Raw genomic sequence first — 57,671 nt, 5'->3', positions numbered from 1 at the left:
TCGCGACCTCGACGGTGCGGTCGGTCGAACCGTCGTCGATCACGAGGATCTCGATCTCGTCGATGCCGGGGATCGACCGAGGGATCGTCTCGAGGACTGCGGGGAGCGTCTGCTCCTCGTTGAGGCACGGGATCTGGATGAAGAGCTTCACTGCGTTCGGGCGTCTCGATCTGGTCGTTGGGCGCGCATGCTCGAGGTGATGGCGCGCGGGAGCGTTTCAGGCCGCGTTCACCCTACGTGATGTCGTCGACCTACCGGAGGAGGGTGCCGGTGTGCCCGTGCGGGCGATCCCGACCGAGACGCATTGTGGGAGGATCGCTCATCGTGCGCCGCCCGACCATGACCCTCCACTCCGGCATCGTCCTCGCGGCGGCCCTCTTCGCCGTCTTCGCCGCGATCGCGATCGGGTTCAGCGCCCCGCCGTTCAATTCCGGGGACGAGGCAGCGCACCTCGACTACGCCGTCACCGTGTGGCACGGTCACCTGCCCGTGTTCGAGGACGGCCTCACGATCGACTCGACGTTCGGCATCATCCCGCCGGTGCAGTGGGTCTCCCAGCACCCGCCGCTCTTCTATGCGGTCCTCGCGCCGGTCGTCGGGCCGCTCTGGGACAGCGGCCAGCACTACCACGCGGTGCTCGCGGGGCGTGTCCTGAACGCCGTGTTCGCCGGGCTCACCGTGCTCGCCGCCGGGTGGGCCGCACGCCGGGTGCTGCCGACCCGGCCCGGTGCCGCGAGCGTCGCCGCCGTCGTCGTCTCCCTGACGTCGATGTTCCTGCTGGTCGGTGGCGCCGTCTACAACGACCTGCCGAACGTCGCCTTCGGCGCGCTCGCCATCGGAGTCGCGGCCACGGCCCTCCGTCGCGGCCTCTCGACCCGCCTGGTCGTCCTCGCGGCCGTGGTGACCGCCGCCGGCATGCTCAGCCGACTCACCTTCGCGGTGTTCGTCGTCGCGGTCCTCGTCGCCGTCGTCTGCGCCCGGGGTCGCGGCTGGTGGAACGGTCTGGTCGGCAAGCTCGTCGCGCTCGTCGTCGTCGCCGCCGCACCGGCCCTCGCCGCCGGGTGGTTCTTCCTCCGGAACGAGCGTGTGACCGGGAACATCGCGGGCAGTCAGCCGGAGTGGGCCGCGGCACACCTCCACCGCCGACAGCACGGCTTCGTCGAGACGGTGGCGGACCCGGGCTTCTGGACCGGCGTCTTCTCGGTCTTCCGCGGGCACTTCACGCTGGACGTGACCTGGCCGTGGGTGCTCCTGGTCGGACCGCTCCTGCTCGCGGTCGTCGTCGCGGTGGTCCCGGCGCTCCGCCGGAACGGGCGCGTCCGACCGACGGCGCCCCGCCCGACGACCACCGACCCGACGACCACCGACCGGACGACCGCCGACCCGGTGACCGTCACCGGACGCCGCCGGCGCCAGGACGCCACCGACCGGGTCGCCGACGTGCTCGTCGCCCTCATGCTCGTCGCGGTCGTCGTGCTCGTCGTCTTCCTCCAGATCCGCTTCACCATGCAGGGCGGCGCGGCCCAGGCGCGGTACGGCCTGCCGGTCGTCCCGGTCCTCGCCGTCGTCATGGCGATCGGTCTCTCCGGGTTCGGCCGGGTGCTCTCGCCGCTGCTCGTCACGGCGTGGGTGGCCGCCGCCGGGTACGACTGGTTCGCCATCGTCGACCTCACTGGCCCGGCGTTCCACGAGCCGGTGACGCTGACGGTGAGCCGGGTCGCCGTCGTGCTCGCGATCGTGGCGCTCGCCGCGGTGCTCACGCTGGTCTGGACCGCGTCGCTCCGGCGCTCGGCGGTCGCCCCGCAGCCGCCCACGTCCGACTTCCCGGCCGTCACCGCGTGACAGGATGACGGCGTGACGTCCTTGCGCTCCCGGGTCGCCCGGTTCCTCACCCGACGCCCCGACCAGGACGTCGCACCGGCCGCCGGCCCGGCGCCGGAACCGCCACTCGTCGGCTTCGTCGTGCACGGAGCCGGTGGGGTCCACCCCGCGTCCGCGCACATCCGCGTGACCGGCCGCATGTCGGCACTCGCCGCCTCCGGCGCGGCCCGCGTCGCGCAGGTCGAACCGGTGCGATGGGCCGACGGGACGGACACGGCCCACCTCGACGTGCTGCTCGTCCAGCGCGACGCCTTCCCGCTCGCCTCGCTCGACGCCGCGATCGAGCGTGCGCACCGCGAGGGCACCCGCATCGTCGCGGAGGTGGACGACGACTTCTTCAGCCAGGAGGCCCGTGCCCGGCTCGTCCGCGCCGAGTACGACCCCGAGCGGCTCGCGTCCGTCGAGCGCGTGGTCGCGGCCGCCGACGTGGTGGTCACGTCGACCGAGCCGTTGCGCGCCGTGCTCGCCGCAGCGGGCACCACGGCGGTCGTGGTGCCGAACGCCGTCCAGCCCGGGCTGTGGGGCACCGGGCCGTCGCGTCCCGACCCCGTCGGCCCGCGTCGGGTCCTGTACATGGGGTCCGCCACGCACGGCGACGACCTCGCGCTGCTGCGGCCCGTGTTCGACGGGCTGGTCGACGACGACGGTCGCGCGGTCCGACTCGAGGTCGTCGGCGTGACCGACACCGACGCGGACTGGTTCGACCGGCTGGACCTGCCCGACGGTGCGAACCACTACCCGGAGTTCGTGGCGTTCCTGCGGGCGAACGCGCACCGCTGGTCCGCCGGGGTCGCGCCCCTCACCGACGACCCGTTCAACGACGCCAAGAGCGACCTCAAGTTCCTCGAGGTCAGCATGCTCGGCCTGCCGTTCGTCGCCTCGGACCGACCGTCGTACGCCGACATCGACGAGCACGGCGGACTGCTCGCCGAGAACGACCCGGCCGCGTGGCAGCACGCGCTGCGCACCGCGTTCCGGGAGGCCGACGAGCGGGTGCAGCGTGCTCAGGCGTACGTGCGCGCAGAGCGACTGGTGACCGGCGACGGCGACTGGCGAGCAGCCCTCGGCCTCTGAGTGCGGGCCTCTTGCTAGGCTGCCCCGGTGCAGATCCGAGAACTGAAGATCCAAGGCGCGTGGGAGTTCACCCCTGTCCAGCACGGTGACGCCCGGGGTGCGTTCCTCGAGGCCTACCGTGCGGACGTGCTCGAGGAGACCGTCGGCCACCCGCTCGACCTCCGTCAGGTGAACATGTCGATCTCGTCGCGCGGCGTCGCGCGGGGGATCCACTACGCCCTCGTCGCACCGAGCCAGGCGAAGTACGTCACGGCCGTCCGCGGTGCCTTCATCGACTACATCATCGACATCCGCGTCGGGTCGCCGACGTTCGGCCAGTGGGACTCCGTCCGCATCGACGACGTCGACCGCCGCGCCGTGTACCTGTCCGAGGGCCTCGGGCACGCCATCGTCGCGCTCGAGGACGCCTCGACGGTCAACTACCTGGTCAGCGCGCACTACGACCCCGAGCGCGAGAAGGGGATCAGCATCCTCGACCCGACCGTCGCGCTCGAGCTCCCCGACGGCATCGGCGAGCCGGTCCTGTCCGAGAAGGACACCAGCGCGCCGACCCTCGAGCAGGCCGCCGAGCAGGGCCTGCTGCCGACGTACGAGGAGTGCCTCGCCTACACCGAGTCCCTCCGCACCACGAAGAAGTAAGGACGCATCCCCATGAAGGGCATCATCCTGGCCGGCGGTTCCGGCACGCGCCTCTGGCCGATCACCAAGGGCATCAGCAAGCAGCTCATGCCGATCTACGACAAGCCGATGGTGTACTACCCCCTGTCGACGCTGATGATGTCCGGCATCCGCGAGGTGCTGATCATCACGACGCCCGAGTACAACGACCAGTTCAAGGCCCTGCTCGGCGACGGCTCGACGCTCGGCATGGACATCCAGTACGCGGTGCAGCCGTCCCCGGACGGACTCGCCCAGGCGTTCGTCATCGGTGAGGACTTCATCGGCGACGACAGCGTGGCACTGGTCCTCGGTGACAACATCTTCCACGGCACCGGGCTCGGCACGAACCTCCGCAAGAACACCGAGGTGCAGGGCGCGACGATCTTCGCCTACCACGTAGCCGACCCGAAGGCGTACGGCGTCGTGGAGTTCGACGACGACTTCACCGCGGTCTCCATCGAGGAGAAGCCCGCCGAGCCGAAGTCGAACTACGCCGTTCCCGGCCTGTACTTCTACGACAACAAGGTCATCGAGATCGCGAAGACGATCGAGCCGAGTGCCCGAGGCGAGCTCGAGATCTCGACCGTCAACGAGCGCTACCTCGAGGCCGGGGAGCTCGGCGTGCAGGTCCTCGACCGCGGCACCGCGTGGCTCGACACCGGCACGTTCGAGTCGATGATGCAGGCGTCCGAGTACGTGAAGGTCATCGAGGACCGTCAGGGCTTCAAGATCGGGTGCATCGAGGAGATCGCCTGGCGGAACGGCTGGATCGACGACGCCCAGCTCGCCGACCTCGCCGCGCCGCTCGTCAAGGGCGGCTACGGCGTCTACCTGCAGAACCTGCTGCGCGGCTGACGGTGGCCCGGTCCGGGTTGCGTCGGCTCCTCGGCCGTCCGGTCGGGGTCGACGTGCCGCTGCCGTCGGACACACCGACCCCGTCCGCACCGGCGGCGGACCGTCCGGCCGAGCCGCGCCTCCCGGTCGACACCTCGCTGGTCACCGAGCCGTCACGGCCCGGTGACCACGGGGTCGACGTCGTCGTCACCGTCGCAGAGACGACGTTCCGCGACGGAGGACACCGGGCGGTCGTCCGGGCCGCGCGGGACGCCGGTGCCGCGACCGTCGTCGTCAGCGTGTACGACGTCCACGCGGGCCCGACGAGCGTGTACCCAGCCGTCGTCGCCGGCGCTGACCACGTCGTCGCCCGTGCGACCGTCGCCGCCACCTGGGGCGGCGCCGTGGCCGCGGCTCGGCCACTCCTCACGAGCGCCCGGGTGGTCGTGCAGGACGCGTCGGTCACGATGCCCCTCGAGGCCTACGCGACACTGACGGCAGCACTGGACCGTGCACCGGTGGCCGTGGGTGTGGTCCGGACCGGTGACGACCTCGTCGCCAGCGCCGGAGCGGTCCTGGTCCGGGGCACGGCACCGGTGGCGGCACTGTTGCGCGGGCACCCGGCCGAGGACGCCGACCTGCTCGACGGCGCCGAGGTCTTCGCGGCCGACGAACCGTGCTTCGCGGTGCGTACCGCGGACCTGGCGCTGCCGGTCCGCACGGTCGACACCCGGACCGCCGTCGCACGACTCACCCGCGACAGCGCGGACGCCGGCGGCGGCCCGTGCGTGGTCGTCGCACTCGGCCGTGTGTACCGCACACGCGTCCTCCGCGAGCGTCGGTACGACACCGACGCCGCCGCGGCCCTCGCCCACTGGCGGACGCGGGTGGACGGCACCGCGGTCACCGCGTTGGAACGCGCCGGACTCGTCCCGGGCCTCCCGGCCGCCGATCCCGCGGGAGCCCCGGTCGCCCTCCGCGAACCGGTCGTCCGTGCCGAGCGGGGTGCGGAGCGGGTCACGCTGCGGGACCGAGGAGAACGGCTGCGCTGGTCGATCCGGATCGCCGCCCACCCCGGCCCCGGCGGGGACGACTGGGGCGACACGTTCTTCGCCCGTGACCTGGCGACGGCGCTCCGGTCGCTCGGGCAGGAGGTCGTCGTCGACCACCGCGAGTCGCACGTCCGCCCGCTGTCCGAGCACCTGGACGACGTCGCCCTGACGCTCCGCGGACTCGACGACACCCCCGTCCACCCGGTGGCGACGAACGTGCTCTGGGTCATCTCCCACCCCGACCTCGTCACGGCGGACGAACTGGCCCGCTACGACCTGCGGTTCGCCGCCGGGCCGGTGTGGGCGGCCCGCGTGGCGGCGGACACGGGCCTCGACGTCGCCCCGCTCCTGCAGGCCACCGACCCCACCCGCTTCCACCCGGGGACCGGGGCGCCGGAGTACGCCGGGCTCGACACCGCGTTCGTCGGGAAGACCCGTCAGGTCTTCCGGCCGGTCGTGCGGGACGCCGTCGCCGCAGGCCTCGACCTCGCCGTCTGGGGCGAGGGGTGGGAGGGCCTGCTACCGGAGGGCGTGCACCGCGGGGTGTTCGTCGCGAACGAGGCACTCCCGTCGCTCTACCGCAGCGCTCGCGTGGTGCTCAACGACCACTGGGACGACATGGCCCGCGACGGGTTCGTGTCCAACCGGCTGTTCGACGCAGCGGCCACGGGTGCCCTCGTCCTCACCGACCCGGTGCCGGGCGTGGACGAGCTGTTCCACGGTGCCGTGCGGACGTACCGTGACGCGGACGAGCTCCGCGGGTTGGTCCACCAGGGGGAGACCTCGTCGGCTGCGGAACGTGCCGAGCGGGGCACCCGCGTGGGTGCCGAGCACTCCTTCGTCCGGCGGGCCGAGGTGCTGCTCGACGCGGTGCGACGGCAGCGTGCGGGCGGCCAGCTCCGTGGTGAGCGCCCCGGTGCCTCCCGGGCTGCTGGCTAGCGCCGGCGGAGCCGCCGGGCCACGTCGCCCGCGCGGTCCGCGAGCCGCACGACACGGCGCGCGTGCATCGCCGCGAGTTCGGCGTCCCGTGCGCTGACCTCGCGGAGCGCGGCCTGCGCCCGGTCACGCTCGAACTGCACGGTGGCACGGAGGGTGTCCGCGGTCGCCTCGCCGGCCCGGACGCTGTCCTCGAGGGACTCGATCCTCCGGTCACGGGTGACGATCGCGTGACCGACCTGCTGCAGCCGGCGCAGCTCGTCCTCGGGGACGACCGGGTCGGGGGTCCCGTCGATGCTGGTCGACCCGGCGCGACGGAGCACCTCGGCGATGCCGTCGTCCCGCGTGAAGGGACCTGCGGCCGCTTCGTCGTCGGTGACGAAGCGGAGCGCGAACGTCGACTCGAGCACCCCCTCCCGGAGGCGACGGAGGTCCCGCATGCCGTGGTGACGCGGGCTCGGGGTGAGGTCGGGGTTCGCCTCGTAGGCGCGCCCGCTGACGTCGACGCGGTGCTCGTACTGGGTCCAGGACCGCCACGGCAGGTGCAGGACCTCGAGCTCGAGTCCGGCGGGCACCGGGGCGCCGTTCGCCACGCTGACCTGGTGGTTGCCCTGCACGACCGTCACCTCGGGGTCGCCGACGTGCACGGCGTTGGTGCTCGGCGGGCCGATCAGCCCGATCGCCTGGAGTTCCGTGACCGATCGGTCGTCACGCCAGTGCAGGCGCTCGACGCCACCGCCGGACTCGGCGAGCATCCCGGTCATGTTGACGACCGGGACGGTGAACGCGCCGACCACCGGGTCCAGGCGCTCGAACACCTCACCCACCGTCAGGGAGCGGTCGACCGGCAGGATGAACTCGTCGGCGTCGGCGTTGACGACCCAGTCGGCGTGGTGGGTGCGCGCGGCGTCGCGGGCCATCCCGGTGACGACGGTGCCCTGCTGCTTCCGGTGCACCGGGTCGTGGCGCAGGTCGACCGTGACGTCCGTCCGTGCGGCGAAGGCGGTGAGGAGGTCGGTGGTCCCGTCGACCGACCCGTTGTCGGTGATGACGAAGACGTCGAACCCCTGGGCCAAGTGGTGGTCGAGCCAGGCAGGGATGACGTCCGCTTCGTCGCGGACCATCAGGGTGACGGCGAGGGTCATGGGCAGGCTTTCCGGGTTCGGGTTCAGGGCGCCGGGGGAGGCGGTCGGATCGGCCGACGATACCGTGTCAGCGGGTGTTCGTGGCGTGGGCGCGCACGGCCAGGGCAGCCCGCAGCACGACTCGGAGCGGCCACAGCCACCACGCCGGGTACTTCCGTGCCAGGAACCGGTACGCGCTCTCGTGGTGGGCACGACGCATCCGCTCCGAGGACCCCTGCGTCGCGGTCCCGCCGATGTGGGTGGCGGTCGCTGCGGGTTCGTAGACGTTGCGGAGGCCCAGACGTCCGATGCGCCAGCCGAGGTCGACGTCCTCGAAGTACATGAAGTACCCCTCGTCGAAGCCGCCGAGTCGGTCGAGGACGTCGCGCCGCACCAGGACACACGCCCCGGACAGCCAGCCGGCGTCACGACGACCGTCGTGTTCGCCGTCCTGGCGGTACCGGCGGGTCCAGGGGTTGCCGGGCCAGACGTTCGCGAAGACCGCGTGCCCGAGGCCGGTCCGGAGGGACGGGACGAGCCGGGCGGACGGGTACACCTCGCCGGTGGGTTCGAGCAGCCGCGGACCGGCCGCGCCGATGCCCGGGTCGGCCTCCGCGGTCGCGAGGAGCCGGTCGAGTGCCCCCGGCTCGAGGACGACGTCCGGGTTGGACACGAGGACCCAGCGGACCTCCGGCCCGAGCGTGGCGACTGCGCGGTTCACCGCACCGCCGTACCCACGGTTCTCACCGAGTGCCAGGAACCGGGCACCCGCGGCCTCGGTCACGGCGCGGAGCGCGTCCGCGTCGGTCGAGTCGTTGTCGGCCACGACCACCGGGACGGCTCCGGCACTCGCTGCCGGCACGGAGGCGAGGAACGCCGGAAGGACGTCGCCGGAGTTGTACGAGACGGTGACGATGGCGGCACGCGGACCGGACCCAGTGGGTGCGGCGTCGGGTGCGACGGCGTCGACGGCGCCGTCAGCGGCGGTCACCGGTACACCCCGAGGTGTGCCCGCGCGCAGGCAGCCCACGAGAAGCCGTCGGCCCGCTGACGCGCGCGGGCGACCCGGTCGGCGCGGTCGGCCTGGTCACCGTCGAGCAGAGCGGCCAGCGCAGCGCGGATGGGCTCGGCGTCGGGCTCGGTGTACGTGACGGTGTCGCCGCCGACCTCCGGGATCGCCAGGCGGTCGGTGGTCAGGACGTCGGCACCGGAGGCCATCGCCTCGAGCACCGGCAGGCCGAAGCCCTCGGCGATGCTCGGGTAGGCCACGATGCGCGACCCGCCGAGCAGCGCCCGCAACTCGTCGACGGGCAGGTACCCGAGGTAGCGCAGCGGGGCTGCCGGACGGTCACCCGCCGCCGTCAACTCGCGTTCGGCGGCCTCGTCCCAGCCGAGCCCGCCGGCGACGAGCAACGCGGGGACGTCCGGCCGCTCCGCGCGGAGCGCCCGGTGCGCCGCGATGAGGTCCGGCACGCGCTTGCGCGGTTCGACGGTGCCGAGGAAGGCGATCCACTCGGCGTCCGCCGCGAGCTCGTGCGCCGCCCGGAACGCGGCGAGGTCGGCGTCCGTCGGCGGGTGGAACAGCGCACGGTCGACGCCGAGGTGTGCCACGACGGTCGCGCGACGCGGCCGGCCGGCGATCCGGTCCAGTTCGCTGACGGTCGCGGCGCTCGGCGCGACGGTCGCCCGGGCGAAGCGGCGTGCCAGTCGCGTCCACGCGCGGAAGAACCGCACCTTGAGCGCCGAGTGCGCGGCGGGGTCGCTGAAGAAGGTCGCGTCGTGCAGGGTGACGACGGTCCGGGAGGCCCGGATCACCGGGAACGTGTAGTGCGGGCTGTGCAGGACGGCGGCTCCCACCCGTCGGGCCAGGGCGACCAGGCCGGTCTGCTCCCACACGAGGCGCAGCGGACGGGAGGCCGTCCAGCTCGGAGCCGCGTGGTACCGGTGACCCGGGGCGAGCCCACGGAGCCATGCGACGTCGTCCGGCTTCGCCACGACGTCGACGTGCTCGTCGAGTTCGTCGAGCCCGGCGAGGAGCCCGGAGATGTACCGTGCCACGCCGCCTCGATTCGGCGGGACCGACGTGGCGTCGACCAGCACCGGGAGTACGCCCAACGTCAGCCCTTGACCTGGCGCTCGGTGGTCTTCGTCCAGGCGATCCCCGACTGGGTGTCCTCGTCGACGACGACGAAGCGGGCGGCCTCGCGCTCGATGACGATGTGCTCGCCGTTCGGCTTGGCGAGGAACACGTGCACGAAGTACTGCCCGCCGCCGAGCCGCAGGTCGCTGAGGTGCCACTCGACGGTGGCCGAACCCCGGAGCGGGTCGTGCCGCACCTGGGTCTGTCGGCTGTCGATGCCGAAGGCGGGGTGGCCGAGGTGGTTCTCGATCTTGATGCCGGCCCGCCACTCGGGCAGGACGTCGGCGTGCGAGAACGTCGCGCGGATGACGAGGTCGTCACCGTGGCGGTGCTCGGCGCCGGGGGCGCGACCGGGGATCTCGAGCTCGACGTGCTCGACCTTGCCGGGGTTCGCGTCCTCTTCCGGGTTCGCGGCCTCGGCCTCGGCGACGCGGCGTCCCTCGAGGATCTCGCGGAAGTTCTTCACGGCCAGGCGGGCCGAGCCCTGGAACTTGACCTCGCCGTGGTGCAGCACGACGGCGGAGTCGCAGAGTTCCTGGACCTGGCCGAGGGAGTGCGACACGAGGATGATCGTGCGGCCCTGCTCCTGGAACTCGCGGATCTTGTCGAGGCACTTCTTCTGGAACTGCTCGTCACCGACGGCCAGGACCTCGTCGACGAGCAGGACGTCCGGGTCGGTGTTGATCGCGACCGCGAAGGCGAGTCGCACGTACATGCCGGATGAGTAGAACTTCACCTGCGTGTCGATGAAGTCGCCGATGCCGGAGAACTGCAGGATGTCGGCGAAGCGGGCTTCGGTCTCCTCCTGCGTCTGGCCCAGGATCGCGGCGTTGAGGTACACGTTCTCGCGACCGGTCAGGTCGGGGTGGAAGCCGGCGCCGAGCTCGATGAGCGCGGCCAGGCGACCGCGACGCTCGACGGACCCGGTGGTCGGTTCGAGGATGCCGCCGATGGTCTTCAGCAGCGTCGACTTGCCGGAGCCGTTCGGGCCGAGCAGACCGATCGTCGTACCGGCGGGGATGTCGAGGCTGATGTCCTTGAGCGCCCAGAAGTCCTCGCTGTGCCGACGTCCGGCGCGGCCCAGGGTGACGACGCGCTCCTTGAGCGAGTTGTCCTTGCGGATCGTGAAGCGCTTCGAGACGTTCTTCACGGTGACGACCGCGGGGGCGTCCGAGAACGGGGAGCGGGTCTCCTGCGTGGCGTTGTCGAGGGTCATCGGGTCAGATCTCCTGGGCGAAGTTGCCCTGCAGCTTGGCGAACACCCGCTGGCACAGCACCAGCGCGATGAGGCCGACGACGCCGGCGATGACCAGGCGGAGGAGCAGGTGCGAGGGGTACTCCGAGTCCGGGCCGGCGGTCCAGAAGGCCCGGTGGAACCCGAGGACGGCGAGGGTGATCGGGTTGGCGGTGTACAGCGTGAGCAGCCACTGCGGCGCAGCGTTCGCGACCTGCTGCCAGCTGTAGACGATGGGCGAGGCCCACATCAGCAGCAGCACCAGGACCTCGACGAGGTACTGCATGTCGCGGAGGTACACGTTGGCGGCGGCGAGGAGCAGCGCCAGGGCCGTCGCCCAGATCAGGATCACCAGCGTCGACGGGAAGAAGTAGAGCAGGTCGGGCCGGATCCAGGCGAACCCGCTCTGCAGGAGCGTCGCGACGAGGAGCACGACCAGCTGCACGCCGAAGTTGAACAGCGCCGCCCCGACGCTCGCCAGCGGGTAGATCTCGCGCGGCAGGTAGATCTTCTTGATCAGCCCGCCGTTCGAGACGATCGACGCCGTGCCCGCGGCCACGATCTCGCTGAACAGCCCGTAGAGGGTCAGTCCGGCGAAGACGTAGACGGCGAACTCGGGGATGTTGCGGGACGCGCCGAGGATCTTGCCGAGCACGAAGTAGTAGATCGCGAGCTGCACGAGCGGACGGATCAGCGTCCACGCGAACCCGAGCGCACTGTCCTTGTAGCGGGACTTCAGGTCACGGCGGATCAACAGGTCGAGCAGCTGCCGGTGGGCGAAGACCTCGCGGATCGACCCGATGACGGCGGTGGCCGGCCGACCGGCCGGGATCATCCGCTCCTGGCGGAGCCGATCGAACCGCTCGGTGACGATGTTGCTCAAGGTGTTTCCTCACATTCGACGCGGGCGACGGACAACTGTACATCGGCGACCGGGAGCGGCCGCCGGACGTCAGCGTCCGTTCTTGCTCTCCCGCATGATGCGCACACGGTTCTGGACCTTGTCCCGGAGCCCCGAGACGCCGTTCTCGCGGAGGTACCAGGTGGCCAGGCGCACGTCCCGGGAGATGCCGTGACGGCTGTTCGCGATCTGGTGGAACTGGAGCTCGCGCTGCCGGGCCGGGCTCAGCTGCACACGGGGGCGTCCGGCCGCGGCGAGCGACCCGGCCGGGACCGCCGCTTCGTGCGCGCGGTCGGCGGCGACGTGCGGGTCCTTGCAGAACTCGATGAGGGGGGAGAGGGCCTGCTCCCACGTGAAGTCGGAGCGGACGCGGGTCACCGCGTCGCGGGCGGCCTGCGCGGCCTCGGGGTCGTACAGCATCGACTCGAGGGCGGCGGCGAGTCCGTCGACGTCGCGCTCCTCGACCGCGACACCCATGCCCTCGGCGGCCACCAGGTCACCGAAGCTGTCGCCGTCGGTGGTGACGATCGGCAGGTTCGCCCACATGTAGTCGAGGATGCGAGTGCGGAAGGAGAACGTCGTCTCGATGTGCGCGAAGTGCGTGCTGACGCCGGCGTCGGCTTCGAGTAGGTAGTTCTGGCGGTCGTCGAGGGCGACCCACTGCTCGTTGAAGAACACGTGCTTGCCGGTGAGCCCGAGCTGGTCGCTGAGGCGACGGGTCTCGGACACGATCGCCATCTCCGGCACGTCCGGGTTCGGGTGTGCGACGCCGAGGAAGAACAGTCGGATGTCGTCGTGCGTCTCGGCGACCTTGGCGATCGCGCGGACCAGCGACGGGGTGTCGAACCAGTTGTAGATGCCACCGCCCCAGATGACGACCTTGTCGTCCTCACCGATGCCGGGGGTCACCCCGCGGATCGCCTTGCGCTCGTGCACCGGCGGGGTGGAGTCCATGCCGAACGGTGCGATGGCGATGAGCTTCCGCAGGTTGTCGTCGGCCAGGTAGTTGTCGGGGTTGATGCGGCCGACCGCCGCGAGCTGTCCGAGCCAGAAGAGCCGCTGCCGCTCGGAGGCGCACAGGAAGAAGTCGCCGCGTTCGAGCTGCCGGTTGATCACCTCGGTGGTCGAGGTCACCTGGTTCCGCCAGCCGACGTCACCGTTGTCGCGGGCCTGCTCGAGCTGCTCGAGGTGCATCGGGTCGTAGAGGTCGACGACCATGATCTTGTTCGAGTTCTGCAGGGTCTGGAAGTGGTGCAGCGCGTAGCCCTGGAAGAAGATGACGTCGGCCCACTCCTCGTGCTCCCGCATGGCGCGCTCGTGCTGGAGCGGGACGCGGGACACCTCGAAGCGGTCGGTCTTCCGGTTCGCGACGTTCCAGGTCACGAGTCGGACGTCGTTGTGCTCGCTGAGCGCCTCGGCGATCTTCCACGCCCGCATGCCCGGGCCGGCCATCTTCTCGCCGAGGGCGTCGCCGGTGATGACGAGCACGCGGGTGCGGTGCATCGGCTGCTCGACGTCGAAGGCCTCGATGATGGCCTGGTAGCCCTCGAGGAAGTAGCCGTCCTCGAACAGTGGCTTGAAGGCGTCACCGAACAGGCGGAAGACCTCTTTGTCGGTCTTCACGCGCTGGCCCTGGATGCGGCGACGCTCCTCCGACAGGCGGGGGAGGTCCGACACGAACTGGTCGAGCGCGTACAGCCCGGCCACCGCCTCCTTCGACATCGGCGTCGTCGGGTCGAACTCGTCCGGGGCGCCGGTGAAGCGGCGGATGTCGAACTCCTCGGAGTCGCGACCGCTCTTCGCGACGGCGCGGCGGGCGAGCAGCGCGAGGGCAGCGGGCAGGAAGACGCCGAGGTTCTCGTCGGAGAGGTTCTTGTACAGCAGGTGCAGGGCGTTCCGCTCGAGCAGGTACATCTCGCGGTGGTCGCCGAACGACTTCATCGAGCCGTGGTGCTTGTGGTAGACCACCGAGCGCGGCGCGAACCGGACCCGGTAGCCGAGCAGGTTGAGGCGCCATCCCAGGTCGACGTCGTCGTAGAACATGAACAGGCCCTCGTCGAACCCGCCGACCTCGAGGAAGACGTCGCGGCGGACGAAGAGCGCCGACCCGGTGCCGAACAGCAGGTCCTGCGGCTCGTCGAACCGGCCGTCGTCGAGCTCGGCGATGTGGTTCTTGTAGCCCATGCCGAACCAGCTGAGGCCGGACTCGACGAAGTCGATGGTCTTGCCCTCCCAGTCGAGGACCTTGCTGGCGACGGCGGCGACACGGGGGCTCGGGGCGAACCCGGCGATGCCCTCCTTGACCCAGTTGACGTCGGGCTTGGCGTCGTTGTTGAGGAAGGCGACGACGTCACCGCTCGCCTCGCGCGCACCGAGGTTGCTGCCGCCCGTGAAGCCGAGGTTCTCGGCGGACACGATGATCTTCACGTTCTGCTGCGCACCGAGCGCGGCCCGGAGCCGCTGTTCGCTGTCGTCACCGGACCCGTTCTCGACGACGACGATCTCGAGGCGGTCGGCCGGCCAGTCGACCTCGCTCAGGCGGGCGATGCACTCGAGAGTGTCGTCCGTCCCCCGGAAGTTGATGACGACGACGGACACGCGGGGCGCGGAGGTGGACACGGAACGACTCCATACGTCAGCTGGCGAGGGTGCCTGCGGAAGGCGGGTACGACTATACCGACGCGGTCTCCGGACACCTGTGACCTGGGAGACTGACGCGGTGGACGTCTCCGTGGTCATCATCGACTGGCACCAGCCCGAGCTCACCCGCCGCGCGATCGCCTCCGTGTTGTCCCAGCGGGTCGACGCCTCGGTCGAGGTGGTGCTCGTCGTCAACGAGGCGGACGACGCCACGGTGGCCGCCTACCGGGCCGACCACCCAGCGGTCGTCGTCGTCCCCGACCCGACCAACGCAGGGTTCGCCGGGGGTGTGGTCCGGGGGATCGCGGCGTCCTCGGGTGACGTCGTGGTGTTGCTGAACAACGACGCGGTCGCCGACCACGGGTTCCTCGACCGTGGCCTGGCGGTCCTCGCCGCGGGTGGACCGCGGGTCGCGGCCGTCGCCGCGACGGTCGTGCTCGAGGGCCGGTTCGCCCCCGTCGCAGCCGGTGACCGGCGGTCTGCCGACGACCTGGTCGCGCCGGACGGCCGACGCTGGCGGCGTGCAGAAGTGGGGCAGACCCTCGTCAACGGCACCGGTGTGGTGCTCGACCGGTCCGGCAACGGACGCGACCGCGACTGGCTCCGGCCGCTGGACGACGGGCCGGAGTCCGCGCCGCTCTTCGGCTTCTCCGGTGGCGCGGCGTTCCTCCGCCGCGACCCCCTCGAGGAGGTCGGCGGGTTCGACCCGACCCTCTTCATGTACTACGAGGACCTCGACGTCGCGTGGCGCCTCCGGCTCGCCGGGTACGAGGTCCGGCACGCCCCCGACGCGGTCGTCGTGCACCGCCACGCCGCCAGCTCGGGGAGCGACTCTCCACTCGTCCGGTCGCAGAGCATGCGGAACCGTCTGGCCGTGGTCCTGCGGAACGCCTCGGCCGGCTTCGCCTTGCGGGTCGTCCTCCGGACGGTGGGGCGCCTGGTCCGCGACCTGCTCGGTCCGCGCTCGGCACAGCTCACGCCAGCCGCGTGGTGGCGCCTCTGCCGGGAGGCCCCTGCCGTCCTCCGCCACGCACGTCACGCCCGGCGTCGTGACGGTGTCGGCGCGGCGGTCCGGCGACGGGTCGAGGCGGCGCTCGAGCCGATCGGCTGACGCACCCGACTGAAGCGACGCTCAGGCGTCCCTGGGAGGGCGGGACCACGGTGCACGGCGGGCGGGGCGGTGGCGCGCCGGGCCTCCCGTTCGGGGGGACGGACTGGGGGCTGTGTGATCACTGTGATCCAGGTAGCCTGATGTGACCCGTGTGCACCGGTCGTTCGTCAGGGGTCGACCGATTGCGCAGAGCGCATCGCGCACGCCACAGAACCCCGTCGACGCCAACGGAAGGCCCAACGACGTGAAGAAGGTCGTCGCCATCATCGCGAGCGTGCTCGCGGTCGCGAGTGTGCTGGTCGGTTTCCAGCTGTCCGGTCCCAACGCCTCGCAGGAGCCCGCGTCCGCGGTGACGGGCTCGTCGTTCTCGGCGGGCAACATCATCTCGGACGCCAACTTCTACGACGGCGGAGCGATGACCGCCGCGCAGATCCAGTCGTTCCTCAGCGCCCAGGTCGGCACCTGTGCGTCGAGCTCCTGCCTCAGCAACGGGAAGTTCAGCATGAACTCCCGTGGCAGCGACCCGATGTGCCGCGCCGTCACCGGTGGGTCGAACCTGACGGCCGCGGTGATGATCTCCCGCGTGGCCGCAGCCTGCTCGATCAGCCCGAAGGTCATCCTCGTGACGCTCCAGAAGGAGCAGACCCTGGTCAGCGGCGCCACCGCGCGGAACCCCTCCGCCGCCCGGCTCGAGCGAGCGATGGGCTACGCCTGCCCCGACAACGTCGGCGGCCACTGTGACCCGGCCTACGCCGGCGTCGGCAACCAGGTCTACTGGTCCGCCTGGCAGTGGAAGCGCTACGGCAACCCCGCGGGCACCAGCAACTACTTCACCTGGTTCAACCCGGGCGGCGTGCGGCAGATCCAGTACAACGTCCCCACGTCCTGCGGCACCAAGTCGGTGTCAGTCCAGAACAAGGCTACCGCCGCGCTCTACTACTACACGCCGTACACGCCGAACACGGCGGCACTGAACAACCTCTACGGCACCGGCGACTCGTGCTCGGCCTACGGCAACCGCAACTTCTGGCGGATGTACACGGACTGGTTCGGTTCCCCGACCGCGTCCGCGAAGCCGATCGGCCGACTCGACTCGGTCCAGGACGCCGGTGACGCCGTCGCCGTGCGCGGCTGGGCCATCGACCCGACGACGACCGCCGCCACCCGCGTGCACGTCTTCGTCGACTCCTCCGGAGCGGGCTACACCGCGAACGCCAGCCGACCCGACGTGGGCAAGGCCTACCCGGGCTCCGGCAACTCCCACGGGTACGACCTGACGATCGCGGCCACCCCGGGCAAGCACCAGGTCTGCGCCTCCGCGATCAGCGTTGACGGGACGAAGAACCAGAGCCTCGGCTGCAAGTCGGTCACCGTGACCAAGGCCTCGCCGGACGGTCGGGTCGACTCCGTCACGACCGTCGTCGGCGGCGTCGCGGTCCGCGGGTGGACCTACGACCCGAACCAGCCGAAGACCGCGCTCACCGTCAAGGTCTCGGTCGGCGGCAAGGTGACGACGATCGCGGCGAACCGCACGCGTGCCGACGTCGGCAAGGCCTACCCGGCGGCCGGATCGGTGCACGGGTACGAGGCGACGGTCCCCGCCGTCAGCGGCAACGCGAAGGTCTGCGTCACCGCGGTGAACGTCGGCGCCGGGCACGACGCCCAGCTCGGCACCTGCACCACGGTCCGTGCGGTCGCCTCGGCGCCGGACGGCCGTGTGGACCAGGTCGCCCCCGTGTCCGGAGGCGTCTCGGTCCGCGGATGGGCGATCGACGGCGACACCGCGAAGCCGATCAACGTCGACGTCTACGTCGACGGCGTCGGCAAGCGCTTCCCCGCGGACGTCGCGCGCTCGGACATCGGCGCGGCCTACCCGGCGTTCGGCGCAGCCCACGGCTACCAGGCGACCGTGGCGGCGAAGCCGGGACCGCACCAGGTCTGCGTCTACGCGATCAACACCGGAGCCGGCTCCGCCAACACGACGCTCGGCTGCCGGACCGTGCAGGTCGCCAGCCCGCCGGTCGGGCGTCTCGACTCCGTCACCCCCGGCGCGGGCGCCGTGACGGTGAACGGCTGGGCGTACGACCCCGACACCGGTGCCGCTCCGATCGCGCTCCGGGTCACCGTCGGCAAGGCCACCACCGCTGCGAAGACGGGCGCCGCGCGTCCTGACGTCCAGAAGGTGTACCCGGCAGCCGGTGCGAAGGCGGGGTACGTCGCGAAGGTCGCAGCGCCGACGGGCGTCTCACAGGTCTGCGTCACCGCGGTCGACCCCGGCGGTGCGTCCGACACGGCACTCGGCTGCAAGTCGGTGACGGTGCAGTAGCTGCGGATCTCCTACAGTGGCGGGGATGCCTACCGAACCTGGGACCGCTGTGCGGTCGTCCCGACGTGAACGACTGTCCATCACCGCGATCGTCCTGGCGTTCGTCGCGGTCCTGGTGCTCTGGGCGTCCCTCCAGCCGCTGTTCGGGTCGCCGGACGAGATCGCGCACTGGGACGCCGCCGTGCAGCTCGCGATGGGTCAGGGGTGGCCCGACCCGACGCACCTGAAGCTGCTCTCCGCCACCCGCGCCGGCCAGGCCGAGGGGCTCGGCTTCCTGCAGGTCGACCGGCCGACGCTCGAGGCGCTCCTGGCCTCGGCGCCGGGCAACGGCGCGACGAACCAGATGACCCAGCACCCGCCGACCTGGTACGCCATGGCCGCCGGTGTGCTGCACCTCATCGGGTACATGCACCTCCGCTGGGACCTCGACCTCTACGCGATGCGGCTCATGAACGTCGCCGTCCTCGGCACCCTGCCGCTGGTCGTCTGGGCCGCCGTCCGGCGCGTGACCCGCTCGCCCCGCACGGCACTCGTCGCCGCGGCGTCGCTGTTCCTCATCCCGCAGGTCGGGTTCATCGGGACGTCAGCCACGAACGACACCCCGGTGATCATCCTCGGCGCGGTGGTCGTCTGGTTGGTCTGCCGGATCGTGACGGGGGACCGCGGCTGGGTCACCCTCGTGGCGCTCGCGGTCGCGGCCTCCGCAGCCGTGTCGTTCAAGGCGACGGCGCTGCCCCTCGTGCCGTTCGCCGTGGTGGCGGTCGTCATCGCCGGGCAGGGGCGCAGCCGGTGGCTCCGCGGAGCCGTCGTGCTCGTCGTGCCGGTGCTGGCCACCTCGTGGTGGTGGGTGCGCAACGTGTTGGTCTTCCACACCCTGCAGCCCGCCGGCCTGCCGCAGTCCATCCGCACCCAGCAGTTCGCCCCGGGGGAGGGCCCCGACGTCGGTGGTTTCGTGAACACCGAGTGGAACCGGGTGACGAACTCGTTCTGGGGGCAGTACGGCCTGTTGCAGTACCCCTCCAGCCCGATCGTCATCGCAGCCCTCAGCGTCGTCGCCATCGGGGTGGTGCTGGTGTGGGGCTTCCGGAGTGGCGCTCGCCGGACGGCCTGGCTGCTCGCCCTCCTGCCGCTCTTCACGCTCGCCGCCGGGCTGCAGAACAACTGGTCGACCTACCTCCGGACGACGACGATCGGCGGCATCCAGGGCCGTTACTACTTCGTCCTCGTCGGCGTCCTCGCGGTGCTCAGCGCGATCGCCTGGCGCCGTTTCGTCCGGAACGAGGACGACCGCCGCCGACTCGGTCGGACCGTCGTCGTGGTGGCGGCGCTCATGACCGTCTACGGCTGGTCGGTCGCCTACCGTGGCTACTACGAGGGCTTCCACCTCAAGGTGACGACGCTCGGGCTCCGGCTGTTGGCTGGCCAGACACCGCTCGGCCCCGTCGGGTTCGGGCTGGTCGCGGTGGTCGCACTCTTCCTGCTGGCCGTGGCCGTGGCCGTGACGCTCGCGGCACTCCGGTCGCCGGAGGCACGCACCACGCTCGACGGACCTGACGTCCAGGGGGACGCGGACGGGCACGGGGTCCACGGCCGCTCCCGGACCGTGGAGGACGCCGGGCCGACGGACGCGACCTCCGAGACGGGGCCGGCCACGGCCTCCCGGCCGGGCACCGGAGACGGCACCACGCAGCGGTGGACGACCGCTCTGTGGTCCTGAGTCCCGCCGACACGCGGTACCCTGCGGATTCGCTCACCCGGGTACCCGTCCGGCATCATGTCCGGATGATCCCCGTCGCCGCTGGCCCGACCGGCGAGCCCGTGACGGTGACCACACCGACGGCCGCCCGAGGTGCGCTCCCACGACCGTCGCGCGGACCATCCCGGCGCTGCGCTGCCGGTCCTGGCCGGTGCGATCGCGGCCGGGGTGGCCCTGGTCCGGCTGTCGGCCGCCGTGTGCGACGTGCTCCAGGACGAGGGCGCGGCGCTGGTGACGCGACCCCCGACTGCTCCACCATCCGGAGCGACGCCTTCCCGGCAGGGGACGCCGACGCGCCCGTGCCCGTACGACACCGCAGAGAGAACCATGGCTGACCTCCAGATCCCGCGCACCCTCGTCATCGTCCCCACCTACAACGAAGCCGAGAACGTCGCCGACATCCTCGACCGGGTGCTCGGTGTCGTCCCCGAGGCGCACGTGCTCGTCGTGGACGACGGCAGCCCGGACGGCACCGGTGACCTCGTGGCGAGCCGCGCGGCCGACGACGACCGGGTGTACTTGCTCCGACGGTCCGGCAAGCTCGGCCTCGGGACGGCCTACGTCGCCGGGTTCCGGTGGGGACTCGAGCGCGGGTACGAGCTGCTGGTCGAGATGGACGCCGACGGGTCCCACCCCGCGGACCGCCTGCCCGCGCTCATCGCGGCGGTCGCCGACGCGGACCCGGCCGACGACGTCATGCTGGCGATCGGGTCCCGCTGGACGACCGGCGGGTCGGTGGTCGACTGGCCGAAGCACCGCGAGCTGCTGAGCCGCGGCGGGAACGCCTACGCCCGGATCATGCTCCGGCTCGACGTGCACGACATCACCGCCGGCTTCCGTGTGTACCGTGCGGACGTGATCGCCCGGATGGCACTCGACGAGATCGACTCGAAGGGCTACTGCTTCCAGGTCGACATGACGCTGCGCGTGCACGACCTCGGCGGCGCGATCGTCGAGGTCCCGATCCGGTTCCGCGACCGTGTCCACGGGGTGTCGAAGATGAGCCAGGCCATCGTCGTCGAGGCGATGCTCCGCACCACCCAGTGGGGCCTCCAGCGCCGGTTCCGCCCGCGGGCGCGACGCGCCTGACGGAGACCTGCCGCGCTGCTCGACCGCCCCGCGGTCCGACCGCCGCAGTCCCCGCTCTGCCCGTTCCGCAGTTCAGGCGTGCAGGAGCCGGCGACGCCAGGACCGACGGCGTGCCGAGACGACGAGCACGGTCACGAACACCATCAGACCGGCGCCGTGCAGGAGCGTGCTCTCGGCCACGCTCGTGACGCCGAGCAGCACGAGCACGGCGGCCGGCCAGACGTAGGCCACGCCGGGGTAGGTCGTCGCGGTGACCCAGGAGCGGGCGAACGCGAGCAGCGCCGCGGCCACCAGCAGCAGCATGCCGGCCAGCCCGACCTGCAGCCAGGCGTCGACGACGACGTCGAGACCCGAGGTGAAGCGGACGCCGGACGGGTCGACGAAGGTGACGTACGGGACGACGGGTTCGCTCGGCCAGGACCCGACCCAGCCCCAGCCCTGCACCGGGTGCTGCTCGATGAAGTCGCGGATCTGCGACCAGAGCGCCAGCCGCGTCGAGGTGCCGCCGGCGGCCCCGATCTCGGGCAGGACCCGGTTCCGCGCGACCACCAGGACGGTGCCGATCGCGAGCACGAACACCCCGAGGACCGTGTTGACGACCGGGCGGGACGCCGGCCTCGCGTGCCGGAGCGACCACATCGCCAGCGCGGCGACCGTGAGCGCGATCATCGCGAGCCCGGTGATCGGTGACTGCACGAGCATGAGCGTGATGACCGCCAGGGCGGTGGAGCCGATGGCTCGCCAGTGCGGGACGGAGCGTGTGAGGTACTCGACCACGAAGGTGACGAGTGCCGTGGCGGCGATGAAGCCCATCACGTTGCGCGTCCCGCCGATGCCCTGGATCGGGCCGCCGTACGCGATGTCGCCGTGGATCCCGAACGCGGGGAACGGGACGTCGAGGACCAGGCCGGAGAGGACCTCCAGCGCGAGCGCGACGACGAGCAGGATCCGGAAGGCGTCACCGCACGCCCGGATGACCTGCACGAGATCCCGGCCGAGCGCCAGGTAGAGCCCGAGCCCGACGAAGCCGAGCGTCTCGGCGAACCCGCGGAGCGCGACCCAGGAGTACTCGCTCCAGAGCACGCTGAGCCCGCAGTACCCGACGAACGCGAGCAGTGACAGCGGCAGGACGCCGTGCCACTCGATCCGGTAGCGCTGCCCGAGCAGGCTGAGGCCGGCCAGGACGACGAGCGTGACGAGGACGGCCCAGGTGCCGGCGGTCCCCACGAGCACCCGCACGGTCGGCTCGCCGAAGGCGAAGAGGACGATCGCGGTCGCGAGCGCCTGGCTGAACCGTCCACCGGCCGAGAACCCGATCCATGCGGACAGGTACCGGCGCGCGAGCACGAGTCGCGTCGTCCGGGCATCCGTCATCCGTCCATGATGACGCACCCCGCTGGGGGCGTCCGACGCCATCCCGGAGCGTCGATATCGCGGATCGTCGGTCTCCGCACTACCGTCGAGGCCGATGGGACACGCGGCGCGGGGCTGGAGGTCGGCACTCGCCGCGGTGTCGGCCGTGGTGCTCGTGGGCGTGCTCGCCGCCGTGAGCGCGTGGGTCCGCCTCGGTCCGGTCGCCCGCGGCACCGTGTGGGCCGAGGACGGCGGGCTCTTCCTCCGTGAGCACCTGGCCCTCGGGCCGGTGGCGAGCCTCTTCCACCCCTACGCGGGCTACCTGCACCTCGTGCCGCGGCTCGTCGTGGACCTCGCGCTGCTGTTCCCGGTCGCCGACTACGCCCTCGTCGTCTCGGCGACGTCCTGCCTGCTGGCCGGTGCGGTGTGCGCGGCGGTGTTCGTCCTGGCGCGGGACGTCGTGCCGTCGTGGCCGCTCCGGCTCGTGCTCGCCGTGGTCCCGGTGGCCCTGCCGACGGCGCCGTGGGAGGTCTCCGGCAACGCGGCGAACCTGCACACCTTCGCGCTGTTCCTCGCACCGTGGGTACTGGCCCACCGGAGCCGGACGTGGTGGGGGGCCGGAGCCCTCGGCGTCGTCACGGTCCTGGTGCTCGCGACCGAGGCGCAGGCGGTCCTGTTCCTCCCGCTGCTCGTGCTCGCCTGGCTGCCGGCACCGGCGTCGGCACCGGTGCCGGGCCCCCGCGGCGGCAGACGCTTCCTGGCGCTGCCCGTGACGGTCGCGGCCGTCGCGGCCGCGACCGCGCAGGTCGTCACCGCCTTCACGACCCCCCGCGCCTCCGCCCCCGGGCACCCGGCCGCGTCCGACGTCGTCGCCGGGTGGCTGTTGCAGACGGTCGGTGGCCTCTGGGACGCCGACCTGGGAGCCGTGGCGGGGGCCGTCGTCGACCACGGCTGGTGGGTGCTCGCCGTGCCGTCCGTGCTGGTCGTCGTCGTCGTCCTCCTCGGCTGCGGCGTCGCGCTGCGCACCGGCCGCGGGCGCACCGCGGTCGTCGCCCTCGCGCTCGCCCTCGGTGCCGCCGTGGTCTGGACGGCGGCCCTCCTCGCGAACCGGTCGGCCGACGGCCGGTGGTCGCAGGTCGCCCCGGCGGCACTCCTCACCGCGACGCCCTCCCGGTACGGGGCCGCAGCCGGGATGCTCCTCACGGCCGCGGTCGTGGTCGCCGCCGCGGTCCTCGTCGACCGGGTGGTCACGCCCGGCGGGAGCGGTCGTCGGGTGGCGGTGCGGGCCTCCCGGCCAGGAGGCGCGGCCCACCTCGTCGGGGCGGCCGTCGGCTGGGGCGTGGTCGCGGTCCTGGTGACGACGTGGGTGGTGAACGCCCCCGGGAGCGCCCAGCGGAGCACCGGCCCGGAGTGGCAGCCGCAGTTCCGGGACGCGGTCGCGACCTGCCGGGCGGACCCGACGGCCGTCCTCGACATCCGCACCCAGCCGTGGGGCGCCGCGGTCCCGTGCACGCTCGTCCTCCGCGACGGCTGACGTCCGGAGGCCTCAGCTCGTCAGGGGTTCGCCGCCCAACGGAACGCGCGCTTCGCGATCGGGGTCCGTGGACCGTCGCCGACCGACGGTGGTTCCTCGGTGACCAGGACGATCCGCGACTTGATCGCGAGCAGTGCGAAGAGCACCCAGTTCCCCTGGTAGAGCAGCCGCGACTCGGCGATCGCCTGCACCAGGAGTGCCACGACGACGAGCAGCGGGAACAGCCCGACCGCGTCGAAGGGGCGCGGGGCGAGGTCGGGGCCGAATCCCACGCGGGTGGCACCCGCCCAGGAGCGGCTGAGCGTCGTCACGACGTAGACCGCGAAGAGGACGAGGCCGACGATGCCGGTCTGCATCCAGACGTCGAGCGCGGCGTCGTGCGCCTGCAGGTAGGTCACGCCGTTGCGGGGTGCGAGCTGTGCCAGCAGCGGGATGTCCGGCCACCAGTAGCCGATCCAGCCGAAGCCGAGCACCGGGTGCTGCTCGATGAGCCCCCAGACGGCCGTCCAGATCGTCCCGCGACCCGTCAGGTCCGAGGACCGGCCCAGCACGGCGACCAGCGTGTCCTTCGCGAGGACGGTGCCGACCACCACGACCACCAGGCCGAGCGCGATCGCCCCGTACCGGGGCGCGCGGCGTTCGGTCGGGACCCGGCGCATCCACAGCGCGAGGGCCAGGACCACCAGCACGACCAGGGCGGCCACGAGCACCGTGCTCGAACGGGTCAGAGCGGTCACCAGCACGGCGACGACGAGCCACCCGATCGCCCGCATCCGGCGCATCCGGCCCTCGGCGAGCTGGACGGCGACGACGATCGCGGCGAGCAGGGCCACCATCGCCAGGAGGTTCGCGTTCCCCGGCAGCCCCTGGATCCGTCCGCCGGTGAAGAGCTCGGCGCGCGAGAAGTAGAACGCGTCCGGGACGTCCCGGTCGCCGTAGTCGGTCCAGATCGGAGCGATCGGGTGCCGGACGACGACGGCGACGACGGCCTCGAAGAGCAGGGACAGCCCGAGGACCCACCGGAACGCCAGGCTCATCGCGTCGAGGATCCGACGCCAGGTCAGGGTCGAGGCGATCGCGAAGGCGACCAGGGCGCACAGCACCTGGGCCACGGTGCTCGCCAGCGTCGCCGGCCGCCAGTGCGACCAGAGCACCGAGACCAGGCACCAGGCGAGGAAGAGCCAGAGCGCCCGGGGCGTGCGGGACAGCGGTGGGCGGGCACGGACCACGACGCTGACGCCCCAGGCGCCCTCGAGCGCCCAGACCGCCGCGGCACCCCACCACGTGATCGTGTTCGGGACGGCGTCGCCGGCGGACAGCGTCAGCAGGACCGTGGCGGCGAGGGCGAAGGCCTCTCGTTCGGGCACGGAGCCGCGCGCCAGTGGCCAGGTGTTCGTCACGGAGGACAGGTTAGTGCCGCTCACCGCCCGAGCGTCCGGAGTGCGTCGGCGAGCGCGCTGCCGAGGGACGGGGCCAGGGTCCGCGCGAACGTGGCGGTGAGGTGCGTCGGGTCACGGTGCACGACGACGCCGCCGACCACGGCCGGGCAGGTCGTGGCGGTGCAGTACCGGTCGGTCAGGTCCACGAGCGCGGCTCGGTGGCCGAGCCGTGCCACGGCTTCGGCGGAGCCGTCGAACGCGGCGAGCGCGGCGGCCCGGGGTGAGTCGCAGACGTCGGTCGTGGGGCCGGTCATCCGACCGAGGCAGTCCAGTGTGTCGTTGCCCGCGACCGGGTTGTCGCGGATCGCGATCACCGGCACCCCGGCGTCCGTGGCGTTCCGCCATGCACCGACCAGGCCGTCGACCACGGTGGCGTCGTTCGTCGAGCCAGCCGGCACGATCACGGGGCTCTTCGTCGCCGCGTGCGTGACGACGAGGGCGTCGAGGTCCGGGTGGTCCCGCACCCAGGCGAGCGCCGCCTGCTTCCACCCGTTGCAGCTGGCCGTGTAGGCGTCGGACGGTGCCTGCTGCTCGGCCGTCGTCAGGTAGCAGCCGATGTGCCCGGCGACGTCGATCCGCCAGTTCCGTTCGCGCGCGATCGCCGCGTAGGCACTGATCAGCGCGTTGTTGTGCGAGTCGCCGATCGCCGCGATGTGCCTCGTGTAGCCGGTCGCCGGTCCGAGGCGGCAGACGGCGAGGTCCGGCGTGGTGTTCGACCAGCACGCGGGGCGGTTGGCGTCGTCGGTGCCCGCGGCGGCCGGCGCCGGGACGCGGACGTCCGCCAGACGCGGGTCGGTGCACGGGTCCGCGGTGCCGACACCGGCGGCGGCGCCGAAGCAGGGGACATCGCCGGTCTCGAGCGACCGCTGGTAGGCCGCCGCCTGCGTCTGCTGCACCTCGAGCGCGCCGAGCGTGGAGGCCCCGAGGGCGACCACGAGGAGGGTGCTGGCGATGCCCCAGAGTGCCACGCGCCGTGGCCGCAGTGCCGACACGCGGGCCGAGAACCGCAGGGGTTCCTCGACGAAGCGTGTCGTGAGCGCCGCGAGGGCGATGCTGCCGACGAGGATCGCGACCTTGCTCCGGGTGCCGAGCGGGTGCCCGGTGACGATCGGCAGCAGGACGACGGCCGGCCAGTGCCAGAGGTACACGGCGTACGAGATCCGGCCCAGTGCCGCGACCGGCGCCCACCGACCGAGCACGGTCAGGCCCGACGACCCGCCGAGGAGGACCACGAGGCCCGCGCCGACCACGGGCAGCAGGGCGGCGGTGCCGGGGTAGGGCGTCGTCGGGGAGATCGTCCACAGGGCCGTGACGAGCATGACGACGCCGAGCCAGGCACCGCCGCTGCGCAGCCGGTCGGCTCCGTTCCCCCGTGGCGTCGCCGCGCGGGGGACCGTGCGCAGCGTGGCCGCCAGCCCACCGAGGGCGAACTCCCACGCCCGGGTGGCGGTGGAGAAGTACGCGATGCCCGGCGCGGTGCGGGTCTCGACCACGCACCAGACGAGCGAGAGCACCACGACGGTGCCGAGCAGCAGTCGGGCGGTGTGGACCGGGGACGCGGAGCGTGACCCGCTGCGCGCGTGGCGGCGGACCGCGGCCAGCACCACCAGCAGCACCGGCAACGCGATGTAGAACTGCTCCTCCACGGACAGCGACCAGAAGTGCTGGAACGGCGAGGGGTCGTTGTCCGAGGCCAGGTAGTCCACCGCGTCCGAGGCGAGTTGCCAGTTCTGCAGGTACACCGTCGACGCGATGAGCTCACGCCCGTACTGTCCCCACAGGGTGCTCGGCACGAGGACGAGCACGGCCGTCCCGGTGGCGAGCAACGTCAGCGCGGCGCCGGGCAGCAGGCGCTTCGCCCGGCGGGCCCAGAACGCCGCCAGCGCGATCCGTCCCGAGCGGACCTGCTCCCGCAGCAGGTGTCCGGTGATGAGGTACCCGGAGACGACGAAGAAGACGTCGACCCCGACGAACCCGCCCGGCACCCGGTTCGGCCACAGGTGGTAGACGACGACGGCGAGGACCGCGAACGCCCGCAGTCCCTGGATGTCCCACCGGGTCCGGTCGGCGTGGTCGGACACGGGGCGGATCGGCTCGGACATCGCGGAGAGTCTATGTATCGCGGATCGTGCACGTGGTGCGCCGCTCCCGTCCACCGCCGCCGGATACGCTCGACCCATGTTCCTCGGCATCACGAACACCCCGCGCGACTACGCCTGGGGGTCCGTCTCCGCGATCCCCGAACTCCTCGGACGGACCGTCACCGGCGTCCCGCAGGCCGAACTCTGGCTCGGCGCCCACCCCGGCAGCCCGAGCGTCGTGGTCAACCCCGCGATGGTCGGCGGCGCGGACACGGTGCTCGACTGGATCGCCGCCGAGCCGCAGACGGCCCTCGGCGACGACCGCACCGGACTGCCCTTCCTGCTCAAGGTCCTGGCCGCAGCCGCACCGCTCTCGCTGCAGGCGCACCCCACGCCCGAGCAGGCGCGCGAGGGCTTCGACCGCGAGGAAGCGGCCGGTGTCCCGATCGACGACCCCGCCCGCAACTACAAGGACCCGTTCCCGAAGCCCGAGCTCGTCGTCGCGCTGAGTGACCGGTTCGAGGCACTGAGCGGGTTCCGTCCGGTCGCCGAGGCGCTCGCCGAGGTCGAGACGCTCGACGCCGGGTCCGGTCGACTGGGACCGCTCGTGGTGCACCTGCAGCAGGGACTCGAGGACACCGTGCGTTGGCTCGAGGAGACCGACGACTCCGCCCGTGCCGTGATCGGCGCGGTCGGGCACCTGGCCGAGGAGGCCGTGGCCGCTGCCGTCGCCGCCGGGACCACCGTCTCGCCGAGCACCGCGACCGCCGCCGACCTGGCCCGGACGTACCCGGAGGACCCGGGCGTCGTCGTCTCGCTCCTCATGCACCGCGTGACGCTGACCCGTGGCGAGGCCATGTACCTGCCGGCCGGGAACATCCACGCGTACCTCGACGGCCTGGGCATCGAGCTGATGGCCCCGTCAGACAACGTGCTGCGCGGCGGCCTCACGCCGAAGCACGTCGACGTCCCGGAGCTGCTCCGGGTGCTCGACTTCACGGCGTACCCCGCGCCGCTGCTCGAGCCGGAGCACCTCGGCCCGGTCGTCGACCGCTTCGCGCCCGAGGGCGTCGGCTTCGCACTGGTGCGCGTCACGAGCGACGGGAAGCCGGTCGGGGTCAGCACCGGTGGCACGGCCCCGCTGTCGGGTCCGTCCATCGCGATCTGCACCGAGGGCGTCGTCACGCTGGTCGGGGCGAACTCGGCGACGCTGCTCCGTCAGGGGGAGTCCTGCTACATCACGCCCGACGAGGGCGACGTGTCGGTCGAGGCGGACGCCGGCAGCGGCCGCACCGCGACGGTCTTCATCGCCACCGGCGCGTAGCGCGGCGCGCGGCGCCGGGACGAGGAGGCGGCGGGGCAGCCGGTCCGCCGTCGGACCGGCCCGTTCCGCTAGCGTGGCGGCATGAGTTGGTTGGTCACCGGCGGTGCCGGGTACATCGGGTCACACGTCGTCCGTGCGCTGGTCGCTGCGGGCATCGACACGGTCGCGTTGGACGACCTCTCGAGCGGCTTCCGAGCCTTCGTGCCGGAGAGCGTCCCGTTCGTCGAGGGCACGATCCTGGACGGTGAGCTGCTCGTCCGCACGCTGCGCGAGCACGACGTGACGGGTGTGGTCCACGTCGCGGGCTTCAAGTACGCGGGGGTCTCGGTCGAGCGGCCGCTGCACACCTACGAGCAGAACGTCACCGGCATGGCGACCCTGCTCCGGGCGATGGCGGACGCCGGTGTCGACAAGGTCGTGTTCTCCTCGAGTGCCGCGGTCTACGGCACGCCGGACGTCGACGTGGTCGTCGAGGAGACCCCGAAGGCGCCCGAGTCCCCGTACGGCGAGTCGAAGCTCATCGGCGAGTGGCTGCTGCGCGACATGGAGGTCGCCGCGGGCTTCACGACCACGTCGCTCCGCTACTTCAACGTCGTCGGTTCGGGGGAGCCGGACCTCTACGACGCCAGCCCGCACAACCTGTTCCCGCTCGTCTTCGACGCCCTGCTGGCCGGCCGGACGCCGCGGATCAACGGGGACGACTACGCCACGCCGGACGGCACCTGCGTCCGTGACTACGTGCACGTCGCCGACCTGGCCCACTCGCACGCGGTCGCTGCACGCAAGCTCGAGGCGGGCGAGCCGCTCGAGCGCGCCTACAACCTCGGCAGCGGTGACGGCGTGAGTGTCCGTCAGATCATGGACGCGATGGCTCGCGGGACCGGGATCGACTTCCGGCCCGAGGTCGCGCCGCGTCGTGCCGGGGACCCGGCACGCATCGTCGCCACCGGCGAGGCGGCCGGTCGGGACCTCGAGTGGGCGATGCGACACACGCTCGACGACATGGTGACGAGCGCCTGGGAGGCCCGGCAGCGCGCTGCGTAGTCAGCGCCCGGCCGACACGCCCCGCTCCCACCCCGGTCGCGGGGCGTTCGCTGTCCCCCGAAAGGCCCGCAGACACGCCGCGACACGCCCGAATGGGGGACATGCCACGGCGGAAGCCGGAGGGGCTTCTATGATCCGCGACTTGACTCCGGGTAATCACACCGATGTAATTACACCGACGGCATCGTCGTCAGGGTCCCGAACCGAGACGTCAAGGGGTGATCAGGGTGAGCGCATCCGACTTCGAAGCCGGAGTGCCGGACGACTGGCACGTCGACCCCGTCGCGCTCGGCGTCCCGGGCGTCCGCCGGTCGACCGAGGCCGACGAGGAGAACCCGCTCTCGTGGCAGGTCGACTCGCTCTGCGCGCAGACCGACCCCGAGGCGTTCTTCCCCGAGAAGGGCGGCTCCACCCGCGAAGCCAAGAAGATCTGCACCTCGTGCGAGGTCCGGTCGCAGTGCCTCGAGTACGCGCTCGAGAACGACGAGCGGTTCGGCATCTGGGGCGGTCTCTCCGAGCGTGAGCGTCGCAAGCTCCGCAAGCGCGCCTGAGGCTCCCACAGGTTCACGCCGCGCCGTCGTGCGCGGCCGGCACCGGGCCTCCCGGCCCGTAGAGTCGCTCCCGTCATGCAGCCCAGTGCCTCCACGCCCCGCGTCACCGCGATCCTCGTCGCAGCCAACGGGTCGGACCATCTCGACCGCACCCTGAACGCCCTGGCGGCGCAGACCCGCCCGCCGGAGGGACTCGTGGTGGTCGACGTCGGCTCGACCGACGGGTCGACCTCCGAGCTCTCCTTCGGCGGCAGCGCCCAGCTGTCCCGCATCGCGGCCGGGCGGCCCTTCGGCGAGGCGGTTCGGCACGGCGAGCAGGTCGCCCCCCGCGCCGAAGCCCAGGACGGCGTCGACGAGTGGCTCTGGCTGGTCGGCCACGACAACAGCCCCACGCCCGGCACCCTCGCCGCGCTCCTCGGTGCCGTCGAGATCGCCCCCTCGGTCGCGATCGCCGGCCCGAAACTCGTCAACGTCGACGACCCGGCCCGCATCGCCGCGTTCGGCGAGAGCATGACGCGGATGGGGCGCTCGATCACCCTCGTCCAGGACGAACTCGACCAGGGCCAGCACGACCGGCACACCGACGTGCTCGGTGTCTCCGCGGGTGGCATGCTCGTCCGCCGGTCCGTGTGGAACAGCCTCGGCGGCTTCGACCCCGCGCTGCCGGACGTCGACGCAGCCCTCGACTTCTCCGTGCGTGCCCGCCTCGCCGGCCACCGCGTCGCCGTCGTCCCGGACGCCCGGGCCACCAGCGCCGGTCCGATCGAGGAGTTCGGCCGCGCGAAGGTGTCCGAGCGGCGCCGTGTGCGGATGCACCGCCAGGCGCAGCTGCACCGCCGCCTGACCTACTCGTCCGCCGGTGTCCTCTGGATCCACTGGCTGACCCTCGTGCCGTTCGCCCTCGGACGGGCGATCGGACACCTCGTCGCGAAGCACCCGGCCGCGGTCGGCGGTGAGCTGGCCGCCGCGTTCGCGGTCGCCTTCGGCGGTGGGGTCGGTCGTGCCCGGCGGACCCTCGCGGCGAACCGGAAGCTCGGGTGGGGGGCGATCGAACCGCTCCGGATCAGCTGGCGACGGGTGCACGAACACCGCACGACCTCCCGTGACGTCGAACTCGCCCGCGTCGAGGACGCACCGATCGCCCGAGCGTCCTTCCTGGCGGACGGGGGCATCTGGGCGGTCCTGGCCGCCGTCGTGCTCAGCGTCGTGACGCTCTTCCCGCTGCTCGGCTCGCCCGCGCTCACCGGCGGGGGGCTGCTGCCGCTCAGCACGGACGTCGGCGACCTCTGGCGGAACGTCGGCTACGGCTGGCACTCCCTCGGCACCGGCTCCACCGGCCCGTCCGACCCCTTCGCCGCGGTGCTCGCGGTGCTCGGCTCGATCACGTTCTGGTCACCGTCGACCTCGATCGTGCTCGTCATGCTCCTGTCCTTCCCGCTCGCCGCCCTCGGCGCGTGGGCCGCGGTGCGCAAGGTGACGACGCGGACCTGGGTGCCGGTCATCGGTGCCGTCCTCTACACGGTCGCACCGGCCCTCGTCGGCGCGGTCACCACCGGCCACCTCGGCGCCGTGATCGCCCACGTGCTGGTGCCCTGGCTGTTCCTGACGCTGGTCGAGGCGCACCGGTCGTGGGCCTCGGCCTCCGGGGCTGCGCTGCTCTTCGCGGTCGTCGCCGCGTCGGCACCGTCGCTCCTGCCGGTGCTCCTGATCGGCTGGCTCGTCGCCCTCGTGGTCGGCTGGCGGCACGCACACCGACGGGTCTTCGTACCGGTGCCGGCAGCCGTGCTCTTCGTCCCGCTCGTGCTCGCGCAGATCGCCCGGGGCAACCCGCTCGCCGTCTTCGCGGACCCGGGCGTCCCCTCCGCCACGCCCGCGCCGAGTGCGCTGCAGCTGGCGATCGGGCAACCGCTGCCGGACTGGAACGGGTGGCTGTCCGCCGTCGCGCCGCTCGGTCTCGGCGACGCCGTGCTGCCGGTCGCGATGGCCGTGCTGGCCCTGCCGGTCGCGGCGAGCGCGATCGGTGCCGTCCTCGGCCACCGCTGGTCCCTGGCGGGCACGGCGCTCGTCGCCGCCCTGCTCGGCTACGCGACCGCGTTCGGGGCGACGCACCTCGCCGTCACCGGCGTCGGCTCCACCACCACGATCGTCTGGCCGGGCAGCGCCCTGTCGGTGTTCGCGCTCGCGATCGTCGTCGCGGCGTGCATCGGCATCGACACCGTCCCCCGGGCGGCCCCGGTCGTCGGGCTCGTCGCCTCGGTCTTCGCGGCCGTCGCGGTGGCTCCCGCCTTCGCCGCCTTCTACCTCGACCGAGCGGCCATCCAGCCGACCTCGGGCCGGGTGCTCAGCGCGTACGTCAACGCCGAGGCGCAGGCGAACCCCGACGTCGGCACGCTCGTCGTCCAGCCGCAGACCGACGGGTCGCTCGCGGTCGCCCTCGAGCGCGGCCAGGGCTCCACGCTCGACGACCAGTGGACCCTCGACGCGACCGCCCTCTCGCTGAGCCGGTCCGGCAGTCGCCTGGCGACCCTCGCCGGCAACCTGGCGAGCCGCAGCGGCTACGACCCCGAGCCGGCGCTCCGTGACCTCGGCATCAGCTTCGTCCTGCTCGACGACGCCCCCGACGACGCCGAGGCCCGCGCGGTCCACGACCGGGCCGCCGGGGCGATCGGACAGGACGCCCGCTTCACGAGCATCGGGGAGACCGCCAGCGGGTCGCTCTTCCACTACGAGGGCGACGTCGACCGGACGAGCACCGGCTCGGCCGCCGCGAAGGCGACCCACGTGCTCTACCTCGTGGTCATCGGCGTGGTCTTCGGCGCGGCCGCACTGCTCGCCGTGCCGACCGCGCCCCGCCGCCGCCGTGCGACGTCGAACGTCCTCGAGGCCGACGAACCCGCCACCACCTTCGACGAGGAGCGCGACGAATGAGCACGAGCACCGCGCGCCGCTGGGCACTCCGCGGCACCGCCACCGTCGTGGCCGTGGTCGTCGCGGCCGGCACGATCGCCGCCGCGCACACCATCGGCACGACCGCGGAACCGGGGCACCCCGCCGGGCGGACCGTCACCCCGGTGCCGGCCGCGGCCGAGCGGGTCTGCGCCGGCAGCGCGCTGCGTCTGTCCGACGACGCCGGCAACGACGCCACCCGCGCGAGCACCATCGGCTCGCCGGAGATCGCCACCGCCACCACCGGTGACCGGGTCGACCGGAGCGAACTCGGCAGCGCGAGCACCGGCAGCAGCGTCCCGACGCTCCTCACCGCCCCGGCGGGCGACACCGCTCCGCAGGTGGCGGGCAGCAGCTCCCAGAGCGTGTCCGACGGCGACGTCGTCGGCGTGGGGGCAGCCTCCTGTGACGACCCGTCGCAGTCGACCTGGCTCGTCGGCGGTTCGACCGAGACCGGTCGCACCAGCCTCGTCACCCTCAGCAACCCGACCGACGTCAACGCGACCGTCGACCTGTCGATCGCCGACACCAGCGGCACCGTCAGCGCACCGGGGACCACCGGCATCGTGGTCGCCCCGAACTCGCAGAAGGTCGTCCCGCTGTCCGGTTTCGTCACCGACCAGGGTTCGACGGTCGTGCACGTCACGTCCTCCGGCGGCCAGATCGTCGCCCACATGCAGGAGACCGTCGTCCGGACGCTCACCCCCGGCGGCTTCGACATCGTCTCCGGCGGCGCGGCCCCGTCACGGACCCAGGTCATCCCCGCGGTCGTGCTCGAGGACGCCGAGGGCGCGCAACGCGGCGAGGACACCGCCGATGCCGCTCCGGTGCTGCGTCTCTACGTCCCCGGCACCGAGGTCGCGCGTGTCACGCTCGGCATCACCACGGCCGACGGCGGCGGGACCACGGTCGACGCCACCGCCGAGCCGGGCGTCGTCACCGACGTGCCGCTCGACGACTTCCCGGACGGCCGCTACTCGTTCACGATCGACTCGTCGGTGCCGATCGTCGCGGGGGCACGCACGACGACCCCGACCGACGACGGGCGGACCGACCTCGGCTGGTTCGCGTCGGCCGAGCCGCTCTCCGCCACCACGGTCACGGCGGTCGCCGCCGGCTCCGGCGCTCGCCTGAACCTCGTCAACCCGACGCGGCAGGACGCGACCGTGACGGTCCGGTCCGGTGACGACGCGCAGGAGGTGCAGGTCACCTCCGGTTCCACCGCCACCGTGACCGTGCCGAGTGCGCAGCAGGTCACGATCAGCGGCGCCGAGGGCCTGGTGGCCGGGGTGACGTACCAGGGGGACGACGGCATCGCCGGGTTCCCGGTGCGCCCGGAGACCGAGGTCTCGAGTCCGGTGCGCGTCTACCCGTAGCGAGCGAGGCCGTCGGGCGCCGACCGGCCCGTCACCAGTGACGGTAGCGGTCCGGTGCCAGGTCCCAGGGGTCCTTGTCGATGAGCTCCGCGACGGCGCGGAACACCGCGGTCTCGACGACGATCCGCCGGTCCACGTCGTCCTTCTCGGGGCTGTGGGTGACCCGCTCGACCGGGATCCGGAAGACGGTCACGCGGCGGGCGTCCCGGTCGATGCGCCACCGGGGGAGTTCGTCGGGCAGGCCGGTGTCGGTCGGCATGTCCGCGACCTGGAACACCACGCCCGTCAGTTCTTCCGGCCACAGTCCGACCAGGTAGTGCGCGGTGTCGCCGACGACGCGGTCGAAGGCCTCGGCCCGGGTGATCACCGGGGCCAGTTCCGGCCCGGTCACGCTCGACCGGTGGCCCCGGCCGTGGCGGGAACGACCGCGTGCACGGTCGACCGGGGTGACGATCCTGGGCTTGCGGCGCATCCCGCCATCGTACGCGGCAGGACCCCGCGCGGGCTCCCCGTGGCGCGGCCGGTAGGGTCGAGTCCGGTATGGACGTACGGATCTGCAGCAAGGTCGCCTGTGGCGCGGGCGCCTCGGCGACCCTGACGTACGACTACGCCGACTCGATGGTCGTCGTCGGGCCGCTCTCCGGACGCGTCGAACCGCACGGGTACGACCTCTGCGCCCGGCACGCCGCGACCCTGCGGGTCCCGCAAGGATGGCGCGTGATCCGGCGTGACCCGCCGCCCCGGACGCCGGAGCGTCACCCGTCCTGACGGGAGGCACGCCTCGCTCCCTCCTGCACCGTCAGCCGTCCCCGTGGGTCTGTCCACGGGCGTCACGCGACACCGTCCTGGTCGGCGGTGCGTGGGAGACTGAGCGGCATGCCGACCGACACCCGCGCCGCCGTCCCGTTCCGCGTCGCCGACCTCACGCTCGCCGAGGCCGGCCGCCACCAGATCCGACTCGCCGAGAACGAGATGCCCGGCCTGATGGCGCTCCGGGACGAGTTCCGCGCCGCGCAACCGCTCGCCGGGGCGCGCATCGCCGGCTCGCTGCACATGACCGTGCAGACCGCCGTCCTCATCGAGACGCTGGTCGCCCTCGGCGCGCAGGTCCGCTGGGCCAGCTGCAACATCTTCTCCACGCAGGACGAAGCCGCGGCCGCCGTCGCCGTCGGCCCGACCGGCACGGTCGACGCCCCCGCCGGCGTCCCGGTGTTCGCATGGAAGGGCGAGACCCTCGACGAGTACTGGTGGTGCACGAACCAGGTCTTCGACTGGAGCGCCGAGGCAGCCGAGGCCGGGGCCGACTCCGAGCCCGTCTCCTGGCGTGGCCCGAACCTGGTCCTCGACGACGGTGGCGACGCGACCATGCTCGTGCACACCGGCGCGGACGCGGAAGCCGCCGGCCGGGTCCCGGACGCCGGCCCCGACGCCAGCGCCGAGTGGGAGATCGTGCTGGCCACGGTCGCGTCCTCGCTCGAGCAGTCCGGCGACCGCTGGACCCGGATCGCCGCGGACATCGAGGGCGTCACCGAGGAGACCACCACCGGCGTCCACCGCCTGTACGAGCTGGCGCGCGCCGGCGGGCTGCGGTTCCCGGCGATCAACGTCAACGACTCGGTCACCAAGTCGAAGTTCGACAACAAGTACGGCATCCGCCACTCGCTGCCGGACGGCCTGAACCGGGCCACCGACGTCCTGATCGGCGGCAAGGTCGCGTTCGTCGTCGGCTACGGCGACGTCGGCAAGGGCGCGGCCGAGGCGCTCCGTGGTCAGGGCGCCCGTGTCATCGTCAGCGAGGTCGACCCGATCTGCGCGCTCCAGGCGGCGATGGACGGCTACCAGGTCGCCCGTCTGCAGGACGTCGCGGCCCAGGTGGACATCGTCGTCACCTGCACCGGCAACCTCGGGGTGGTCGGCGTGGACGACATGCTCGCGCTGAAGCACCTGGCGATCGTGGCGAACGTCGGGCACTTCGACAACGAGATCGACATGACCGGCCTCGAGTCGATGCCCGGCGCCGAGAAGGTCGAGATCAAGCCGCAGGTGCACGAGTGGCGTCTGCCCAACGGCCGCTCGATCCTGGTGCTCAGCGAAGGCCGCTTGATGAACCTCGGCAACGCCACCGGTCACCCGTCCTTCGTGATGAGCAACTCGTTCACGAACCAGGTGCTCGCGCAGATCGAACTGCACACCCGGCTCGAGCAGTACCCGGTCGGCGTCCACGTGCTGCCGAAGCACCTCGACGAGAAGGTCGCCCGGCTGCACCTGGAGGCCCTCGGGGTCCGGCTCACCGAACTCCGGCCGGAGCAGGCGGCGTACATCGGCGTCCCGGTCGAGGGCCCGTACAAGTCGGAGCAGTACCGCTACTGAGCCCTGGTGCCGGGGCAGCGTCCGTCGGGGTCCTCAGCGCGGGAAGCCCGGCGGACGCGCCCCCGCGAGCGTGCTCGCCCGCTCGAGGGTGCGCGCCCGGCCGGTGAACGCCCGTAGGTCACGCGCTCGGCGCAGCGCGACCACCCCGGCCAGGAACTCCTCGGCCGGGACCGGCGGCACCGGCTGCGCGTACTCGGCGACCTCGGCCGCCAGGGAACGCGCCACCTCGGCGCGGAGTCCGGGCTGCACCGAGGCCGCGCCCCGGAAGAACGCTGCGATGCGGTTCTCGAGCCGTTGCGGCAGCCGACGGACGTCCGCGACGCCGGCCCACCCGATGAGTGACGGTGGCAGCGTCACGACCGGGTCGACCGACCGGCGCAGTCGCTCGTGCTGCACGACGGTACCCGCGAGCAGGTCGCCCAGGCGTCGAGGGCGGGAGCCGAACAGTGCGACGACCAGGGCGAGGGAGCCCACCGTGAGCCAGAGTTCCAGCAGTCCGACGAGGGCCCGGGTGAACGCGTGCCGGAACGACACCGCGCCGCCGTCGACCCGGACCACCCGGGTCCCGAGGGCGTACCGACCGACGCTCCGGCCTCGGGTGACGGTCTCGACGGCCGCCGGGACGAGCACGAAGACGACGACCACCACGACGATCTGCGCCGCGGCGGACCAGCCGCTGTCGACCCCGGTCGGCCAGACCCGGGACATGCCGATGAGGAGCATCACGAGGAGCACCACGAGGCACATCGCGTCGAGCAGTGCGGCGGCTCCCCGCAGGACGATGCTCGCCGGCACGACGTCGAGCGCGACGGCCTCACCGACGACGAGCGCGTCATCGGTGTCGTCCAGGGCGCGGACGAAGCGGCGGTCCGCGAGGTCCCGGGGCGTGGCGCGCTTCGGCATGGGATCATTCTGTCGGAACAGGACCACGAGCGGTCGTGGACCCGGAGCGTGGCTCCGACCAGCACGAGGGGGAGCGCATGGACCTGGACGCCTACTCCGAGGTGCATCGCGCTCGGTGGGACGAGCTCGACCGGCTCGCCCGACGCCGCCCCACCTCGGGTGACGACGTCGATCGCATGCTCACCGACTACCGAGCGGCCGCGACGGACCTCGCCCGCATCCGGCAGGTGTCACCGCGCTCCGCGACCGGTGACCGGCTCTCGCTGACCCTCCACCGAGCCCGCCTGCGGTTCACGGGGACGCCGGTCGATCCCGTCACCGCCGTCGTCCGGTTCTTCGCCCTCCAGCTGCCCGCCGCGCTGTACCGGATCCGGTGGGTGACGATCTGGGTCGCGGTCGCCACGATCGTCATCGCCGCCGTCACGGCCGTGTGGATCGCGTCGACGCCGGGCGCGGTCGACACGTTCGGGACGGACTCGGCACTCCGGCAGTACGCCACCCAGGACTTCGTCGACTACTACTCCGACCACGGGCTCGGAGCGTTCACCGCGCAGGTGTGGACGAACAACGCCTACATCGCCGCGAGCATGGTGGCGTTCGGCATCACCGGGCTCTTCGTGCCGTACTCGATCGTGCAGAACGCGATGAGCCTCGGTGTCTCGGCGTCGATCATGCACTCGCAGGGTCGGCTCGGGGACTTCTTCCTCTACATCGCCCCGCACGGGCAGCTCGAGCTGTACTCGATCTTCCTGGCGGGTGGGGCCGGGCTGATGATCGCGTGGTCGTGGATCGCCCCGGGGCACCGGACCCGGGCGCAGGCGCTGGCCGAGGACGGTCGAGCGCTCATCACGGTCGCGATCGGCCTCGTGCTCACCCTGCTCATGTCCGGCATCGTCGAGGGGACCGTCACCCGGCAGGACTGGCCGTGGCCGGTGAAGATCGGCATCGGCACGGTGGCGCTCGCCCTGGTCCTCGGCTACCAGTGGGGCGTCGGCGGGCGAGCACACCGGGCGGGGGAGCGTGGCGACGTCGACGAGTTCGAGCGGGGAGCCACCGAGATCGTCGCCGGCTGACCCGGCGCGACCACCCGGGTGTCGCAGCGTCGGGGTGTCGCAGCGTCTCGGTGTGGCAGCGTCCCGGACGGGCCGGTCAGAGCCTCCCGGCCGTCTTCGCGCGCAGGTAGGCGTCGGCCGTCCGCGGCGGGACCTCCTCGGGCAGACCCCGGACCACCTCGGCGCCGGCACGGCGGGCGACGTCGGCGACCCCGTCGGCGTCGAGCAGCGACCGTTCCGCGGCGGCCCGCCGGTACACGTCCACGGACCCGTTCGCGGACCCGGCGCCGGACAGGAGGCCCGCCGCGCTGCCCCGGCTGCCGTCGGCGACCGCCATCCGCACCACCGCGGGGTCCTCGACGCTCGTCACGACGACCGCGTGCCGACGCGCGAGCGCGGGCAGGACCGTGAGGAGGTCACCGGAGGCACCCACGGAGTCGAGGCTGGTCGCGAGCACCACGAGCGCGCGCTGCGTGGTCACGGCGTCGACGATCCCGGGCACCGCGGCCCAGTCGGTCGGCCGGAGCTCGGGTTCGGCCAGGGCGAGGGCCTCGCCGAACCGCTGCACCACGTCCGAGCGAGTCGCGCTGAGCACTCGTCCGCGCACGGCGTCGTCGAGCACGACGAGGTCGACCCGGTCCCCGGCGGCCGCTGCGAGGGCGCCGACGAGCAGCGCAGTCTCGATCGCGGTGTCCAGGCGGGGCTCGTCGTCGACCCGCCCGGCACCGGCGCGTCCGGCGTCGACGACCACGACGACACGCCGGTCGCGCTCGGGTCGCCAGGTGCGGACGACCAGGTCCTGGCGGCGGGCGGTGGCACGCCAGTCGATCGACCGGACGTCGTCGCCGCGCACGTAGTCACGGAGCGAGTCGAACTCGGTGCCGTGTCCGCGGAGCTGCAGCGTGGTCTCGCCGTCGAGTTCGCGGAGTCGGGCGAGCCGGGACGGCAGGTGTCGGCGTGACCGGAACGGCGGGGTGACGACGAGTTCGGCCGGGGCGGGGACGACGCGTTGCCGGGCGACGAGGCCGAGCGGACCGGAGGCCCGGATCGCGATGCCGGTGGTGGTCCGCCGTCCGCGCCGGAACGGGGTGAAGCGCATCCGCGCGGTGCGTCGTTCACCGGCCGGCACCGTCAGTCGCACGCGTCGCGGCTCCTGGCCGGCGGAGGGCTCCCACATGTCCCGGACCAGGGCACGCAGGACCCGTCGGCCGTCGTTGGCGAGGACGAGCGTCCCGTCGGCTCCGGTGTCCCGACGGGCCAGCCGCGGCATCCGGCGTTCGACCCGGACCTGGCGCAGGTCCGCCGCGAGCAGCAGGTCGACGGCACTCGCGACGACCAGCAACCCGATCCACGCCGACGCACCCCACCCACTGCCGAGCAGCACCGTGGGGACGACGGCGACCGCCAGGAGCGCGACGAACCGGCCGGAGAGCGCCACTAGATCGGTACCCGGACCTGTTCGAGGACCTGCTGGAGCACCCCGTCCGCGCCGACGCCCTCGAGTTCGGCGTCGGCGGCGATCCGGAGGCGGTGTCGCCACACGGGCAGCAGCATCGCCTGGACGTGGTCGGGCGTGATGGCGTCGTAGCCGGTCAGCCAGGCCCACGCCTTCGCCGCGGCGAGCAGGGCCGTGGAACCGCGGGGGCTGACGCCGATGCGGACGGACGGCGCCTGGCGGGTGGCACGGGCCAGGTCCACGACGTACGCGAGCACGTCGTCGCGGGCGCCGACCGCCCGGACCGCGCGCTGTGCGGCCCGGACCTCGTCGACGCCGACCACGGGCACGATTCCCGCCGAGCGCACGTCGCGCGGCACGAACCCGTCGGCGTGCCGTCGGAGGACCTGCCACTCGACCTCGCGCGGCGGCAGGTCGAGCGTCAGCTTCATGAGGAACCGGTCGAGCTGCGCCTCGGGGAGCGTGTAGGTGCCCTCGAACTCGATGGGGTTCATCGTCGCCGCGACGAAGAACGGGTCGGGCAGCATCCGGGCGGCGCCGTCGACGCTGACCTGCCGTTCCTCCATCGCCTCGAGCAGCGCGGACTGCGTCTTCGGCGGCGTCCGGTTCACCTCGTCGGCGAGCAGCACGTTGGTGAACACCGGTCCTTCGCGGAACGGGAACGTGCCCGTCGAGGCGTCGTACACGAGCGAGCCGGTGACGTCCCCGGGCATCAGGTCGGGTGTGAACTGGATGCGCTTGGTGTCGAGTGACATCGCGGCGGCCAGGCTCCGGACGAGCAGGGTCTTCGCGACCCCCGGGACGCCCTCGAGCAGCACGTGGCCCTGGGCGAGCAGGCCGACGATCATGCCGGAGACGGCGCCCTCCTGTCCGACGACGGCCTTGCCGACCTCGGCGCGGACGCGGGCGACCGCCTCGCGGAGCGGATCGGTGCCAGGGGTCGGTCCGGCGGAGCGCCCGGAGGGCGTGGTGGTGGGCAGGTCGGTCACGATCGTCCTCCTGGTCGTGTGCGGGTGGTCGCCGTCGTCGGTCCGGCGGGCGACCCGGTCGGGCCGGTCGGTCGCGTCGGTCGCGTCGGCGGCTCGTCCGGGGCAGGTCGGGAGGCCCGTCCCACGTCCCCGGAGCGTGCGCGGTGGACCGCGTGCTCGAGTTCGTCCAGGGCAGCTGCTCCCTCGACGAGGGCCCGGTCGTCGCCGGTGGTCCCACCGACGAGCACGGCACCGACCTCGGCGGCGGAGCGTCCCGTCACCGCGGCGGCCCGCCGGACGACCTCGTCGACGTGCGCCGACCGGGGCAGTCCGAGGCTCCGTCCGATCCGCCGGAGTGCCGCGAGCCGGAGGGTGTCGAGCGCGTGGGTCCGGTCGCGGACGCGGGCGTAGAGCCGGGCGCGCCCCTCGGTGGTCTCGGCGGCACGCACCACGACGGGCAGGCGTTCGACGACCAGGGGGCCGAGTCGACGCCCGCGCCAGGACGCGGCGGCGACGGCGACCAGCCCGAGGACGGCGAGGGCAGTCGGCACCCAGGGCGGTGCGAGGTCGCCGAGGGACGGCGCGGCATCGGTGCCGTCCGGGGTGGGGACGTACCAGATCAGGCGGTCACCACTGCCGAGCAGCCCGAGTGCGAGGGCGGCGTTGCCCGCGCGGGTGACGGTGTCGTTGCGGAGGACACCGGTCGTGCCGAGCACCGTGACCCGGCCGTCCTCCGTGTCGGCGCGGAGGAGCCCCCAGCGGGTGTCGGCGCCGGAGCCGGACGGGGCGCAGCGCTGCACGTCGGCATCGTCCGTGTCGTAGGTCGCACCGACGACGGTGACGGAACCCGCGGCCCGCGCGGCCGGGATCGGGCAGGTCGTCGTCGCCGCCACGCGGGTCGACGAGGTGCTGCCGGCCGGACGTGCGTCGACGCCGAACGACTCGAGGACCCCGGGGTCGTCCGTCACGAGGACCACGTCGCCGACGGTCCGCGCGAGGCGCCGGGCGACACCGCGGTCGAGCACGCCGGCGGAGTCGTCCACCAGGACCGTGGCATCCGTCCCGACCTCGACGGCGTCCGCGTCGTGGACCACGTCGACCGTGGTGCCCTGCTGTCCGAGGACCTCGACCAACGCGCGCGAACCGCTCGCCGAGGTGGAGGTCGGGTCGAGCGGGACGTCCCGCTGGCGGCCGTCCCGGCCGACCGCGGCGGTCAGGGCAGCGAGCAGGAGGCCGACGACGACGACCACGACCCAGGTGACGATCCGGACGCCGCGGTCCGAGGGACCCGGCCCCCCGGACTCCGTGGCGGACGTGGTCGTGTCCCGACCCGACGGGCCCACCCGTGCCGACGTCGTCGCGGAGCTCATGCCGGGACCGCCGGCCGGTCCGCGGGGAGGGGCCGGGCCTGTCGGACGGCACGTTCGGTCTCGAGCACGCGACGTGCGGCGGACTCGTCGGCCTCGACCCCCAGGTAGCGGACGGCGTCGAACGCGTCGGAGGCACCGCGCAGCAGGTCAGCGAGCTGCGGGAAGGGCACCGTGGCGCGGTCGGCGATGGCCCGGGCGGTCGCTCCGGGCACCACGACGACCAGGTCCCGTTCGCCGAGACCGCGGGCGAGGGCGCGGTAGCCCTCGAGGACCGCGGTCGCCCAGTCGCCGGAGCGGAAGGCGTCGTCCGCGGCTGCGGACACGGCCCGCGCGGACCGGAGGTCGTCGTCGTCGAAGACACCGCCGAGGGCACCCGGACGGACACGCGCACGGCGGCGGGGGAGACCCCGGGTGACGACGACCCGGACGACCACGGCGACGAGCACGACGATCGCGATGACGAGCAGGGTGCGCCCGAAGCCGGTGGAGCCGACGCCGTCCGGGGCGAGCGAACCGAGCCAGTCGAGGAACGACCGCGAGGCCCGGTCCCACCAGGTCTCCTGTGCGCCCTGGTAGTCACGGTGGGCGAGCTCCCGCTCGAGCAGTCGGCGTGCCTCCTCGGGACCGGGGGTGCTCACCCGCGGCCGTCCTGCTGGTCGGGCTGGTCGTGCTGGTCGTGCTGATCCGGCCGCTCCGGGGCCCAGGGCTGTTGCGGCTGCCAGGGCTGTTGCGACTGCCAGGGCTGTTGCTGCGGCCAGGGCTGTTGCGGCTGCTGCTGCGGCCAGCCCTGTTGCTGCGGCTGCCACGGCTGTTGCGGCGCCCACGGCTGCTGCGGCGACCAGGGAGCGCCCGGCGTCCAGGACGGCCGCGCCACCGGTGCGTGCGGTGCGAACGGGTCCGCGGGGTGACCGGTGTCCACGTGGGAGGCGATGCGCTGGTCGAGCGCCTCGGTGCGGATGCGTCGGTCGATCGCCAGGAAGGTCACGATGGAGGCGCTCAGCACGTCCGTCACGCACTGCACCGCGATCACGAGCAGGCTGCCGACGACCAGGGCCACGACGCCGCCGACCGAGGGTGCCGCACCGGTCGCCGCGGTCTGTCCGAGCGGGTCGAACACACCGGAGAACAGGGTGAGTCCGATGGTGAGCGGGATGCTGGCGATGCTCGCAGCGACGCCGAGCACGACCTGCACGAGCAGCAGGATGCCGAACGTGCGCCAGAACGCGCCGCGGGTGAGGCGCCACGACTGCCCTGCCGCCGAGAAGACGCTGCGACCCTCGAGTGCGATCGTCGGCACCGTGAAGGCGAAGCGGGTGACCAGGAAGGCGATGAGCACCAGGAAGCCGAGGACCATCAGGAAGACCGCCAGCACGAACCAGCCCGCCGAGCTGTCCCCGGCGGCCAGGGCGGCGACGAACGCGATCACGACGACGACGAAGACGACGGCGACCACGAACCCGGCGGCGAGCTGCAGCAGGATCCACCCGATGACCGACCCGCGACGACCGGCGAGCAGGGACCACAGCCCGCGGAACGTCCCGCGGCGTCCGAGCACCCGCTGCCCGGTGTCGACCGCGACCGGGGCGACGAGGAACCCGCGTGCCAGGTAACTGAGGAACGGCAGGCCGATCGCCAGCACCGCGTACAGGGTCACGGTCCCGGCGATGATGCTGTCCGCGTCCCCCCGACCGCCGCCGTCGACCGCGGACAGGACACGGCTCTGCAGGACCCGCTGGCCGACCGCCGACCCGAGGGTGGCCAGGAGCCCGAGGACCCCGGAGAGCAGGACGGCCCAGAGCAGCAGCACGCGCGCGTTGCGCCGGAAGACCGTGAAGGCGCCGGCCAGCACGTCGCCCAGACCGAGCGGCCGCAGCGGGATCACCGGACGGGACGCGGGCGGCAGTGGAGCCGGCCCGCCGGTGCGCGGAGCGGATGTGCCGGGGGCGGGCGTGCCTCCCGGCTGGCCGGAACCCACCCACTGCGTCGGCTGCTGCTGCGGGCCGTTCGACCCGTGCTGCGGCTGGTCCGTCCCCGGGACCTGCCATCCGTCGTCGACCATCGACCCGCCCCCTCGCCTGGCCGCTGCCGGAACGCGCGACCGTGTCCATCCTGTCGGAAAACCTGCGGTGACGGGGCCTCGGCTATCGTGAGCGGAGAGTACCCGTCCCTGGGTGCCCCACCCTGCCCTCCGGAGTCCGCATCCCATGACACCGCGCATCCTCGTCGTCGACGACGACCAGGCCCTCGCCGAGATGATCGGCATCGTCCTCCGTTCGGAGGGCTACGAGCCCGACTTCAGCGCGGACGGCAACGACGCGGTCGAGGCCTTCCACGCCACGAAGCCGGACCTCGTGCTGCTCGACGTCATGCTTCCGGGCATCGACGGCATCGAGGTGTGCCGTCGCATCCGGGCCGAGAGCGGCACGCCGATCATCATGCTCACCGCCAAGGGCGACACCGCGGACGTCGTCGCGGGACTCGAGAACGGCGCCGACGACTACGTCGTCAAGCCCTTCAACCCGAAGGAGCTCGTCGCCCGGATCCGGACCCGCCTGCGGCCGACCGCCACCGACGCGACCGTCCTGCACGTCGGCGACCTGGTCGTCGACGTCCCCGGACACGAGGTCCGCCGCGGTGACGCGGCCATCGCCCTCACGCCGCTCGAGTTCGACCTGCTCCGTGCGCTCGCCGAGAAGCCCAGCCAGGTGTTCACCCGCGAGATGCTCCTCGAACAGGTCTGGGGCTACCACTACAAGGCGGACACCCGCCTGGTGAACGTGCACGTGCAGCGCCTCCGCGCCAAGATCGAGCACGACCCGGACAACCCCCGCATCGTGACCACCGTCCGCGGGGTCGGGTACCGGGCCGGCGCGCAGAGCTGACGGGCGTGACGTCCTCGTCGGCCCCGGCGCCGTTCCGCCGGGTGCGCCGGCGGGTCCGCACCTGGCTCCGCCGGATCTGGCGCGGGATCGCGTACCTCTGGCGTCGTTCGCTGATGGTCCGCTCGGCCGCGATCACGGTGGCGACCACGGGACTCGCCGTCGCCGTGATCGGCACCGCCGTCATGGTGAGCATCTCGAACAACGTGTACGCGCAGCGCCGCGACCAGATCGAGGCCGAGTCGGCCCGGGCGACCATCGTGGCGCAGAACATCTTCGACGCCGCCACCGCGGCCGAGGACAACAACCAGACCGAACTGGAGTCGCTGCAGAGCGAGGCGCAGAACGCGATCCTCTCGAACACCACCAGTCCGGGCGGGACGAGCATCGCGATCGAGCGCACACCCGGAGCCCGGACACCGCAGATCCTGCAGAACGTCGCCAGCACCGGGTTCCCGGACTCCGTGATCACGGACGACCTGCGGAAACGGGTGGCCGCCGACACCGGGGAGCTCAGTCTGCAACCCGTCCGGCTGGAGGGGCCGGACGGCCGCGGACCGGGGCTCGCCGTCGGGTCCACACTGCAGATCCCGAGCGCCGGCCAGTACGAGCTGTACATCGTGTACGACCTGTCCGATGCGCAGCAGACGCTGGACTTCGTGTCCCAGACCCTCTCGATCGGCGGTGTCGCCCTCATCGTGCTCATCGCGCTGGTCACCTCGCTCGTGGTGCGCCTGGTCGTCGTCCCCATCCGCGGCGCTGCCGAGACCAGCCGCAAGATCGCCGCCGGCCGTCTCGATGAACGCATCCCGGTCCGGGGCGAGGACGACATCGCCACCCTCGCCCGGAGCTTCAACGACATGGCGGACGCCGTCAGCCGCCAGATCACCCAGCTGGCCGAGCTCTCGCGCGTCCAGCAGCGGTTCGTGTCCGACGTCTCCCACGAGCTCCGGACGCCCCTCACCACGATCCGCCTCGCCGGGGACCTGCTCTTCGACGCCCGGCACGCCTTCGAACCCTCCGTCGCCCGGTCCGCGGAACTGCTGCACGCCCAGGTCGACCGGTTCGAGCTGCTGCTCGCGGACCTGCTCGAGATCTCCCGGTACGACGCCCAGGCCGTCGAACTCGAGACCGAACCCGTCGTCCCCGCGGCGCTCGCGGCCGACATCGTCGAGGAGTTCCGCCCCCTGGCCGACCGCGCCGGCATCGAGCTGCGCCTGGCCACCCCGGGCGGACACACCACCATGCAGCTCGACGCCCGCCGGATCCGCCGGGTGCTCCGGAACCTCGTCGGCAACGCCATCGAGCACGGTGACGGCCGACCCGTCGACGTCGTGGTCGACAGCGACTCCCGCTCCGTCGCCATCGCGGTGCGCGACCGTGGCGTCGGGATGCCGGCCGAGGACACCGCCCGGGTGTTCGACCGCTTCTGGCGTGCCGACCCCAGCCGCAAGCGCACCATCGGCGGCACCGGACTCGGGCTCGCCATCAGCCTCGGCGACGCCCAGCTGCACGGCGGCCGAATCGACGTGTGGTCACGACCGGGCGAGGGTTCCGCGTTCGTGCTCACCCTGCCGCGTCGGAGCAGCGAGACCCCGCAGACGTCGGCGATCCCGCTGCCCGCGCTCGACGAGTCCTACGCGGGACCGACCGGAACGGAGGACCCGGCATGACCCGGACGGACCGACCGACCCACCGTGCGCGCCTCCGGCTGGTGCTCACCGCCGCGCTCGCCGCCGTGACGCTGCTCGGCGCCACCGCCTGCGCGGCGATCCCCACCGGTGGTCCCGTGCGCTCCGGGCAGTCGATCACCGACGAGTCGCCCACCGGCGGTGTGGACTACCGTCCGACCGGCCCCGAGGACGGGGCGAACCAGACCGACCTGCTGACGCAGTTCATCGACGCCGCCACCGGTGCGCAGAACGACTACGCCGTCGCCCGCGAGTTCCTCAGCAGCGGCTTCTCGCAGAAGTGGAACCCGCGGCAGGGCGTCACCATCCGGCAGGGCGACGGTCAGGTCGAACGCGTCGGCGACCAGGAACTCACCTACACGCTCACCGCGAGTGCCTCGGTGGACGCCGACGGCGAGTACACCCAGGCGGTCCGCCCGACGTCCTCGACGCTGACGTTCCAGTTCGTCCGCGAGGACGGCCAGTGGCGCATCGCCTACGCCCCCGACGGCATCATCCTGTCGCCCGTCAACTTCACCTCGGTGTTCCAGCCGCACGCGCTGTACTTCTACGACCCCACCTACCGGTTCCTCGTCCCGGACGAGCGCTGGTTCCTGGCCCGCTCCTCCACCAGCACACGCATCGTGAGCGCCCTGCTCGCCGGGCCCGCAGAGTGGCTCGAGGGCTCGGTCGTCTCGTCGTTCCCCGAGGGGACCCAGCTCTCCCTGAACGCCGTCACGATCGAGAGCGGCAGCGCGCAGGTCGACCTGTCGAGCGAGGCGCTCCGGGCGAACACGGTCGAGAAGGTCCGGATGCGCGAACAGCTCACCGACTCGCTCTCCTCGGTCGCCACGATCTCCTCGGTCGACCTCACCGTCGAGGGCGTCGCCCTGCCCCTGCCCGACTCCAGCGGCACGAGTGCCCAGCGGAACCCCGACGTCGACGCCCGACCCCTCGTCGTCCAGGACCGCGTCGCGGGGTACGCCACACCGGGCACCGGGGACGTCACCGCGCTCGGCGGCGGACTGAGCGACCGGATCGCCGGCCTCGACCCGAACTCGCTCGCCCTCTCCGCATCCGGCACGGCCGCAGCCGTCGGCAACGACGACGGTGTGTTCGTGGTCCGGTCCGGCAAGGACCCGCTGCGCATCGACACCCGCGAGGACCTCGTGCCACCGAGCATCGACGACCAGGGCTTCGTCTGGGTCGCGCAGCAGTCGGACACCCGGTCGATCACGGCGTACGGGCTGGGCGGCGACCCGCACACCGTCACCTCGACCCTCCCCGAGGGCCGGCTGGTGTCGTTCCAGGTGTCCCGGGACTCGACCCGGGCCCTGGCACTCCTCGACACCGACGACGGTGCCGCGCTCTACGTCGTCGCGATCACGCGCGGCTCCGACCGTGCGCCGACCTCGCTCGGCCCGCCCGTCCGCGTGCAGGCCGCCGACGGTGACCCCGTCGGAGCCGCCTGGGTCGACGAGCTCGATGTCGCCTCGGTCGGACGCACGACGGCCGGCTCGAGCATCGTCCGCACCACCGTCGGCGGGCAGTGGGACACCCTCGCGAAGCCGGACGGCCGCGCGACGGCGATCGCCGGGGGGAGCGGCAGTGCGCTGTTGCTCCGGATGTCCGACGGGTCGGTGCTGCAGTCGACCGGCGCCGGGTGGGACACCACCGGCGTCGAGGCGTCGGTGCTCGGCGTGCAGCGCTGACCGGGGGCTCTCCCTCCACATCCGGGCCGGACGGGAGGCCCATCCACAGTCCGCCCCGTCGGCCCACCCCCGACGGTCCCCACCCGGGACCATCGGGTCATGCCAACGCCCCAGACCCAGTCGGTCGTCCTCCCGTCCGCGGTCCCGCTCGCCGACACCGCACCTGCCGCGACTCCACGCCCCGCGACTCCACGTGCCGCGGCTGCGCGTGCTGCAACTCCAGCGGGCGGCCGTGATCGTCCCTGGGCCGACGCCGCTGCTGCGGTCCTCGCGCTCGTGCTGCCCGTCGCCTGCGTCGGCTGCGGCGCACCGGACCGTGCGCTGTGCCGCGCCTGCCGGTCCGTCCTCGACGCCCTGCCCGGTCGCACCCGACTCGTCGCCGGCGTCCGGCTCGACGCCGCCCACGAGTACGACGGCCTCGTCCGGACCCTGGTGCTCGAGTGGAAGCTGCGCGGGCGCGTGGACGTCGTCAGTGGGCTCACCCGGCGCACCGCGGACCTCGTCCGGGCGGCGCTCGCGGCGGCCCCGGTCGGCGCACTGGTGCTCCGCGTGCCGCCGTCATCGCGGGGACACCGGCGGCGCGGGTTCGACCCTGTCGTGACGGTCCTCCGTCGAGCGGGCGTCCGACGTGCACGGGCCCTGCGGCGGGTCCCGGTACCGCAGGCTGGCCCCGGTTCCGACTCCGGCCCCGGTCCGGACGCCGGCCGCGGGTCGGCGGGCGTCCGGACGGACGGCCGCGGGCAGAAGGAGCGCACCGCCGTCGAGCGGGTCGCGGCCACCGTCGGGTCCCTCGTCGCCGATGGTGTGGCTGACCGCGACGTCGTGCTCGTGGACGACGTCGTCACCACCGGCGTCACGATGGCCGAGGCGGTCCGCGCCGTCCGCGGTGCCGGTGGCCGGGTCGTCCGGTGCGTGGCCGTCGCCACCGTGGAGGTCTGAACCGTGCGCGGCGGGCGCGGCAGGGCGGACATGGACATCGGCTGGGCATCAGGTGGAGGTCTCCGGCACGCGGGCCAGCTCGGGCACGGGCGGAGCCAGCAGGGTCTAGCCTCGCGGCAAGGCGTTGGTGTTCGCCGGACGGAGGCGAACCGCCGAGTGTGGATGGGAGCCGCCATGGACGTGACGATCACGGGCCGCAACGTCGGGGTCACCGACCGATTCCGGGCCTACGTGGAGCAGAAGTCCGAGAAGATCGACGTGCTCGCCGACCGGGCCCTCGCCTTCGAGGTGCGGGTGAGCCGGCACCACGAGAAGAGCAGCGGAGCGCAGGGCGAGGACCGCGTCGAACTGACCCTCATCGGACCCGGGCCGCTCGTCCGGGCCGAATCGGCCGCGTCGGACAAGTACGCGGCCTTCGACCTGGCGTTCGCGCGCATCGCCGAGCGCCTGCGCCGAGCACGCGACCGCAAGAAGGTGCACCGGGGCCGTCACCGTCCGACGTCCGTGGCCGAGGCCTCGGGCGCCGCGTTCGAGGGCATGGGTGTGGAGCCCGCCGACGGCAAGCTCATCGAGGAGGTCGCCACCGGTGCCGTCCCCGTGGTCGACGCCGACCAGGGAGCCGGCCGTGAAGAAGAGGACGCCGCGTACTCGCCGGTCGTCATCCGGCAGAAGGTCTTCGAAGCCGCACCGATGACGGTCGACGACGCGCTGTACCACATGGAGCTCGTCGGACACGACTTCTACCTGTTCGTCGACTCCGAGACCCACCGGCCGAGCGTCGTGTACCGCCGGAAGGGCTGGGACTACGGCGTCATCGGCATCGACGAGAACCCGGGCGCCGACGCCCGGGGGAGCGAGCACGTCCTCGTCGAGGAGTCCGCGCCCGCGACCGCGTAGTCGACGCGACGCACCACCTCCGAGTGCGCACGGTCCCGTCCGGGGTCGTGCGCACTCGTGCTGCTCCCAGCGCCGGACCCCGGCGGGTTGCTAGCATGACTGGCTGATCGGGCGCGTCGACCGCGCACGACGACTTCGTAAGGAGCTCACGTGGCAAACGTGCTGGAGAAGGTCCTCCGCATCGGTGAAGGGCGGACCCTCCGTCGGCTGAAGGCGTACGCCTCGGCGATCAACGACCTCGAGGACGACTTCGCGAGCCTCACCGACGAGGAACTCCACGAGGAGACGACGGAGCTCCGCGAGCGGTACGCCAACGGCGAGACGCTCGACGACCTCCTGCCGGAGGCGTTCGCCGCCGTCCGCGAGGCATCGAAGCGCACCCTCGGCATGCGGCACTTCGACGTGCAGCTCATGGGCGGCGCGGCCCTGCACCTCGGCAACATCGCCGAGATGAAGACCGGTGAGGGCAAGACCCTGGTCGCGACGACCGCCGCCTACCTGAACGCGATCCCGTCGCGCGGTGTGCACGTGATCACGGTCAACGACTTCCTCGCGTCGTACCAGTCCGAGCTCATGGGTCGTGTGTTCCGCGCCCTCGGCATGACGACCGGCTGCATCATCGCCGGGCAGTCCCCGGTCGAGCGTCGCGAGCAGTACGCCGCGGACATCACGTACGGCACGAACAACGAGTTCGGCTTCGACTACCTCCGCGACAACATGGCGTGGCAGGCGTCGGACATGGTCCAGCGCGGCCACTTCTTCGCCGTGGTGGACGAGGTCGACTCGATCCTCATCGACGAGGCCCGCACGCCGCTCATCATCTCCGGCCCGTCCTCGGGTGAGGCGAACCGGTGGTTCACCGAGTTCGCGTCCATCGCCACCCGCCTCACCCCGGGCGAGGACTACGAGGTCGACGAGAAGAAGCGCACCGTCGGTGTCCTCGAACCCGGCATCGAGAAGGTCGAGGACTACCTCGGCATCGACAACCTGTACGAGTCGGCGAACACCCCGCTGATCTCCTTCCTCAACAACTCGATCAAGGCCGCGGCCCTGTTCAAGCGCGACAAGGACTACGTCGTGATGAACGGCGAGGTGCTCATCGTCGACGAGCACACCGGCCGCATCCTGATGGGGCGTCGCTACAACGAGGGCATCCACCAGGCGATCGAGGCGAAGGAGGGCGTCGAGGTCAAGGCCGAGAACCAGACCCTCGCCACCATCACGCTGCAGAACTACTTCCGTCTGTACCAGAAGCTCTCGGGCATGACCGGTACCGCGGAGACCGAAGCGGCCGAGTTCATGTCGACCTACAAGCTCGGCGTGGTCCCGATCCCGACGAACCGGCCGATGCAGCGCATCGACCAGACCGACCTCGTCTACAAGAACGAGCAGGCCAAGTTCGAGCAGGTCGCGAACGACATCGAAGAGCGCCACCACAAGGGCCAGCCGGTCCTCGTCGGCACCACGAGCGTCGAGAAGTCTGAGTACCTGTCGAAGCTGCTCGCCAAGAAGGGCGTCAAGCACGAGGTCCTCAACGCGAAGAACCACGCCCGTGAAGCCGCGATCGTCGCCCAGGCCGGTCGTGCCGGCGCCGTGACGGTCGCCACGAACATGGCCGGCCGTGGTACCGACATCATGCTCGGCGGCAACGCGGAGTTCCTGGCCGTGCAGGAGATGCACGCCAAGGGTCTGTCCCCGACCGAGACCCCGGACGAGTACGAAGCCGAGTGGGACACCGTCTTCACCGCGATGAAGGCCTCGGTCGAGCAGGAGAGCGAGAAGGTCCGCGATGCCGGCGGGCTCTACGTCCTCGGCACCGAGCGTCACGAGTCCCGCCGGATCGACAACCAGCTGCGTGGTCGTTCCGGTCGTCAGGGTGACCCGGGCGAGAGCCGGTTCTACCTGTCGCTCACCGACGACCTCATGCGCCTGTTCAACTCCGGTGCTGCCGAGAGCCTGATGGGCCGCGGCAACGTCCCGGATGACCTGGCCATCGAGAACAAGCTGGTCGGTCGCGCGATCCGTTCCGCCCAGTCGCAGGTCGAGGGCCGCAACGCCGAGATCCGCAAGAACGTCCTGAAGTACGACGACGTCCTCAACCGGCAGCGTGAAGCGATCTACAGCGACCGCCGACACATCCTCGAGGGTGACGACCTGCACGAGCGCGCGCAGTCGTTCCTCAAGAGCGTCATCGACGACGTCATCGACACCCACACCGGCGAGGGCTCCCCGGACGACTGGGACCTCGACGCCATGTGGACCGAGCTCGGCACGCTGTTCCCGATCTCGATCACCATCGACGAGGTCATCACCGAGGCCGGCTCGAAGGGCAAGGCCACGCGAGAGTTCCTGGCCCGCGAGATCCTCTCCGATGCGCAGCTCGCGTACAAGAACCGCGAAGAGGCCCTCGGGGACGAGGCGATGCGTGAACTCGAGCGTCGTGTCGTCCTCTCGGTGATCGACCGCCGTTGGCGGGACCACCTCTACGAGATGGACTACCTCAAGGATGGCATCGGCCTCCGCGCGATGGCGCAGCGCGACCCGCTGGTCGAGTACCAGCGCGAGGGCTACGCGCTGTTCCAGACGATGATGGGGCAGATCCGCGAAGAGTCGGTCGGCTTCCTCTTCAACCTCGAGGTCCAGGTGCAGTCGGACGGCGACAGCGCGGTCATCGAGGCCAAGGGCCTCGGTGAGGAAGGCGAGAACGCCGGACTCGAGTACTCCGCACCGTCGATCGACGGCGAGGTCGAGGTCCGCGACGAGGCCGGGCGCCTCGAGCAGGCCGCGACCGCTCGGGCGCAGCGCGCGCAGGCCGAGCAGGAGGAAGCCGCTGGACCGGAGAAGGGCTCGGCCTTCGGCTCGGCGGCGACCGCCTCCGGCCAGGCGGACGCGAGCAACCGCGCCGAGCGTCGGGCGGCAGCCAAGAAGGGCTGACGCTCCGCGTCGTCGTGACGGGAGGCCCGGTACCAGCTGGTACCGGGCCTCCCGTCCGTCGCCGTCGTCCGCCGTCGCGCAGTCGGTCGGCGACGATGGTCGTCAGAGCACGCCGATCGCGGTGGCCCGCCACCGCCCCCTGCGTTCCTCGAGCCGGATGGCGACCGCGCGGGCGTGACTGCGGGTGTGCACGACGACGGCGGCCTCGGCGACACCGTCCCGCGGCACGCTGACGACGACGCTGCCGACGCGGATCACCGGACGGTGCCGACGGCGGCGTGCTGCCGAGCGAGCCCGAGCAGCGACCGCAGCGCGGTGCTGGAGATGTCGTTGGACCTCCTCGGTGATCCACCGCGAGATCGTCTCGACCTCGCGCGCCCCGGTCAGGATCTCCGCCACGCAGAGCGCGAGCGATCGTGCCGTCTCCCCGGGGTCGGGCAGTTCCGGTGGCATCGTCCGCGGTGGCCCGTTCTCGTGCCGTCCACGGTGTCGCTCGTGCTCGGCGCGGTCGTCGTGCCGGCGTCCCAGCCCCCCGTCTGCGCCGTGCCCGTCCGGCTCGTCCTCGATCCGTCGTGCGTTCTCCGCCACCCCGGCCCCTTTCATCAGGCCGAGCGTATGGTTCGTGGAACATCACATACGGCCGAATGCCGTGGTCTGTGGAGAGCGCGTCCTTCTCCACAGCGGCGAGCCGAGGGTGCTCGGGGCCGCACCTAGACTGATCGGGTGTCGACCCTCAGTGACCTCGTCCTCGCGCAAGGCCGTTCCTCCGAAGCCGACGTCGAGTGGCTGCACCTGCTCGTCGGCGACTGGCAGCTGCTCGCCGACCTGTCCTTCGCGGACATGGTGCTGTGGGTGCCGACCAAGGACGACTCGACCTTCGTGGCCGTGGCGCACGCCCGCCCGTCCTCGGCGGCGACGCTGTTCTACCGCGACATCGTCGGTCAGGAGATCCGCGAAGAGTGGCGCGATCAGGTGACGCAGAGCTTCACGGGGAGTCGTGTGGTCGACTCCGCCGAGCCCGACTGGTACGAGGACACCCCGACCCGTGTCCGCGCGATCCCGGTGCTCCGGCGCCTGACCGCGAAGAGCGCGCAGACCACCGACCGCCCGATCGCGGTCGTCACGCGGCACTCGAACCAGGACGAGTCCCGGACGCCGAGCCGCCAGGAGCTCAACTTCACCGCGAGCGCGAACGACCTGTTCGGCATGATCGCCACCGGCGACTTCCCCGACCTCGGTGCCCCGGCCGGTCCGCGCCGTGGTGCGCCGCGAGCGAGTGACGGCCTGCTCCGCCTGGACACCGACGGCGTCGTGACGTTCGCCAGCCCGAACGGCCTGAGCGCGTTCAACCGGATGGGCTTCGACGGCGAACTCGAGCGCAAGTCCCTGGCCGAGGTCACGACCGAGCTCCTCGGCGCGCAGCTCGACGTCGACGAGTCCCTGCCGCTCGTCGTGACCGGCCGGGCCCCGTGGCGGGCCGACATCGAGGCGAAGGGCGTGACCGTGACGCTCCGCTCGATCCCGCTCCGCGACCACGGTGAGCGGATCGGGGCCGTCGTGCTCTGCCGAGACGTGACCGAGATGCGCCACCAGGAGCGTGAGCTCATCACGAAGGACGCGACGATCCGGGAGATCCACCACCGCGTCAAGAACAACCTGCAGACCGTCGCGTCGTTGCTCCGCATCCAGGCGCGGCGCACCCACTCCGACGAGGCGCGGACGTCGCTGCAGAACGCGATGCGCCGCGTCGCCGCGATCGCCGTCGTGCACGACACCCTGTCGACCGGACTCAGCCAGACCGTCGACTTCGACGAGGTGTTCGACTCCGTCCTCAAGCTCGTCACCGAGGTCGCCGCCTCACACAACACGACCGTGCACCCGAAGAAGACGGGGGAGTTCGGCGTCCTCCCGTCCGAGGCGGCCACCCCGCTCGCGCTCGGGCTGACCGAACTCGTCACGAACGCGGTCGAGCACGGGCTCGACGGCCGCGACGGCGAGGTCGAGATCGTCGCGAACCGCTCGGACGACCACCTCGAGATCCAGGTGCGCGACAACGGCGTGGGCCTGCCCGAGGGCAAGGTCGGCTCGGGGCTCGGCACCCAGATCGTCCGCACGCTCATCCAGGGCGAGCTCGGCGGCACGATCGACTGGCACACGCTGACCGGCAGCGGCACCGAGGTCACCATCTCGATCCCGTTCCGCTGGCTCACCGCGGGCACCGCCGCCTGATCCCGACGTACGCCGGTGTCCGGCTGACGCGGCACCGCACACGACGACGCCCGCCGGCCCCGAGGGGCACGGCGGGCGTCGAACGGTCTGTCGGTCCTGCTGCGTCAGGAGGCTCGGCGGGCGCGGGCGGCGCGGCGCTTGAGCGCGCGACGCTCGTCCTCGCTGAGGCCACCCCAGACACCGGAGTCCTGGTTGTTCTCGAGTGCGTACTGCAGGCACATCTCGGTCACGGTGCAGCGAGCACACACCGACTTGGCCTTCTCGATCTGGTCGACGGCTGGGCCGGTGTTCCCGACGGGGAAGAAGAGCTCGGGGTCCGCGGTGAGGCAGGCTGCCTGGTCACGCCAATCCATGTGGTGGTGCTCCTTGCGTTAGATGCTCGAACGGCAGGCCGGGGCCGTGACTCGGGGGATCGGGACTCTGCACATGCTCATGTGACGTACGGGAGGCTTCCTGTGGGGAGGAGCCCGCTCGGGGAGAGTTCGACGCCCGCAGAACGCTCGGGGGAGGAGCGTCGAACCACGGGAGACGCACACCACATCGTGCCGTCCAAACGACCTCGAACATCGTTCCATACTGGTATGGCCAAATCAAGGGTTTCACTGCTGGAGGATCGCTGTGCCTGACACCACCCCCGACGACCAGGTCGTCCCCCGAGGGCGGCCCGCTGCGCTCCGCGTGCTCATCGTCGTCGTCGGGCTCGAGTTCCTGGCGATGGCAGCCGTGACCGTCTTCCTGCTCGTCGAGCTGCTCACGACGCCCGCGACGAGCATCGCGTCGGCGGTCGCGCTCCTCGTGCTCGCGGTCCTGGCGACCGTGTGGCTCGGTGCCATGCTCGTCGGACTGCGGAGCGGACGGGCCTGGGTCCGGAGCGGGATCATCGTCTGGCAGGTCCTGCAGGGTGCACTCGCCATCGGTGCGTTCCAGGGCGTCTTCCGCGTGCCCGCGGTGGGCTGGGCGCTGCTCATCCCTGCGTTGCTCGCGATCACCCTGGTGCTGTCGAAGTCCGTGACCGCGGTCCTCGCACGGCGCGACTGAGGGCAGACCCCCGGCGCCGCCCGAGGACCGGGGTCGGACGCGGTCAGACCAGCCCGAGCTTCTTCCGCAGGCTCGCGACGTGGCCGGTCGCCTTCACGTTGTAGAGCGGCAGCTGGACCGAGCCGTCCTCGTCGACGACGATCGTCGAACGGATGGTGCCGGTGACGATCTTCCCGTAGTTGTTCTTCTCGCCCCAGGCCCCGTAGGCCCGGTGGACGGCGAGGTCCGGGTCGCTGAGCAGCGGGAAGCTCAGCGCCTGCTCGTGGTGGAAGCGCTGCAGGGCGGGCAGCTCGTCCTTCGAGACGCCGAGGACCTCGTACCCGGCGGCCTGCAGGGACGACATGTTGTCCCGGAAGTCACAGGCCTCGGTCGTGCAACCGGGGGTGGAGGCGGCCGGGTAGAAGTAGACGATGACCTTGCGTCCGCGCAGGTCGGCGAGGGCGTGCTCGGTGCCGTCCTGGTCGGGGAGGGTGAAGTCGGGGGCGGTGTCGCCGGCGGCGAGACGGTCGCTCAAGTGGGGCTCCTGTTCGTTCGGCGCCCCGAGTGGTCAAGGGCACGCACAAGTCATGCTATTGTTGATTCCCGTCGCGGGGCGCACGCCGAAGCGGCAGGACAACTCCACACACGCACCTCTAGCTCAATTGGCAGAGCAACTGACTCTTAATCAGTGGGTTCTCGGTTCAAGTCCGAGGGGGTGCACCACACGAAGACCCCGACCGATCCGGTCGGGGTCTTCTGCGTTCGCGGACGACACTCCCGGCGCTGACCGCCCGCGCAGCGACACGCCCGACCACCGGATCGGGCCGACCCCGACCCCGACCCCGATCCCGACCCCGATCCCGATCCCG

The 57,671-nt window shown here is 72.3% G+C and carries 46 protein-coding genes and 1 tRNA gene (1 of these 47 running past the window's edge); 27 read left to right on the top strand and 20 right to left on the bottom strand.

Annotation, left to right across the window (positions count from 1 at the left end):
* Nucleotides 1–151, bottom strand: partial view of a glycosyltransferase family 2 protein gene (locus DEJ24_RS14310; RefSeq protein WP_111044314.1) — the beginning only. Its footprint begins 791 nt before the window's first position; 151 of the gene's 942 nt are visible here — the first part of the coding sequence; the start codon lies at nt 149–151; its stop codon lies beyond the left edge, outside the window.
* 173 nt (nt 152–324) lie between these two features.
* Between DEJ24_RS14310 and DEJ24_RS14305 the strand changes: the two genes are divergently transcribed.
* The 5 genes from DEJ24_RS14305 to DEJ24_RS14285 are packed head-to-tail and all read left to right on the top strand — an operon-like array spanning nt 325 to nt 6,440.
* Entirely contained in the window at nt 325–1,842 is a 1,518-nt protein-coding gene (locus DEJ24_RS14305; protein WP_181436625.1) for a glycosyltransferase family 39 protein, read from the top strand.
* 12 nt (nt 1,843–1,854) lie between these two features.
* The gene (locus DEJ24_RS14300) at nt 1,855–2,955 is read left to right on the top strand and encodes a glycosyltransferase (protein ID WP_111079197.1); all 1,101 of its coding nucleotides are present in this window, start codon (nt 1,855–1,857) and stop codon (nt 2,953–2,955) included.
* A 27-nt stretch (nt 2,956–2,982) separates the two neighbouring features.
* Nucleotides 2,983–3,594, top strand: a complete 612-nt coding sequence (locus DEJ24_RS14295; protein WP_111044311.1) for a dTDP-4-dehydrorhamnose 3,5-epimerase family protein — start codon at nt 2,983–2,985, stop codon at nt 3,592–3,594.
* Nucleotides 3,595–3,606: 12 nt separating this feature from the next.
* Nucleotides 3,607–4,470, top strand: coding sequence for a glucose-1-phosphate thymidylyltransferase RfbA (gene rfbA / locus DEJ24_RS14290; RefSeq protein ID WP_110902742.1), 864 nt, complete (start codon nt 3,607–3,609; stop codon nt 4,468–4,470).
* Between the two features lie 17 nt (nt 4,471–4,487).
* Nucleotides 4,488–6,440: a glycosyltransferase gene (locus DEJ24_RS14285; protein WP_146245991.1), complete on the top strand. Its 1,953-nt coding sequence runs from the start codon at nt 4,488–4,490 to the stop codon at nt 6,438–6,440.
* Here the strand turns inward: DEJ24_RS14285 and DEJ24_RS14280 are convergent.
* The 6 genes from DEJ24_RS14280 to DEJ24_RS14255 all read right to left on the bottom strand — a co-directional run bounded on the left by DEJ24_RS14280 (nt 6,437) and on the right by DEJ24_RS14255 (nt 14,455).
* A complete protein-coding gene (locus tag DEJ24_RS14280; protein ID WP_111079195.1) occupies nt 6,437–7,582 on the bottom strand; it encodes a glycosyltransferase family 2 protein in 1,146 nt (381 codons plus the stop codon). The two genes, DEJ24_RS14285 and DEJ24_RS14280, sit on opposite strands and share 4 nt — an antisense overlap.
* 67 nt (nt 7,583–7,649) lie before the next feature.
* Entirely contained in the window at nt 7,650–8,552 is a 903-nt protein-coding gene (locus tag DEJ24_RS14275; protein ID WP_181436624.1) for a glycosyltransferase family 2 protein, read from the bottom strand.
* On the bottom strand, nt 8,549–9,619 hold the full coding sequence (locus DEJ24_RS14270) for a glycosyltransferase family 1 protein (protein WP_220036725.1): 1,071 nt from the start codon (nt 9,617–9,619) through the stop codon (nt 8,549–8,551). Before DEJ24_RS14270 ends, DEJ24_RS14275 begins: the two co-directional genes overlap by 4 nt.
* Nucleotides 9,620–9,678: 59 nt before the next feature.
* Nucleotides 9,679–10,917 (bottom strand): ABC transporter ATP-binding protein, encoded by a 1,239-nt coding sequence (locus DEJ24_RS14265; protein WP_111079194.1) that lies wholly within the window; start codon nt 10,915–10,917, stop codon nt 9,679–9,681.
* Nucleotides 10,918–10,921: 4 nt separating this feature from the next.
* Entirely contained in the window at nt 10,922–11,818 is an 897-nt protein-coding gene (locus tag DEJ24_RS14260; RefSeq protein WP_258366266.1) for an ABC transporter permease, read from the bottom strand.
* A gap of 69 nt (nt 11,819–11,887) precedes the next feature.
* Nucleotides 11,888–14,455 carry a glycosyltransferase gene (locus DEJ24_RS14255; protein ID WP_220034445.1) on the bottom strand — a complete coding sequence of 856 codons (2,568 nt, stop codon included), beginning with the start codon at nt 14,453–14,455 and terminating at the stop codon, nt 11,888–11,890.
* A gap of 100 nt (nt 14,456–14,555) precedes the next feature.
* Between DEJ24_RS14255 and DEJ24_RS17125 the strand changes: the two genes are divergently transcribed.
* The 4 genes from DEJ24_RS17125 to DEJ24_RS14235 all read left to right on the top strand — a co-directional run bounded on the left by DEJ24_RS17125 (nt 14,556) and on the right by DEJ24_RS14235 (nt 20,758).
* Nucleotides 14,556–15,587, top strand: coding sequence for a glycosyltransferase family 2 protein (locus tag DEJ24_RS17125; protein ID WP_220036724.1), 1,032 nt, complete (start codon nt 14,556–14,558; stop codon nt 15,585–15,587).
* Between the two features lie 244 nt (nt 15,588–15,831).
* Complete coding sequence (locus tag DEJ24_RS14245; RefSeq protein WP_111079192.1) at nt 15,832–17,913, top strand: hypothetical protein; 2,082 nt, start codon at nt 15,832–15,834, stop codon at nt 17,911–17,913.
* Nucleotides 17,914–17,938: 25 nt separating this feature from the next.
* Nucleotides 17,939–19,630, top strand: a complete 1,692-nt coding sequence (locus tag DEJ24_RS14240; protein WP_111079191.1) for a DUF2142 domain-containing protein — start codon at nt 17,939–17,941, stop codon at nt 19,628–19,630.
* Between the two features lie 366 nt (nt 19,631–19,996).
* Nucleotides 19,997–20,758 carry a polyprenol monophosphomannose synthase gene (locus DEJ24_RS14235; RefSeq protein WP_111079190.1) on the top strand — a complete coding sequence of 254 codons (762 nt, stop codon included), beginning with the start codon at nt 19,997–19,999 and terminating at the stop codon, nt 20,756–20,758.
* 72 nt (nt 20,759–20,830) lie between these two features.
* Here the strand turns inward: DEJ24_RS14235 and DEJ24_RS14230 are convergent, their stop codons facing one another.
* Nucleotides 20,831–22,132 carry an O-antigen ligase family protein gene (locus DEJ24_RS14230; protein ID WP_111079189.1) on the bottom strand — a complete coding sequence of 434 codons (1,302 nt, stop codon included), beginning with the start codon at nt 22,130–22,132 and terminating at the stop codon, nt 20,831–20,833.
* Nucleotides 22,133–22,226: 94 nt separating this feature from the next.
* Between DEJ24_RS14230 and DEJ24_RS14225 the strand changes: the two genes are divergently transcribed.
* The gene (locus DEJ24_RS14225) at nt 22,227–23,645 is read left to right on the top strand and encodes a hypothetical protein (protein ID WP_111079188.1); all 1,419 of its coding nucleotides are present in this window, start codon (nt 22,227–22,229) and stop codon (nt 23,643–23,645) included.
* A gap of 20 nt (nt 23,646–23,665) precedes the next feature.
* Here DEJ24_RS14225 and DEJ24_RS14220 read toward each other — a convergent pair whose 3' ends face one another.
* The gene (locus DEJ24_RS14220) at nt 23,666–25,069 is read right to left on the bottom strand and encodes an O-antigen ligase (protein ID WP_146240632.1); all 1,404 of its coding nucleotides are present in this window, start codon (nt 25,067–25,069) and stop codon (nt 23,666–23,668) included.
* Nucleotides 25,066–27,186 carry an acyltransferase family protein gene (locus DEJ24_RS14215; protein WP_181432980.1) on the bottom strand — a complete coding sequence of 707 codons (2,121 nt, stop codon included), beginning with the start codon at nt 27,184–27,186 and terminating at the stop codon, nt 25,066–25,068. Before DEJ24_RS14215 ends, DEJ24_RS14220 begins: the two co-directional genes overlap by 4 nt.
* A gap of 76 nt (nt 27,187–27,262) precedes the next feature.
* Between DEJ24_RS14215 and manA the strand changes: the two genes are divergently transcribed.
* The 5 genes from manA (at nt 27,263) to DEJ24_RS14190 (ending at nt 34,406) form a co-directional block, all read left to right on the top strand.
* A complete protein-coding gene (gene manA / locus DEJ24_RS14210; RefSeq protein WP_111079202.1) occupies nt 27,263–28,489 on the top strand; it encodes a mannose-6-phosphate isomerase, class I in 1,227 nt (408 codons plus the stop codon).
* A gap of 81 nt (nt 28,490–28,570) precedes the next feature.
* Entirely contained in the window at nt 28,571–29,533 is a 963-nt protein-coding gene (gene galE, locus DEJ24_RS14205; protein ID WP_111079186.1) for a UDP-glucose 4-epimerase GalE, read from the top strand.
* 218 nt (nt 29,534–29,751) lie between these two features.
* Nucleotides 29,752–30,084, top strand: a complete 333-nt coding sequence (locus DEJ24_RS14200) for a WhiB family transcriptional regulator (protein WP_374107134.1) — start codon at nt 29,752–29,754, stop codon at nt 30,082–30,084.
* A 75-nt stretch (nt 30,085–30,159) separates the two neighbouring features.
* Nucleotides 30,160–33,012 (top strand): glycosyltransferase family 2 protein, encoded by a 2,853-nt coding sequence (locus DEJ24_RS17005; protein ID WP_111079185.1) that lies wholly within the window; start codon nt 30,160–30,162, stop codon nt 33,010–33,012.
* Nucleotides 33,009–34,406: a DUF5719 family protein gene (locus DEJ24_RS14190; RefSeq protein ID WP_111079184.1), complete on the top strand. Its 1,398-nt coding sequence runs from the start codon at nt 33,009–33,011 to the stop codon at nt 34,404–34,406. The genes DEJ24_RS17005 and DEJ24_RS14190 overlap by 4 nt, the downstream gene beginning before the upstream one ends.
* Nucleotides 34,407–34,437: 31 nt before the next feature.
* On the opposite strand, the gene DEJ24_RS14185 is transcribed toward DEJ24_RS14190, so the two are convergent.
* Nucleotides 34,438–34,878: a metallopeptidase family protein gene (locus DEJ24_RS14185; protein WP_110904720.1), complete on the bottom strand. Its 441-nt coding sequence runs from the start codon at nt 34,876–34,878 to the stop codon at nt 34,438–34,440.
* A 68-nt stretch (nt 34,879–34,946) separates the two neighbouring features.
* On the opposite strand from DEJ24_RS14185, the gene DEJ24_RS14180 reads away from it, so the two are divergent.
* Both DEJ24_RS14180 and ahcY read left to right on the top strand, forming a co-directional pair.
* Nucleotides 34,947–35,174 carry a DUF3499 family protein gene (locus DEJ24_RS14180; protein ID WP_110904719.1) on the top strand — a complete coding sequence of 76 codons (228 nt, stop codon included), beginning with the start codon at nt 34,947–34,949 and terminating at the stop codon, nt 35,172–35,174.
* A gap of 108 nt (nt 35,175–35,282) precedes the next feature.
* Nucleotides 35,283–36,776, top strand: a complete 1,494-nt coding sequence (ahcY, locus tag DEJ24_RS14175; protein WP_111044300.1) for an adenosylhomocysteinase — start codon at nt 35,283–35,285, stop codon at nt 36,774–36,776.
* 33 nt (nt 36,777–36,809) lie between these two features.
* Here ahcY and DEJ24_RS14170 read toward each other — a convergent pair whose 3' ends face one another.
* Entirely contained in the window at nt 36,810–37,679 is an 870-nt protein-coding gene (locus DEJ24_RS14170) for an RDD family protein (protein ID WP_111079183.1), read from the bottom strand.
* 77 nt (nt 37,680–37,756) lie between these two features.
* On the opposite strand from DEJ24_RS14170, the gene DEJ24_RS14165 reads away from it, so the two are divergent.
* Nucleotides 37,757–38,752, top strand: a complete 996-nt coding sequence (locus DEJ24_RS14165) for a stage II sporulation protein M (RefSeq protein WP_111079201.1) — start codon at nt 37,757–37,759, stop codon at nt 38,750–38,752.
* Nucleotides 38,753–38,828: 76 nt separating this feature from the next.
* Here the strand turns inward: DEJ24_RS14165 and DEJ24_RS14160 are convergent, their stop codons facing one another.
* Genes DEJ24_RS14160 through DEJ24_RS14140 form a run of 5 tightly spaced genes read right to left on the bottom strand, consistent with a single transcriptional unit; the run spans nt 38,829 to nt 44,584 of the window.
* Nucleotides 38,829–40,169 (bottom strand): DUF58 domain-containing protein, encoded by a 1,341-nt coding sequence (locus DEJ24_RS14160; protein WP_111079182.1) that lies wholly within the window; start codon nt 40,167–40,169, stop codon nt 38,829–38,831.
* Nucleotides 40,169–41,176, bottom strand: coding sequence for an AAA family ATPase (locus tag DEJ24_RS14155; protein WP_375334713.1), 1,008 nt, complete (start codon nt 41,174–41,176; stop codon nt 40,169–40,171). The genes DEJ24_RS14160 and DEJ24_RS14155 overlap by 1 nt, the downstream gene beginning before the upstream one ends.
* Entirely contained in the window at nt 41,173–42,525 is a 1,353-nt protein-coding gene (locus DEJ24_RS17000; protein WP_181436623.1) for a DUF4350 domain-containing protein, read from the bottom strand. Before DEJ24_RS17000 ends, DEJ24_RS14155 begins: the two co-directional genes overlap by 4 nt.
* Nucleotides 42,522–43,163: a DUF4129 domain-containing protein gene (locus tag DEJ24_RS16995; RefSeq protein ID WP_111079181.1), complete on the bottom strand. Its 642-nt coding sequence runs from the start codon at nt 43,161–43,163 to the stop codon at nt 42,522–42,524. Before DEJ24_RS16995 ends, DEJ24_RS17000 begins: the two co-directional genes overlap by 4 nt.
* Nucleotides 43,160–44,584: a glycerophosphoryl diester phosphodiesterase membrane domain-containing protein gene (locus DEJ24_RS14140; protein ID WP_146245990.1), complete on the bottom strand. Its 1,425-nt coding sequence runs from the start codon at nt 44,582–44,584 to the stop codon at nt 43,160–43,162. The genes DEJ24_RS16995 and DEJ24_RS14140 overlap by 4 nt, the downstream gene beginning before the upstream one ends.
* A gap of 145 nt (nt 44,585–44,729) precedes the next feature.
* On the opposite strand from DEJ24_RS14140, the gene mtrA reads away from it, so the two are divergent.
* The 6 genes from mtrA (at nt 44,730) to secA (ending at nt 53,556) form a co-directional block, all read left to right on the top strand.
* Nucleotides 44,730–45,407, top strand: coding sequence for an MtrAB system response regulator MtrA (mtrA, locus tag DEJ24_RS14135; RefSeq protein WP_110904734.1), 678 nt, complete (start codon nt 44,730–44,732; stop codon nt 45,405–45,407).
* A 5-nt stretch (nt 45,408–45,412) separates the two neighbouring features.
* On the top strand, nt 45,413–47,077 hold the full coding sequence (gene mtrB / locus DEJ24_RS14130; RefSeq protein ID WP_258374836.1) for an MtrAB system histidine kinase MtrB: 1,665 nt from the start codon (nt 45,413–45,415) through the stop codon (nt 47,075–47,077).
* The gene (locus DEJ24_RS14125; RefSeq protein WP_111079178.1) at nt 47,074–48,786 is read left to right on the top strand and encodes a GerMN domain-containing protein; all 1,713 of its coding nucleotides are present in this window, start codon (nt 47,074–47,076) and stop codon (nt 48,784–48,786) included. Before mtrB ends, DEJ24_RS14125 begins: the two co-directional genes overlap by 4 nt.
* A 99-nt stretch (nt 48,787–48,885) precedes the next feature.
* Entirely contained in the window at nt 48,886–49,725 is an 840-nt protein-coding gene (locus DEJ24_RS14120) for a phosphoribosyltransferase family protein (protein ID WP_146245989.1), read from the top strand.
* A 174-nt stretch (nt 49,726–49,899) separates the two neighbouring features.
* Nucleotides 49,900–50,622: a ribosome hibernation-promoting factor, HPF/YfiA family gene (hpf, locus tag DEJ24_RS14115; RefSeq protein WP_258366347.1), complete on the top strand. Its 723-nt coding sequence runs from the start codon at nt 49,900–49,902 to the stop codon at nt 50,620–50,622.
* A 150-nt stretch (nt 50,623–50,772) separates the two neighbouring features.
* Complete coding sequence (secA, locus tag DEJ24_RS14110; protein ID WP_111079176.1) at nt 50,773–53,556, top strand: preprotein translocase subunit SecA; 2,784 nt, start codon at nt 50,773–50,775, stop codon at nt 53,554–53,556.
* Between the two features lie 102 nt (nt 53,557–53,658).
* Here secA and DEJ24_RS14105 read toward each other — a convergent pair whose 3' ends face one another.
* Nucleotides 53,659–54,159 (bottom strand): Rv3235 family protein, encoded by a 501-nt coding sequence (locus tag DEJ24_RS14105; RefSeq protein ID WP_146242665.1) that lies wholly within the window; start codon nt 54,157–54,159, stop codon nt 53,659–53,661.
* Nucleotides 54,160–54,279: 120 nt separating this feature from the next.
* On the opposite strand from DEJ24_RS14105, the gene DEJ24_RS14100 reads away from it, so the two are divergent.
* Nucleotides 54,280–55,785, top strand: a complete 1,506-nt coding sequence (locus DEJ24_RS14100) for a sensor histidine kinase (RefSeq protein WP_111045284.1) — start codon at nt 54,280–54,282, stop codon at nt 55,783–55,785.
* A gap of 104 nt (nt 55,786–55,889) precedes the next feature.
* On the opposite strand, the gene DEJ24_RS14095 is transcribed toward DEJ24_RS14100, so the two are convergent.
* Nucleotides 55,890–56,138: a WhiB family transcriptional regulator gene (locus tag DEJ24_RS14095; RefSeq protein WP_022904217.1), complete on the bottom strand. Its 249-nt coding sequence runs from the start codon at nt 56,136–56,138 to the stop codon at nt 55,890–55,892.
* A 265-nt stretch (nt 56,139–56,403) separates the two neighbouring features.
* Here DEJ24_RS14095 and DEJ24_RS14090 point away from each other — a divergent pair, with 265 nt between their 5' ends.
* A complete protein-coding gene (locus DEJ24_RS14090) occupies nt 56,404–56,823 on the top strand; it encodes a hypothetical protein (protein WP_111079174.1) in 420 nt (139 codons plus the stop codon).
* A 43-nt stretch (nt 56,824–56,866) separates the two neighbouring features.
* On the opposite strand, the gene bcp is transcribed toward DEJ24_RS14090, so the two are convergent.
* Nucleotides 56,867–57,337: a thioredoxin-dependent thiol peroxidase gene (bcp, locus tag DEJ24_RS14085; RefSeq protein WP_111045286.1), complete on the bottom strand. Its 471-nt coding sequence runs from the start codon at nt 57,335–57,337 to the stop codon at nt 56,867–56,869.
* A gap of 112 nt (nt 57,338–57,449) precedes the next feature.
* Here bcp and DEJ24_RS14080 point away from each other — a divergent pair.
* Nucleotides 57,450–57,525: transfer RNA gene (locus DEJ24_RS14080), tRNA-Lys, on the top strand.
* Nucleotides 57,526–57,671: the final 146 nt, after the last annotated feature.

The sequence above is a fragment of the Curtobacterium sp. MCPF17_001 genome, from assembly GCF_003234615.1.
In the GTDB taxonomy this organism is placed as follows: Bacteria; Actinomycetota; Actinomycetes; order Actinomycetales; family Microbacteriaceae; genus Curtobacterium.
The sequence above is the reverse complement of the archived record's forward strand: the minus strand, read 5'-3'. Positions and strand labels throughout refer to the sequence as shown.

Coding starts and splice junctions, on each gene's coding strand:
- rfbA (WP_110902742.1), top strand. CDS start 3,607: ATGAAGGGCATCATCCTGGCCGGCGGTTCCGGCACGCGCCTCTGGCCG.
- DEJ24_RS14280 (WP_111079195.1), bottom strand. CDS start 7,582: ATGACCCTCGCCGTCACCCTGATGGTCCGCGACGAAGCGGACGTCATC.
- DEJ24_RS14265 (WP_111079194.1), bottom strand. CDS start 10,917: ATGACCCTCGACAACGCCACGCAGGAGACCCGCTCCCCGTTCTCGGAC.
- DEJ24_RS14240 (WP_111079191.1), top strand. CDS start 17,939: ATGCCTACCGAACCTGGGACCGCTGTGCGGTCGTCCCGACGTGAACGA.
- DEJ24_RS14235 (WP_111079190.1), top strand. CDS start 19,997: ATGGCTGACCTCCAGATCCCGCGCACCCTCGTCATCGTCCCCACCTAC.
- DEJ24_RS14230 (WP_111079189.1), bottom strand. CDS start 22,132: ATGACGGATGCCCGGACGACGCGACTCGTGCTCGCGCGCCGGTACCTG.
- DEJ24_RS14225 (WP_111079188.1), top strand. CDS start 22,227: ATGGGACACGCGGCGCGGGGCTGGAGGTCGGCACTCGCCGCGGTGTCG.
- DEJ24_RS14215 (WP_181432980.1), bottom strand. CDS start 27,186: ATGTCCGAGCCGATCCGCCCCGTGTCCGACCACGCCGACCGGACCCGG.
- manA (WP_111079202.1), top strand. CDS start 27,263: ATGTTCCTCGGCATCACGAACACCCCGCGCGACTACGCCTGGGGGTCC.
- galE (WP_111079186.1), top strand. CDS start 28,571: ATGAGTTGGTTGGTCACCGGCGGTGCCGGGTACATCGGGTCACACGTC.
- DEJ24_RS17005 (WP_111079185.1), top strand. CDS start 30,160: ATGCAGCCCAGTGCCTCCACGCCCCGCGTCACCGCGATCCTCGTCGCA.
- DEJ24_RS14190 (WP_111079184.1), top strand. CDS start 33,009: ATGAGCACGAGCACCGCGCGCCGCTGGGCACTCCGCGGCACCGCCACC.
- DEJ24_RS14185 (WP_110904720.1), bottom strand. CDS start 34,878: ATGCGCCGCAAGCCCAGGATCGTCACCCCGGTCGACCGTGCACGCGGT.
- DEJ24_RS14180 (WP_110904719.1), top strand. CDS start 34,947: ATGGACGTACGGATCTGCAGCAAGGTCGCCTGTGGCGCGGGCGCCTCG.
- ahcY (WP_111044300.1), top strand. CDS start 35,283: ATGCCGACCGACACCCGCGCCGCCGTCCCGTTCCGCGTCGCCGACCTC.
- DEJ24_RS14170 (WP_111079183.1), bottom strand. CDS start 37,679: ATGCCGAAGCGCGCCACGCCCCGGGACCTCGCGGACCGCCGCTTCGTC.
- DEJ24_RS14165 (WP_111079201.1), top strand. CDS start 37,757: ATGGACCTGGACGCCTACTCCGAGGTGCATCGCGCTCGGTGGGACGAG.
- DEJ24_RS17000 (WP_181436623.1), bottom strand. CDS start 42,525: ATGAGCTCCGCGACGACGTCGGCACGGGTGGGCCCGTCGGGTCGGGAC.
- DEJ24_RS14140 (WP_146245990.1), bottom strand. CDS start 44,584: ATGGTCGACGACGGATGGCAGGTCCCGGGGACGGACCAGCCGCAGCAC.
- mtrA (WP_110904734.1), top strand. CDS start 44,730: ATGACACCGCGCATCCTCGTCGTCGACGACGACCAGGCCCTCGCCGAG.
- DEJ24_RS14125 (WP_111079178.1), top strand. CDS start 47,074: ATGACCCGGACGGACCGACCGACCCACCGTGCGCGCCTCCGGCTGGTG.
- DEJ24_RS14120 (WP_146245989.1), top strand. CDS start 48,886: ATGCCAACGCCCCAGACCCAGTCGGTCGTCCTCCCGTCCGCGGTCCCG.
- hpf (WP_258366347.1), top strand. CDS start 49,900: ATGGACGTGACGATCACGGGCCGCAACGTCGGGGTCACCGACCGATTC.
- DEJ24_RS14105 (WP_146242665.1), bottom strand. CDS start 54,159: ATGAAAGGGGCCGGGGTGGCGGAGAACGCACGACGGATCGAGGACGAG.
- DEJ24_RS14095 (WP_022904217.1), bottom strand. CDS start 56,138: ATGGATTGGCGTGACCAGGCAGCCTGCCTCACCGCGGACCCCGAGCTC.